This is a genomic window from Pontibacter pamirensis (assembly GCF_010015475.1).
GTDB lineage: Bacteria > Bacteroidota > Bacteroidia > Cytophagales > Hymenobacteraceae > Pontibacter > Pontibacter pamirensis.
The window spans coordinates 1-55937 of sequence record NZ_SSNI01000038.1; the positions used below are offsets into that span (position 1 = coordinate 1).

The window sequence follows — 55937 nt, forward strand, 5'->3', positions numbered from 1 at the left end:
TCCTAACGCTCTCAGACAAGCTCAACCTGAGGAAGAGAGGGGGCATAGAGGCTGTAAACGACATCCTCATGACTGTGTGCGACATCGACCACACCCGCCACCGAAATCCCCTCAACGCCCTGGTCCACATCCTCTCAGGCCTGACAGCCTACACCTTTCTCGACCACCAAAACACAAGATTTAGACCCTCCAGAACATTAGCTTAATTCCCGAGTTCACGTTAAACGGAGTTCTAATCCCGCACCGCTCTAAGAAGAACTTCCTGTTGACCCGCTGCTCATGATTTTAAACACCCCAAACAGCCGCAATCAACACCAATGCTCAAATCCAGGGACTCATGAGGCACCTCCTCTCATTGCGGCGGAGCTTACGATAGCTTCTGCTTTCTTCATAGTTCATTCGTTAAGCGGGGCTGAGAAGTCTTGGTACGCACACTAACCGCTACTGTTATAGCGTGCTTCATTACTGAAGCCCGTGTTGCGGCTGTTACTGCGCTTGGGGCAGCAGGCCGCTTGCATCCATTCACACTACTTCCGTGGCATGTAGATAATAATGAAAACCCCTATCAGTGCGACCACGGTTCCGATAACATCATACGTGTCCGGCTTGAAGTTATCGACCTTCCACGCCCATAGAAGAGACATGAAAATGAAGATACCGCCATACGTGGCGTACACCCGCCCGAAGCTGGCTGTCTGCCAGGTGGCCACCACACCGTACAAAGCAAATATAACTGCTCCCAACATGGAGAATCCGTATAAACTAACCACCTGATTCCGTCGCAACGAGGTTCAGCGTCAGATTAGATACTGCTGGCGAATTCATAAAGTTGCTTATAACGGTAGCATCAGCTTCTCAAAAGCCGACATTCGGGTCTTCTCCCAAGGGACATCTGCCAGCCAATTAGCGATTCGCCCAAAGTTCATTGCCGTTGCCGTGAGTACGTGTTGCAGATGAGTTTTGGCTAAACCGACATATTTGGCGCGCCTTAATCCAAAGGCACGGACTCCCTGCGAGATGGTGCCTTCAATACCAGCCCGTCTGTCGTACTCCTCTTTCCAAGCCACAGTGTTTTCTCTTTCCCGAGCAGCCTGTAAAGCCAGGTAGTGTTCTTCCTTATGTACCGAGATAGTGCGCCGCTTTGCCTTGGTGCATTTTGACCTGCCTGGGCAAGAGCTACAATCCTTCTGGGAAAACTTGATTTTCACTGTCTCTATGCCGCTAGGAGCCGTATAGGGTGACCAGCTTACGCTATGCTTGCCCAGGGGGCAAACAGCCTCCTGTTTTCGCCAATCCAACTGAAAAACAGCTGCCGTAAAACCTTCCTTCGTGCGTGCCTGCCACTGGTAATTCGCCCGGGAAGGACCAAGCAAATCCACACCATACTCCTGCCGGCTAGTGGCAAGTAGTGGGGTATCCAAATAGCCGGTATCTATCAGGTGGATGGCCGGCAAGAGCTCCTTCTCTTTCAGAGATTGATGAATAGGCTGCGTCATGTCCGTGTCAGGGACGGGGCCAGCGGTAGTGGCAACGTTGGTAATCAGATGAGGCAGGTCCTGCTCACAGGTTTCGGTCAGGTGCACTTTATAGCCAATCCAGGAGGTGGTGTTCTTGCGGGCATAATGCGCCTGCAAATCATAAGGCGAACTTATCAGACGGGCGGCAGGAGGAATGCCTTCCTGCTGTCGGCTACGCCAGAATACCTTTCCGTTTTCTATTCCAAACTGCTGCAGCCACACTTGTCGCAGCACATCAACAGCGGGGACGGAAGCCAGCCACTGCCCTGCCTCCTGCTCATAGATGGCCTCCAGCAAAGCATGTCCATCCATACCCACCTGCAGGGCATAGGCAGCTTGCTTTTCCTTGCCTTCCGGTAAGCGGGAATCTTCTATGCGTCTGGCATAACGTTTTACCCAATCCGGCGGGCTATGTTGCTTGAGCCACTGCGGCGCAACAATGGCTAAGCTGTTTAAAGCAGCCCGAAGTGTTTCCCCGGCACACACAAGCATACTGGTGGCCCTCATCCACCCCAGTACAGAGGTAGAATCCGTGCGCTGCCGCCCTTTGGCTTTTAACCAGTTCTGCTCCCGGCACTTGTCTAAGAGCAGGTTGAGCAGCATATCTTCGGCTGAACCGCGTACCAGACGGCTTCTGAACTCGGATAAGACACTGCTGTCAAAACCGGCATTTGCCAGCTCTAAGCTCAGGACATACTTCCAGTCTATCCGGCTCCGAACCGCCTCCGCGGCTTGTCTGTCAGACAGGTTCTCCATGTACTGCATCACGGTAACCATGGCTAGCCGCCAGGGAGAAGCAGCCGGTTGCCCCCGCTGTGGGAACAGGGAGGCAAAAGCCTCATCCCGGTAAATGCTTCCCAGCTCATCTTTGAGTTGCATATAGATGTTTCCATGAGGAAAGGCCGCTTGAGCGACACGAACAGTTTCTGGGGGAATGGCAGGAATAGTTTGTGGACGTAGTGACATAAGAACCTAAGCTAAATGAATCTACAACATGAGTAAGTTTATTGAACGCTTATGCCTGCTAGTTGGCTGTCGTTTCTCATGCTCTCCAAGGCCTTTGGTTCCACTATTTTTAATTCGCCAGCAGTATCTAATCTGACGCTGAACCACTTTCTCCGGAACTTACACTCTATCCATTGATTTCAGGACAAGACATAATAACTACATTTATGATGCGTCTCTACAAAAGATAAAAAGCGGCCTCCGTGATTATACCAAACAAACTCATAAAGCTTGACTACAACTCTGCCAGTGAGGCTGCCTATACGCTAAACATCATCGTCGAAACCGTCAGGCAGTATGATGTGAAGTACCTGTTAACAGACACTAGGAAGAGCACGGTTGATATTCCCACGTCTGAATACAAGGAGATAATTTTAAAGTTGGCCGGCAATAGCCCCTTTTATAAAGCTGCGTGTTGCGCTACCCGTATGTAGCACCTACTGCTACCTTGGCAGCCCTTTGTCCAACCCTCTCAAGATCCCATCGGTCACCATCCCTACCGCAAGGTGGCCCACCAAGCCCCTAGCATGCGCCTGCCATGGGTAAGCAGTAGGACCTGAGGACAAGCCTGTCACTGGTGCTACTATTTCATCCATCACCATAAAAAGGCCGAGCCCGTACAGCGAACCGCCTCCTGCATCCAAGCCCTTTACCTTGTGCCGTAAGGCGGCGTAAAGCATTCCCGGCGCTATTCCCAGAAAATAGTGCACCCCTCTCCCTGCCATCCACCGCTGTCTTTGATCCAGGTCTGTTCCGGTTGCCTTAAGCACTTTATCCACGGCCACGTCTGCTACATACTTTCCGTGCACCTGCGCTTTTTTCTCTTTCAGATAAGCTTTGGGGTCTTCATTCTTGTACATATACCAGGTGATCCTGTCCATCACCCACACGGAAGCGGCTCCCGCTACGGCACCCTTTATCAACTCTGCGGCTATACTCTTTGATCCTTTTGACATACCAATACTTTAAATCTATGAATAAAATTAACCTGCTTTGGGCAACTTATACTACGGGCTCGGCAATTAGTGGTTCTATGGAGAGCCTGTGAAGGCTGGTCCCTGAGGGGCACTACAAAAGGGAAAAGAAAGAAAGAAAGAAAGAAAGAAAGAAAGAAAGCTAATGTCTTCTACTCCTGGTACTCCTCCCCCATCAGGACAGGCTCCCCCGGCTCCTGCCCTTGGCTGGCTTCCGCTCTGTCTGTTTCCCTGTCTTACGCTCTTCCTCTCCTATACGCGCGCCTGCTTATTTTATTAGTAGGTTTATGCGTATAATTCAGAGCATCATATTGCTGTTGTATTGCATGACAGTATGACAACATGATAAAATTATAGTATTATATGATTACCGCAAGTTTGTCGTTCAAAATTACTGTCATGCAGTGCTAAAAGACCACTCAAACTATCCTGCAACCATAGGCTGTGTTCCCCAAGTAAGCCTGCTACGTCTTATACAAAAGGGAAATAAAACGGAAACTATGTTCCTTCATCAGGTGCTCTCGAGGCGCAGGCAAGCAGTGTTTGTCTATGCCGGCTTACCCGATGCTGCCCTCCTCCTGCCTTTACACTGGTCTTTAAAATACTGACAGGGTGAAGATGACCGATTTAAATGGCCTACCTCATGGCTGTGGCCGACATCTCAGACGAGGACGCGCTCACCGCCAGCTTTCACCAGTTACAAGACACGAAAGGAGATATCGTGCTGGATGATTCGGAGCACAGGCGCTACCACTGCTGTCAGGGTAACTGAGCGCCTCCCAATCAAAGCCGGGCCTGTACCGCCCGGAGGTTGTTGCCGTCACTAACTTTAGAGACCGCTTATCAGGTGAATCCGCTAATGTGTCCTCCCTGCTGCATCAGTACAGCAATTCCCTTTTTTCTGTCCGTGCAGTTTACCATTCCCCCTTTTGTAAAACAGGATGCTTTCCAAACCCTTTCCCTCCCCGTCTGAAAAACCCTTTCTTTTCCCTTTACACTTCTGTTGTTACACTCTCATCTTGTAATGCTGTCATACTGTAATACTTTAACTCTATAATTCTGGCGTTCTGTAATTCTGTATTACTAACTTCCTACATTATTGTATGACAGAGCTTCAGGCTGCTCAAACAGGTTTGTCTTTAAGCTTGCTATGCATAGCCCGTGAAGCGCTGGCAGCAGGTTTAAAGCAGGTGGTGCACCTCTCCTGCCTGCAGCATACCCTAGGTTACCAGGATATCTTCTGGAGACTGGTAGATGCTGCACTGCCGGCTTCCCTCCTCCCTAGCCACGATTTTCTTCTTGTGCCTGTTCCCAAGGGCAGCTTTTCGATTATGGTTAAAACAGCTGAGAGAAAAGCCCCCTTCCATTATTTGAACTAGATTCCGCATGATATTCTTACGGTCTCACAATCATGCAGCATGACTGTGAGACCGTAAGAATGAAATCTAGTGTTAGTTTATTATAATCCTCCGCCCCGTTGCATCCCGGATCATAAGAGAAAATGTCTTTGTGCTTCAACTGCGCCTCATACAGCTTGTTGTTCTCGCGGATGTAGATGTTAAAGTCCGGAACACTTTTGATGGCGCTGGCAATTGCCTGCAGCGCCATTCCCCTTTTCTTCTCATTGTAGCGCGCCAGCACTATACCGCCCAACTCCAGGCCGATGTCTTCCGAAATACATTTACAGTGCCCGATAAGGGTGTCAATCCCGTCATAGCTGAAGAACTCGGATTGCATCGGCATGATGTAATAATCCGAGGCATACAGGGCATTATAGGTCATCAGGCCCAGGTGGGGGCATATCGATGAGCACGTAGTCGTAACGTCCCTCCACATGCTTCTTTATAGCCTTGCTGAGGATGTCCTCCCGACGCGGCTTCCCGGCGTTGGCCTCCTCAAACTCCAGCAGCGTCTTGACCGATGGGATAATGTCCAGCCGCTCGCCCACTGAAACAGTAGCGTCCTCCACACTCACGCCTCCGGTAAGTAACTGCCCGATGTGATGAGAACTACAGCAAAGAAGAGTTGATCACCGAAATGGGGGCCAGCTTTTTGTTTGCCTTCACCGGCATTAAAGAGGCCGTGTTTGAAAATTCCTGGCTCACCTGCAGGGCTAAGTCAGCAGGTTCAAAGACGACAAGACCATGATTATCTTCGCCAGTACAAAGGCCTTCAAAGCAGCCAGCTACATACTACTGGACCTGAAGACAGAGGAAAGCAAATAAGCGCTGCCCGCCGTGGCCGCTTAATTTAAGTGAATGGCTGTGTCATGCAGAAGGTTCATCATAGTTCATGTTTTCAACGACATCTGCCACACTTTACAGGTAGATTATGGTGTAACCAAAGGCACCAAGCCAACCCTACTTTCTTGAAACTGCAAATTAGGAAGTTCTAAATCGTGTTGAACAGTGTTTGATGAAGATGGGTGTATTCTAGTCTATATTATAGAGGCCGAATCTTAATATTCCGCCACTTCATAACATATGGACCTCTTCCCTCTATGCCATGCATTTGTAAACCAATAAACCCTGCAGGATTGGTCTTGTAAACCTCCTCACTTACCACGTCCTCCACCTGGTGCCCATTCACCCACGTCTGAATGCGCGGCCCCTTCGCTACAATTCGCAGTTTGTTCCATCCGTCATCGACAAGATAGTTATGCCCATTCTGTATTTTGTCCTCTGATGAGAGCCAACCCGTGCCTAATGCCTCTCCATAAATAAGACCCGTGGTTGGAGTTCCTGGGCGGCGGTTCCTTTGCATTTCCACCTGAGGCCCATATACTCTTCCGGCTCTTGAATCTGGGCCATCGCCTACCGTTACAGGCTTGATCTTTGTCCTGATTTGAATTCCCGAGTTGGTAACGCTATCGACCATCACTTCGAGTTCGAGCTCAAAATCGTCAAACTTCTGTTTCGTACTGAGAAAAGAATTTGGACTGCCTTTTACTGTCCTTCCTACAATGACCCCATCTTCCACGGCATAGGTATGCGAGCCGTTGAGGTGGACCCAGCCGTTTAAGGTGGATCCGTCGAAGAGATCAGTCCAACCCGCGCCCGCTTCTTTATTCTTCGCCTTAATTTCACTTTCCGGATCGGGTAGCGCGAATGCCATGATAGAGTCGCCGTACTTTGTGCCGTTCTTCCCTCCGCCTCCGGCGGCTATCACCACATACTGCTTACCGTCTATCATGTAAGTGCTCGGTGTTGCATAACCACCCGCGGGTAATTGATACTCCCATAAAACATCCCCTGAATGCGAACTAAATGCCCGTATCTTCTCATCCGGGGTGCCTGCGATAAATACCACGTCTCCAGCCGTGGAAACCGGTCCGCCGAAGCTTTTCGCGCCCGTATTGCGAATACCTCTGGCAACCAGCTCGGGGTACTCGCCCAGCGGGACTTTCCACAAAATTTCACCCGTATGCAGGTCGATGGAGTTGAGCGTTCCCCATGGAGGGGAAATGGCCGGAGCGCCATAAGGGTCAACAAAAAAGGGGGCTTCATTCGAGTACCGCACACGCGCGCCCATAGGGTTCAGGTGTTCTGCTTCGTTCGCGTCGTTCTCGTCACTTTCTAAAAAAGCGATTACATCGTTCACCTGGTTTCCTGTAAGCTGGGTGAAAGCCGGCATCATACCCCGGCCGTTATGAAGGACAGCGCGAATTTCCTCACTTTTCAGCTTCAGGTCAGTGAGCGGGGGAAATGCAGGCGGGCTACCCTGTCTGCTAGCACCATGGCAGGAAGTACAGTTTTTATTATATATCAGGGCGCCACGCTGGATTGGTGTCGCCGCCAGGCTGTTATCATGATCATAATACTTTACAAGCTGATTGATAGTGGGAGCCTCGTTCACATTCACGTACAGGGTGTTTGAGTAGGGATCAAAAGAGCCGCCACCCCATTCCATGCCTCCCTGATGCCCCGGTAGTGTGATGGTACCCTGCTCGGAAGCTGGCGTGTATAGAAACCCTGTTTTGTATTTCTTGAACTGCTCCAGGACAGAGGCACGCGCTTCTGGGGTTACATTGGTCAGATCGGCCTCCGTCAGCATGATGCGAGCGAGCGGCGCAGGCTTTAAAGGGAAGGGCTGCGTAGGCCAGGCTTCCTCACCTGGCACATCTGACGCTGGCACGGGCATCTCCACTACAGGGAAAATAGGCTCTCCGGTATCCCGGTCCAGCACAAACGTGAGTCCCATTTTCGTAAGCTGGACCACCGCATCCCTGGACTTTCCCTCCGAAGTGATAGTGGTTAGCATCGGGGCCGGAGGATTGTCGTAGTCAAAGATATCATGGTGGATAGTCTGGTAATGCCACTTGCGCTCCCCTGTCGTCGCATCCAGTGCCAGGACACAGTTTCCGAACAAATTCTCCCCTTTTCGATCTCCCCCGTAAATAAAATCCGGTGCAGGCGATCCGGTGGCGAAGAAAACCCAACCTCTTTCCTCGTCCAATGAGAAGCCGCCCCATGGATTAGCGCCACCGTAGGTTACCCCATCTTTAAATTCCCAGGTTTCGTATCCATACTCGCCCTCAAGCGGAATAGTATGAAATATCCATTTGAACTCTCCGGTTTCCGCATCATAGGCGCGAACGTCTCCTGGTGTAGACTGCTCCCCTTCGGGCACACGCGAACCCACAATAAGGAAGTTCTTGTATACAATACCGGGAGAGGTAACCTCAATGGAAGCCTTTTCAGGATCCACCGGCAGGTTCTGTCGCAGATCAATAAAACCACCCTCTCCAAACGATTCGATAAGGGCGCCGGATTTGGCATCTATGGCATACACCCGGTCTTTCACGAAATTATAAATCCGCTGGTTTTTACCTTTCGTGTCTTCCCAATAGGTGACGCCGCGGCTACGCCCACGGAAACCCTTTTCTTCCGCATTGTATTTACCAGATTCAAACACCCACACTTCTTCTCCGGTGACGGCGTTTAATGCAACCGCATTCAGTTTGGGCGTGGTGAAATACATCAGGCCATCAACAATAATGGGATTACTGTACATCGAGGGTCCTTTTGGGTCGCCTGTGTGGTATTCCCAGGCTTTCTCAAGCTGGTGAACATTGGTGGCATTTATCTGGGCCAGTTCAGCGTATTGGTTGGCCCTCTTGTCTCCTCTGTAGATTGCCCAGACCGTAAAGTTATCCAACCGGTCACCTCCCTCTCCTCCGGATAATGGCTTCGGCTGGGTCGTGTTGCGGGTGAGAGTTGGGGCGTTATGACTGCAGCCGTACAGGAGGGGAAAAAGGAAGAAACAGCATGCAAATGTTTTTATAAGTGCCATAGATTTGCAATTTGATTTACAGCGAGAAACTAATTTACTGCGCGATCATCCGCAGCCATTTTCTATCCCCAGCATCTTTGCCAGGCGATTGATATACCCTCCCTACAGGTGTATCCCACCTCAGGAATCAGGAGTCTATTAATATTTACAGACGAAGTCTTTCCAGGCGCGGGTGAGTTCCTTGTCGCTCCGCTCTCCAGTGTATACCACCAACCTATAGCGGGTCTTCTCCGTCTCCCCCTTTTCTATTTTCCTATCGCCCAGTATCTGGATGGAAGGGCCCACCCCTAACTCATTGTCCACCCGCCAGGGGGTGGGGAAACCCTTGTTATCCGGGTGGTCGAACATGGCGATGTGCGCCATATCATCCCTTCCCGGTACCTGTATCCCGACATCAGCCCAGATGGCGCGTTGTGCCTCAGCCGCCTTATTTCGCTGCCCCACGGCATTGACCACCTCTCCTTTAATTCCCTCGTGCCATGGCATGCGGAGGAACAGGCCCCCTACATAGAATTTACCGAGGGTGATATCCGTTTTTGCCTCACCTTTCCACTCCAGGTCCAGCACGTATTTCCCGTCTTGTTCCTGCATAGACCAGTTTTGTGTTTCGGTCATAATCGTTTTGCCATTTTCATCCAGCATATCATACACTGTCTGCCATTCGACTTCCAGTCCCTTACCTTCAATGACTTTCGCTGACACTCGCTTCCAGTAGTCACCCTGCCAGTTCATAAAATAGTCGCGGCTGTTTACCAATTTTAAACCCCAGTAAAGCCCGGTTTGGTGCAGGTGGTGTTTCGGGCGGTACTCGGTGAGCAAGCCTTTGTCGTCAGGCGCGATGATGGGATGAATGTATGGCCGAGTGTCCTTCTTCGCATTTTGTACCAGGATCGGCTCATTGCCGTCAGAGCGAAAGACAGAGATGGTCCCGGCATTTTCATCTTGCTCAATTCTCAGCCCTTCCTCATAAATGACTGCCTCTCCTTTTCCGCTAGCCTTTGATTGCAAATTGCCACACAAATAGACAAGAATCATAAATGAAGTGTATAAAATACAAGGTTTGACCATGATTTCCGAGTGTTAATATTGAGCAGGAGAGATACATCATGAGAAGGTAATACATACTTTTTGAGTATGCAAGGGCATTTTTATCCTTAGCCGTTGCATATAAGCAACGCCGTTTATCATGTTCTTACATTTAATGGCGCCTATTGCATCAGTTTGCCATCAAGCAGCAGGCCCTGTTGGCTGTGTTTGAGCGTTATTGAAGGCTTGCGTAAAAGGAGGCATTCAGCACTTGGTCACATGGCTCCTTGCTTTTATGAAAACCTGCTGGGCAACCAAACAGTGGCTGCCTGAGACTACTTTATCAATAGCTGTGAAATTATAAGAAATCTTCTTTGCGCTTTAATTAATTGGTAGTCCTACAAAAGTAATGAAGCAACATATAAAAGTAATGAAGCAACATAAAGAGCCGCAGTAGCGGTAAGATTAGGTGTCGAATCTAAGTCTTACCCTCATGAACAAGTCATGTTACTACTGCGGCAGTGTGAATATAGTCAAAAACGGGAGAACCTACTACGGCAAAGCCAGGGGCAAGTGCAAGGACTGCTCGCGGCAGTTTGTCTTTGAGCGGCAGAATAAGATGCTGAGCCTGGAGCAGAAAAGGCTTATCGAACTGCTCTTGCTCGAGCGCATCTCCCTAGCGGGTATCTGCAGAGTGGTGAACATTCCCGCTTACCACCTCTACCGCTACATGGATGAGTTGTACGGGGAAGTGCCTCAGGACCTGAACGCGCAGGTGGCTTGCAAGGCAGAGAGCCAGCTTAAGTGCTATGAGTGCGAGAGCGATGAGTTGTGGAGCTTTGTCGGCTTCAAAGCCAACAAGCAATGGCTGTGGGTGGCCCAGGACAGGAAAAGCAGGCAGATAATCGCCCTGCATCTGGGAGACAGAGGCGCAGCGGGGGCAAAGGGGCTTTGGGAAGAGGTGCCGGAGCATTACAGGCAGCAGGCAACTTTCTTCACCGATGAGTGGGAGGCCTACAAAAAGGTGATACCGGCGGCAAGACACGCGTCCTCTGCCAAAAAGAAAAATACAAACCATGCTGAGAGGTTCTTCTGCACTCTCAGGCAGAGGTGCGCGCGGCTAGTCAGGAAGTCTCTTTCCTTTTCCAAAAGGCTTGAGAGGCACCTGATGGCTATCCGCTTTTTTGTGGCTAACCACAACCTATCATTACTTTTATAGAATTACCAATTAATTATTAACCTAGGAGGCTCACCTCCAGCTTTGCTTTTTACTTTTTATAGGAGTCAGCTCTACTTTTCGAAACTCCACTTCTGAACCTTCTGCCTGCAGTGCAATATGACCTTCTTCTGCTGTGCTGTTAAAGCCTTGATTTACCAGTTCATCATTTACCCAAACTTTAATGGAACTGCCGAGGCATTCAATCTTCATTTTATTCCATTCTCCAAGGGGTTTTTCAGAACCATCCGTGAGGTTAACAATCCTTCTTTGTTTGCCTTCTGTTATACCCCATTCTTCTTTGGGACCACGCCGGCTTTCCATATCCGGTACACTAATGTCTTCTACGATACACCAGAAGTCACCTGCATTCTCATGCATCATTTGTACTTCGATTGATTTTGGAAACATGCTGTAGAGGGCCCTTGGGGTAGAGGCATGCACCAGCACTCCACAATTACCGGGTTCGGCTGCAAAGCGATATTCCAGCTCAAGCACATAATTTTTATAGGTCTTATCCGTGATCAGGTGTCCATTGGGTGTTCCAAGGCTCACGAGCTTTCCATCACGGACAATAAAGGGACTTTTTACATTTGGATCTTTATCCATTTCCGGTACATCTATATGCCAGCCGCTAAGATCTCTGCCATTGAAGAGGCTTATTGATTTGGGCGCTATGCCTGAAAACAGCGTGCTTGCCAGGACTAACAGGAAGAAGATATTATTCATGTTACTAAAAAATAGTTTTTCAAGCCAAAGTTGCTTCTGATAAAGATAAGCCTTTATCAATAAATAATTGATTAACTGGACACTTCTAAAAATCTATTTCTCCAGCGGATGCTGCTTTAGCAGTTCTTCAGGTGAATGAAAACCAGTTTTATCTTTCGTAGTCGCCCTCACGGCTTTTACCTTTTCCGGAGATTCAGCTGTGCCAGGTCATATTTAAGACCCGGTTCTGTACCTAACACGATTACCTGATCAGGCTGCTTCCAGTTGGCTGACATCTTTTGCTGGCGTTTAGCCAGTGCCGGTGCTGCAGTAGGCTCTTTTGGATTTTGTGCTGCCTTGTCACCGGCTTCCCCTCCTGCAGGATCTCCTGCTGGTATGCGTACACATTGGACCTGAGTATGTCCAGGTACGTGTTTATTCTCCTGGCCTCCTCAGTGTTCCCTTTCACACGGCCTGCTTCCACAGAACATTTACCGGGGGTGACATTACGGTTTGTGCAGGTTTCGAGCCACTTTCCGTTGATGGTGATACGCAGGTAGATGGGCAGCAGGTTATCGCTAGTGGTCCTGGACTTCTTGCCGTAGAACAGGATGCTGATTTTTGTGTCCATTTCGTTTCCTCCTTTTACTGTTTAAGTTAACATTCATTTGCAGGCTCCACAAGATGTACGAAACCTGTATATCTTTCTGTTTATTAATAAGTTGCAGCAAATTCGAGCACGGATACACTACGGCGTCAAAGACAAGGAGGGCGGAGCGAAGGCCGTACTCGAGGGCATCTACATCCGGGGGAGCACCCTCTTTTACAGAGTCGTGCTCACAAATGCATCCCCTGTCCCCTACGAGATTGACTTTACCCGCTTTACCCTGCGGGACAGGAAGCAGGCAAAGCGCACCGCCACGCAGGAAGAGGAAATTGCCCCGCTCTACACTTACGGGGGAGATGACCATACTTTGGAGGCCGGGCACAGGAAGGTGCTGGTCTTCGCGCTGGAGAAGCACAATCTAGACCGGAATAAGGAGCTGGTGCTTGACCTGTTCGAGAAGAACGGCGGCAGGTACCCCCAAACTGAAGATTCGCCACAGTGACATCCTCAAGGCCTGCCCGCTCTTCCTGGCAAATGAACAGCTATCTGACACTGAACTTTAACCACTTAATCCTATCACCATGAATGAAAAGAACCTCGAGTACCTGAAGGAAGGCCTCAAATACATGGGCTTCGGCACCAACCTGAACGGGGAACTGGAAAAAAACGTGCAAAGTCAGCAGCCGGAGTTCCGGCTCAGCCTGCAGATACCTCACCACAGCAGCAACATGGACTACACCCTGCACTTCCGAAGGCCGGACCAGAGCGACATGTACTTTTTCAACAAGTATGATGCCACGCTCAAACCAGACGATTCGGCCAAAGAAGCCTCGCAGACCTTCTACATCAACAAGAACAGCGGCATCACGGCCAAGGAGGCCTATAACCTGCTGAGCGGCCGCTCGGTGCACAAGGAGCTGGTCAACCAGGAGAACCAGCCCTACAGGGCCTGGCTGCAGCTCGACCCAGCCAGAAGGACCCGCAGGGCAACCACAAGGTGCGGCAGTTCCACGAGAACTACGGCTATGACCTGGAGAAGACCCTGAAACAGTTCGCCATCAGGGAATTGGAGGACCCGCAGCAAAAGGAGCGGCTGCTGCGCTCCCTCGGGCGGGGCAACCTGCAGCAGGTGACGGCCCTGCAGGACGGCCAGGAGGCAAAGCGCTTTATCGAGGCCAGCCCGCAGTACAAGACAATCAACGTATTTGACGAACACATGAAGCCTGTGAAGCGGGAGACCATCTTAAGAGAGGAGCACCAGGCACAGCGGAAGGAAACACGGAGGGACTTGGCAGCAGAAGACCAGCCCGAACAGAGGCGGACCCACAGGAAGGGAATGACCATGTAAAGATAACAGTGCTGCCCCTGATAGCGTGTGCCCAAACAAGCATTTTGCTATAGTTACCGCTTGCAGCACCGCAAAGCCCAAGCCCCGGCATCCTCTTAGATGCCGGGGCTCTCTTTTAATTCTTATCAACTCCAGGACCACCTGTAGCCTGGCTGCAAAGTCATTTCCTCCAGAACACCTTTTGAATCCTCCTTCCTTCCGGCCACTGAAATGCAAAAGTGCGGGGGCAATTCATTCGGGCGCAAAGGTAGCCTTGCGTGCCGGACACGGGGACAAGGTAGTACGGAAAAAATGGGTATCCCCTGCCGGGGAGCCTCCGCATTTTTGCCGTCTCCACCTTGCCCTTAGTCCGTCCCGAAGGCAGGTGGGGCACCATAATCAATTCCTCACACTAAAAAGACAAAGATTATGGAAAAGCTCATCCAAAACTCCTCCTTCTCCAAAGTGGCAGAAATTAAGCTCACTTACCGCGCTAAAGTGAAACCCTCCCAAAGGCCGCAGGTCACCTGCTCCACCGACTGCTACAATGTGCTAAAGGAAAGCTAGGACACAGGCAAGATAGAGTTTGTGGAACAGTTCAAGGTCATGCTCCTCAACAGGGCCAATAAGGTGCTGGGCATCTACGAGACCTCTACAGGAGGCGTGGCCGGCACCGTGGCGGACCCGAAGCTCATCTTCGTGGCGGCCCTGAAAGCCTGCGCCTCCTCCATCGTCCTCTGCCACAACCACCCCTCCGGCAACCTCAAGCCTAGCGCGGCTGACCTGCAGCTGACAAAGAAGATAAAACAGGGCGGGGAACTGCTCGACATCGCGGTGCTGGACCACATCATCCTCACCAGCGAGAGTTACTATTCGCTGGCAGACGAGGGGCTTTTATAGCCCCTCTTTTCTTACAGGTGGAGCCATGGAATCAGAAGACGCTCCGGGATATAATTTATCAACAACTTAAATACTTAAAGCTATGAACGCATATCAGAAATTCAATCAACTGGCAGACCAGGTGACAAACGAAGTAATCGCGCAGCTGGAGCAGGGAAAAGTGCTCTGGCAGAAGCCCTGGAGCCCCTACGGCCTTCCGAAGAACCACTTCTCTGGCCGGCACTACGAAGGCTTCAATGCCTTTTACCTGAACTACATCACAGAGAAAAACAGCTTCACGATGCCCTACTTTCTCACCTATAAACAGGCGCAGGAATTGGGTGGCCACGTGCGGAAAGGCGAGGAAGGCACTCAAGTCATCTACTGGAAAATATACGAAGAGAAGGCAGGTGAACATACCGGTGAGCAGGCAGAAGAGGAAAATGACAGGCACGGAATAAAATTCGTGCCTTTTATATGGACAGTGTTCAACATCGACCAGGTGGAAGGCATTGATTATAAACTGCCGGCAACTCCTGAGAAAACAGGGCAGCAGATCATCGAAGCCTGCCAACGCGTGGTGGACCACTACCCCCTGCCGCGCCCACAGATTCTGCACGGAGGGTCGCAAGCCTACTATGCGCCCGCCAGTGACAGGGTGCAGATGCCGGAGCTCAAAAAATTTGTTTCCTCCCAGGCATACCACGCTACGCTGTTCCATGAACTGATTCACTCCACCGGCCACCCCTCAAGGCTCAACCGCTTTACGGAAGAGGAGAAGGCAAGCCGTTTCGGTGATGAGAACTACAGCAAAGAAGAGTTAACAGCTGAGATGGGGGCCAGCTTCCTGTGTGCCTTCACCGGCATTAAAGAGGCTGTGTTTGAGAACTCTGTGGCGTACCTGCAGGGTTGGGCGAGTAAATTTAAAGATGACAAGACCATGATTATCTACGCGGGTGCCAGAGCTTTCAAAGCAGCTAACTATATACTGGACCTGAAGACGCAGGAGAATAAAGATGCGCTGCCTGCCGTGGCCATAGCTGCTTAAGTGGAGCGAAAAGTAATTTTGCCACCACTAAGCCATACATGTTACTGATATAATTCAGCTTTATAAGGCTACAGAAAAGGATGGCTCTTCATTAGGAGGAGCCATCCTTTTCTTATAGTTAACCTTGTGTTGAAGCCACTTACCTTTTCGTTGCTGCTTCATGCAAGCAAAGTTATCTATCCGACATTTAACCGACATCAGAGGCTTTTATCTGACATCCTAGCTTCTGTAAACGTAGACAGTCCCTTTTTTCGCCTTCTTTCATCAGCAGTCCTTTATATACTAATCCCTTAAAGCCATTACGACAGAGAAACAGTAGTTTGGAGGTGCCCCGTTTTGGGAATATATTCCTGAAAGCGATTCTTGGAGGCAGCTTAAGCCTTTCCCAAATATAAACCATAGCGGTAATGTGGCTTTCACCATACAAGGTAAGACATATGTCGCCGGAGGTTGGGGAGGTGAAGACCACAGCAAAGAGGTATGGGAGTTTACGCCATAGTCACTACAGCAAAACATGCTGGAATACTAGACAATGGAAGCCACTCAGAAGAGTGGCTTCCATTGTCTATAGGCTATTTCTCCACCTTCTTCTATGACCAATACCCATCGCCCTGTGGAACAGAGGGAGGCTAATTTCTTTCGCTGCCACCGTTGCTTTGAAGCCTTCTTCCCAGTTCTTCCTCCAGCTCCTCAATGGAGGGCAGCTCCCCTTTCAACTCCTCCGGAACGGCATGCATCAGCCGGTACTCAGCCACGCCCAGCGGGGCTGTCGCATTTTTCAGCGAGTACTCGACCACGACCTTGTTCGGCGTCTTGCAAAGCAGAATGCCGATGCTCGGGTTGTCATTCGGGTGCCGCAGCTGCGCATCCACCGCGTTGAGGTAGAAACTCAGCTTCCCCGCGTATTCCGGCTGGAACTCCGTCACCTTCAGCTCCACCACCACATGGCAGCGCAACTTGGTGTGGTACAGCAAGACATCCAAATAAAAATCATCCCCTCCGACGTTGAGCCGGTACTGCCTGCCCATGTAGGCGAAGCCTTGGCCCAACTCCAACAGAAACTTCGTAACCTGATCAGCCAGCGCGTCCTCCAGGTCCTTCTCCCGTGCCTCGGGGCCAAGGCTGAGGAAATCGAAGTTATAGGGGTTCTTGAGCGTTTCGTTTGCCAGATCCGCCTGGGGCTTGGGAAGCGTCAGGTCAAAGTTGTTCAGGGCTTTCCCCTGTCTCCTGTACAGGCCGCTCTCCAGCTGGTGCTGCAGTACGGCGCGTGACCAGCCGTGGCGTATCGTCTCGCTTACGTAAAAGAGCGCCTCTCTGACGTCTGAGCACTTGGTCACTATCTCGCGGTTATGCCCCCACGGAATTGATCCCACAAGCTGTGGGATTAATTCCTGTTCGCTATTCAGGGGAGGCACCTGGCTTAATTGTCCCACAAGCTGTGGGACTGATTCCCGCTCTCTGCTGTAGAATAGGTACCACTTCCTGACATAGAAGAGGTTGGTCCTGGAGAAGCCCTTCATCTCGGGAAAGGCGGCGCTGAGATCCCTTGACAGCTGCTCGATCAGCGCATCACCCCAGCCCGCCTCCTGCTGCTTCTCCACGATTCCCCTCCCTAGCTGCCAGTACACCAGCATTAGCTCTGTGTTCACCCTGACCGCCGCCTTCAGCTGCGAAACCCGTATTCTGTCCTTCAGGCCTGCTAACCAGGACTGATAATGCTCTATCCGATTTAGGTCAATTTCTGCCATTCCTAATATTACACCATTGCACGTACAGCCGCAAGAGCAAGTCTCATAAATCCATTTGATTTTACAATATGAGACGGGCAGGCACTCTTCATAAATCAGCAGCCATTCGGCCCGTCATAATAGAAGTACCGCTGTACTATCTCTCACTTTATTACATACTGCATCTGCAAAGCACGAATATAGAAAGTAAACAACACCTTCTACACCCCCTATTCTCACCCCTGCCATTAGAGACCCATCACCCACTGGAGCACTCTAAAGCTACTACTCAATAAACAGCATAAGCCTGGTAACCAGGTGAAACAAAGTAAACAGACAAAGCAGGCTAATTAGTGAAAACATTGTAACTGCTACAAAAGGGGAAAGAAAGAAGCCAGGCTATTGCAGCTCTCCGAAACAGCATTGTCGGGAGCAATTTCGTTTTTGGCTCATATGCTGCACAACCGGCATCCCTGTAGCTGTCTAATGACTTCCAGGCAGGGGCTACAACTAAACCTGCACGTTCTCATCCCCCAGCACATTAAACATTAAAAGCTTGGTTGTTCACCTTTGGCTATATCTTAAACTTGTCTTTGAGCAACTGCATGTCTTCGCTTACCTTCTGGTCCAGTATCTTGGCGTAGTGCTGCGTGGTCTTGATGTTGGTGTGGCCCAGCATCCGGCTCACGGACTCGATAGGCACCCCGTTCGAGAGCGTGACGGTGGTGGCAAAGGTATGGCGGGCGATGTGGAAGGTGAGCGGCTTATGGATGCCGCACAGGTCTGCTATCTCCTTGAGGTAGGCGTTCATCTTCTGGTTGCTCAGCACCGGGAGCACCCTGTCCTGGTTGAGGCACTGCGGATGTTCATCATATTTTTCCAGAATGGTCATGGCCGTAGGCAGCAGTGAAATCCTGGAGGTGGTGTCGGTCTTCTGGCGGCTGGTGTATATCCACTTCCCCCCGTCCGGGCCGGTAACGATTTCGGAGCGTTTCAGCTTCTGCACATCCGCGTATGCTAGGCCGGTGAAGCAGCTGAAAAGGAAAATGTCCCGCACCTGGCTGAGCCGCTCCATCTCAAACTCCCTTCCTGCCATTTTCTGCAGCTCTTCCTTAGAAAGGAAGGCCCGCACCACCTCCTTTTTGCTCATCTTGAAGCCCAGGAAAGGGTCGCGCTGCAGCCAGCCGTTCTTCATGCAAATGTGGATTACCTTCTTAAAGTTGCCCAGGTACTTCATCGTGGTGTTGTGGGCACAGCCCCTGACGCTCTTGAGCCAGAACTCATAGTCGGAGATAAAGCCGAAGTCGAGCCTCTTCACGTCAATGTCTTCTGCCTTATACTTCCACTTAATGAAATTGAGGGTATGAAGCAAGGAGGTCTTGTAGCGCTCCAGCGTGCCCGGCGCAAAGTCTTTCCCCACCAGCTGCTCTACCTGCTCATTGTGCTTTTGGAACACCTCAAGCAGCATGACGGGCTTCTCCTCCACCCCCAGCCACTTATCCCGGAGTGTCTCTGTTGTCACCGGCTTTCCTTCCTGCAGGAGCTCCTGTTGATAGGCATATACTTTAGACCTCAGTAGGTCCAGGTATGAGTTTATTCTCCTGCCCTCCTCGGTGTTCCCTTTCACACGGCCTGCCTCCACAGACCATTTACCGGGAACGACGTTACGGTTTGTGCAGGTTTCGAAACGCTTTCCGTTGATGGTGACGCGCAGGTAGATAGGCAGCAGGTTATCGCTGGTGGTCCTGGATTTCTTGCCGTAGAACAGGATGCTGATTTTTGTGTCCATTTCGTTTCCTCCTTTTACTGTTTAAGTTAACATTCATTTGCAGGCTCCACAAGATGTACAATACCTGTACATCTTGCTGTAAATCAAAAGGATACAGCAAATTCGGATACCAAGAATTATTTTGACTTTTGGTATCCGAATTGTACCCCTTAGGATGGAGAAAAACTGAATGATTTAGCTAGGTTACGGAAACGAAAAAGCCCGTAAATCAACGATTTACGGGCTTTTTGCTCTTTTTGGTATCGCTACCGGCAGAGAGAGAGGGATTCGAACCCCCGGACCTGTTACAGTCAACGGTTTTCAAGACCGCCGCATTCGACCGCTCTGCCATCTCTCTTTCTTGATTCGTGTACAAAAGTAGGGGCTTGCACTGAATTATCAAAACTATACGATGAAATTTTTCAGCATCTCCGGCACTTAAAATGTAAACTCCTGACTGTGAAGCCAGAATTTGTTCTTATCTAAAAGAAATATATTACATCTGCTGCCACAATAGAAGATCAGAATACCTATGGCTGCATCAGGCTTTAGCTGTACGAACCCCGGCGGTTGCCCTTTTCCGTACCAGGCGCTTTGTAACAGTGTCAATGCTCACATTAATCTCAAAGCCGAGTATGAGAATCATAGATACGAAGTCAAGCCAGATCATCAAACCGATAAGAGCCCCGATAGAGCCATAGAATTTATTGTAGCTATCGAAGGCGCTGATGTAAAAGGAGAAGATCATCGACACCAGGAAAATAAGCCCTGTGGCCACTACCGCACCAGCAGAGAAGAAAGGCCATTTATCCTCAATGGCAGGTACAAAGTAGTAGATGAGCGATGTTGCGAGCAGGAAAAGCAGCACAATGGCGATATATTTCAGTATCACCAGCAAGGTATAGGTATAACTTTCCGTTACCACCTCATAAAAAACCAGCACATCCAGTATCCATTGCCCGAAGAAAATAGTGGCTACCGCCGTAAACAGGATGAAGGCCAGCACCACCGTAAGCGCTGTGGCTATTAGCCGTTTCTTCATGTACCTGCGCTTATAAAAGGTATGGTACTTCTTATCAAAGGCATCCATTAAAGACATAATGCCATTGGTAGAGAGGACCAGTGCAAACAGGAAACCGAACGAGAGCAAGCCGCCGCGTGGTTTGTTTACGATATCCTCAATGGTGGAATAAGCAACGGCATACATCTCCTCTGGCATAAAATCCGCTATAAAGTTGAGGATACTCTCGCTTAGGTCAAGAGACAGCACACTAGGAATGTAAGGGATGAGCGTGAAAAGGAAGATGATGCTTGGGAAAATGGCCAGCGTAAAGTTAAACGCCATGTAAGACGCCCGCTTCGTGATCGAGTCCAAGCGAAGTTCTCCCAGAAGCACGTCTGCTACGTCATACACTGAAGATCGGCCGTTGTTAAAACGCCAGCGCTTCAGGAAAACGATGAACTTGCGGTACGCCCTGCGGCGTTTCAGATATTGCTGGTTTAACCTCATTCACTAAAGTAACGGTCCATTTTCTGGTGTATCAGGTCAGGTACCGCTGTGGGCCTGCCTGTTTTCATGTCTACGAAAACCATAGTGGTTTCACCCACATTTAACATGATTCCCTCCTCATTATATACTTCATACTCAAAAAGTATGCGCGACCCAGAAGGCTTATTCTTCAACAGAAGCTTGATGGTGAGCCTGTCATCGTACTTAGCCGGGCGAATGTACTTGCATTTCAGTTCCAGCACCGGCATCATTGTACCGGTTGCTTCCATCTCCTTGTACTCAATGCCCAACCTTCTGAAAACTTCAGTACGCGCTACCTCATAGTAGGCGGCATAGTTACCATAGTAGACATAGCCCATCTGGTCGGTCTCGGCATAGCGCACCCGTATCTGTACTTCTGATTCAAACATTCTTTTTAAATTGTTGAATAATTAAATTGTTTGATTGCTAAACTACGACTACTGAATGGTTGAGATGAATTATCTAGTTTATACCTGATTCATGTTGGCATCTATAATCCCGGTGTGATGAACCCGAACCAAAATCAAAAAGCACTACACGTATAACAATTAAACCATCAAATCAAAAAATTACTTCAGGATATTGCGCTCGTTCAGGGCGCGGTGGAAACGGCGCGCATTGGCCTGGTGCTCAGACACTGTAGTGGCAAAGGCATGGTATCCGGAGAAATCCTCCTTTGCACAGAAATAAAGGTAATTATGCTGTTCCGGGTTGAGCACTGCATCTATGCTGGAGATGTTCGGCACGTTGATAGGCCCCGGAGGCAAACCTTTGTATTTATAGGTATTGTAAGGCGAGTCATGAGCTAGGTGCACGTTCAGTACGCGGCGGATGGTGAAGTCGCGCACGGCGAACACCACAGTTGGGTCTGCTTGCAACAGCATGCCCTTGTCCAGGCGGTTCAGGTATACCCCTGCCACCCTTGGCTTTTCATCGCTCTTCAGCGTTTCGGCCTGTACAATAGAGGCCAGTGTAGACACCTCCTGCTGCGAAAGCCCCATCTTATCGGCTTTTGCCTTGCGCTCTGGTGTCCAGAATTTGTCATACTCCGTTTTCATGCGCTCCAGCAGTGCGGGCGCTGTGGTGGTCCAATATACTTCGTAGGTGTTCGGGATAAACATGCTGACGATGTTCGTGGTGTCGAAGCCAAGCGAGGCAAGATATGCCTCATTGTTCAGCAGGCTGTCTACCTCCTCTTCGCTGGCCTCCACGTTAGCGGCCAGCTTTTCAGCAAGTTGGTTACGCAGGCGGATGTTGGCAAAGGTCAGGTTGAGCGGTGTTTGCTGCCCGAGGCGCAACACACCAATTAACTGGCGGTTGCTCCAGCCATGTTCCAGCTCGTAACGCCCTGGCTTCACCAACTCATTATAGTCCATCAGTTTCGACATAAAGCGCAACGACAGCTTGTCGATAATCACGCCGGTGGCCTCTATGGAGTCCATTGCCTCCTCGTAAGTGGCTCCGGTCGGAATGAGCACATATGTCTCGCGGTTCTTCGTGTCTACGTTTGCGGTGTACACAATCTGGTACGCGTAATAAGAGAAGCTCACGAACAGGAACAGGAGCAGCACAATCAGGCCGGGCACCAGCATGCTCTTCTGTTTCTTCTTTCTTCTTGCTATTGGTTTATTCACTTCTTGTCTCTTCTTGCTATTGAATTACTCATTTACTGGCCTTTGGTCATGGTAAAAGGCCTGAAACAGGGACTAAGGTTCCGCACCCGTTCATACTCAAGTGCAAAATTACTACTAATCTTCCTTATCCTGATAATTTTAGGCTAATGATTTAGTAAGTCATCTATCTAACAGGCTGTTGTTCCTTATCCTCCTCCCCTGGCTGTAGCTTTTGCATTCACTGCTCTTCATCGCACAAAAACACGGCCTGAAATGGGTGAGGCTGGCACTAAAAACTTAATAAACCCATCGATCCAGTGCCATATCACTTTCAACATACAGGTTCACTTAACACTGGGAAACGTAGTTTGTACGGCTACTCACCAATCTGCAGGGGCCTCAGCAGCAAACCATGAAACGCTGGCAAGAGTAAATAAGTATGTTAATTAAGCCTGTTAAACTTATCAACAGGGAAAATCCATCTACAATTCACCAACCATACTATGAGCAACGCATCTTTCCTACAGATACACCCCGAAACGCCCCAGCAGCGCAAGATTTTGGAAGCTGTTGAGATTCTTCGGAACGGCGGTGTTATCATTTATCCTACAGATACCATCTACGGCTTGGGCTGCGATATACACAATGCCCGTGCAGTGGAGCGTGTCTGCCTGATCAAGGGCATAAAACCAGACAAGGCGAATCTTTCTTTCATCTGCTCCGACCTCACCCATATTTCCGACTATGCCAAAATCGACACGCCTACCTATAAGGTAATGAAGAAAGCCTTGCCGGGGCCGTTCACATTTGTGCTAGATGCCAGCAGCCGTGTACCAAAATATGCAGGCACAAAAAAAACAGTTGGTATTCGTGTGCCCGATAATAAAATTGCGCTGCAGTTGGTAAAGGAACTGGGTAACCCCATTCTCTCCACCTCTGTCCGGGATGACGATGAAGTGCTCGAGTACAGTACTGATCCCGAGCTTATATATGAGAAGTACAAGAACTTAGTAGATGCCGTGATAGACGGTGGTCCTGGCAAAAACATGGCCTCTACCGTAGTAGACGTCACCAACAACTTTGAAGTACTCAGAGAAGGCTCAGGCGATATAGAACAGTTTTTGTGAGTTAGAGAGTTTAGGAGTTAAAGAGTTAGAAAGTTGTTTATAATTTAAGAGAGGAGTATATATACTTCTAACTCCAAACTCTCTAACTCCTAAACTCCCAAACTCTCGCCCTCCGGGCGCTTATGTTTCCAGCGTTTGTGGGTCCAGAGGTAATCGGCGGGGCTGCGGCGGATAGTGGATTCCAGCTTTTTAGCGAATAGTTCAGTTATTGGGTATTGATCTTCCGCAGCTGGTTTTGCCAGCGTGCCGTCTGTTATGGTTTCAAACGTAAGGGTATAGTGGCCGCGGCTGGTGCGCTGCACATCCAGGTAAAGCACGGGGTAGCCAAACATGTTAGAGAGTTTCTCTGCACCCACATAAAATGGAGTGTCCTGGTGCAGGAAAGTTGTCCAGTACTGGATCTCGTTCTTCATAGGCGTCTGGTCCGACAACATAGCAACGACACGGGGCACCTTCCTGTTTCTGACAAAATCGCGGCTGGTCTCTTTCATCTCTATCAGGCGGGTACCCAACTGACTGCGGGTATGCAGCATGTATGCTTCGAAGAAAGGGTTGTTCAGCGATTTATAGATACCGTTGGTAGGAAAACTAAATTGAACCGCGCCTGCCGGAAGTATCCACTCCCAGTTGGCCGCATGAGATCCCATGGTGATAACGGGTGTCCCTTGCTTTACAAGATCGTCCAGCAACTGCTGATTTGTGAAGGTAATCCGCCGCCTCATCTCCTCGGGACGCATTGAATGTAGTCTCAGAATCTCTACCACCACATCCGCAAACTGCCTGTAAAAGTTTTTTGCTATCCGCTGTATCTCTCTTTCACTTTTCTCCGGAAAAGCACTGCGTAAGTTTTGGAGCACCACCTTTTTACGGTAGCCAATGAGGTAGTACACCACGAAATACAGAAAATCAGCCAGCACGTACAGCACAGGTAGCGGAAGCAGAGACAGGCCTTTCAGGAAAAACCAGAGCGGGTAATACAGCGGCGGTATGTTAGGATCTTTATTCATATGCAGCAAGCCACCACAAAGGTACAACGTGCTTTCTGATTATGAAATCAGATATTTCGTGCTACTTTAGCAGTGAAGCAAATACGTAGCAGGTATCACGACACACGTATCATGATATGAATACAAAGAACAACAGTTTATATAGATACCTCAGCAGCACAAGCCTAACTCTTTAATTTTCTAACTTAAATTGGTTCTCCTTACTGAAGCCCACTACAACCCGCCGATAACTTATTTCTGGTACGCAATCCGCTCAGAAAGTCTGATGCTGGAACGGCACGAAAATTATATAAAACAAAGTTACCGTAACCGCTGCCATGTGCTCACAGCGCAGGGTGTACAGCCGCTGAGCGTTCCGGTAATTCGGGGCAGCAGCAAAAACAAGACGCTGATTTCAGACATTGAAATAGACTACAGCCAGAAATGGTACAACGTGCACTGGCGCACCATACAGGCTGCCTATGGCCGGGCACCCTATTTTGAGTTCTATAGCGACTACATTCGGGAGGTGTATGAACGGCAGCCAAAATATTTATTTCAGCTTAATGTAGAATTGTTGCGGCTTTATCTTAAATTACTAAAACTGAACAAGCCACTAATTTTTACGGAAGCTTACCAGTCGGAGCATGCCAATAACGTATTGGATTTAAGAAATAGACTACATCCTAAAATCTATCCTGACAATTTGCACGTAAAACCCTATACACAAGTATTTGGCAAACAATTTGCATCAGAGCTTAGTATAATTGACTTGTTGTTTACACAGGGGCCCGCGTCACTTGCTTACCTACAGTAAAAGGGCCAACAAACTGAACATTTACATGGCACGGCTTGTTAAAAAGTAGGCTTCTCCTGTTAGCCTCAATCAGTTACAATTATTCAGATTTTAAAGATTACACGGAGTATAGTATACATGGAAGCAAAATTCTCAAACCGAGTAAAAGAGGTTATCTCGCTCAGCCGTGAGGAAGCGATTCGGCTCGGTCATGACTATATCGGTACCGAGCATCTGGTACTGGGCATGATTCGGGAAGGAGAAGGCACCGCCATTGCCCTGCTTAAGAAGCTTGGCGTTTCGATAGATGAATTAAAGTACGCTTTAGAGCAGGCTACACGAAATACAGCAACCCAGAGCAGCAACATTACCGGCAGTATCCCGCTCACAAAGCAGACCGAGAAGGTGCTTAAAATTACTTACCTGGAGGCAAAGATCTTCAAGAGTGATATTATTGGCACAGAGCACCTCTTATTATCCATCCTTCGGGATGAAGACAATATATCTTCTCAAATTTTAGCGAAATTCAACGTGAACTACGAAGCAATAAGAGATTCACTGGATTATCATAGCAATAATCCGCTTGCGTCGTCAGACACTGACGATTCTGATGATTCTGACAAGTTATTTGGCAGCTCGTCTTCACGCTCAGGCAGCACAAGTAAGAAAGCCGGCGAAAAATCGCGCACACCTGTGCTCGATAACTTTGGCCGTGACCTTACCAAACTGGCCGAGGATGACAAACTGGACCCGATAGTTGGTCGTGAAAAAGAAATTGAGCGCGTGGCACAGGTACTGAGCCGCCGTAAGAAAAATAACCCGATCCTGATTGGTGAGCCTGGCGTTGGTAAAACAGCTATTGCAGAAGGCCTTGCCCTGCGCATTATCCAGAAAAAGGTAAGCCGTGTGCTGTTTAACAAGCGTGTGGTAACCTTGGACCTTGCCTCTTTGGTAGCCGGCACAAAATACCGTGGCCAGTTTGAGGAGCGTATGAAGGCGGTGATGAACGAGTTGGAGAAGTCTCCGGACGTGATTCTGTTCATTGATGAGCTGCATACGATTGTGGGTGCCGGTGGCGCCTCCGGTTCCCTGGACGCCTCCAACATGTTCAAGCCTGCGCTTGCCCGTGGCGAGATTCAATGCATCGGTGCGACTACCCTGGATGAGTACCGCCAGTACATCGAGAAAGATGGTGCTTTGGCCCGTCGTTTCCAGATTGTGATGGTAGACCCTACCACGCCAGAGGAAACTATCGAGATCCTGAACAACATCAAGGACAAGTATCAGGATCACCACCACGTAAATTATACTGACAAGGCAATTGAAGCCTGTGTAAAGCTGAGCGACCGCTACATGAGCGACCGCTTCCTTCCAGACAAGGCCATCGATATTCTGGATGAGGCTGGTGCGCGTGTTCACATCAACAACATCATTGTACCGGATGATATCCTGAAGCTCGAAGAGCAGATTGAGAACATCAAGGTAGAGAAAAACCGTGTGGTGAAGAGCCAGAAATACGAAGAGGCTGCCCAACTGCGTGATAAGGAGAAGAAACTCATCGACCAGCTGGAATCTGCAAAGAAAAGCTGGGAAGAAGAGACCAAGAAAAGACGCTATACAGTAAAAGAGGAAAATGTGGCAGAAGTCATTGCCATGATGACAGGTATTCCTGTGAAGCGTATCGCACAGAAAGAAGGTGTGAAGCTTCTGAACATGGGCGAAGAGCTGAAAGGCAAAGTGATTGGCCAGGACAAAGCGATTGGCCAGTTGGTGAAAGCCATCCAGCGTACGCGTGTGGGTCTCAAAGACCCGAAGAAGCCAATAGGTTCCTTTGTGTTCTTAGGTCCGACAGGTGTTGGTAAAACAGAACTTGCCAAAGTGCTGGCTACTTACCTGTTCGATAAAGAAGATGCGTTAGTGCGTATCGACATGAGTGAGTACATGGAGAAATTCAGCGTATCCCGATTAGTGGGAGCGCCTCCAGGATACGTGGGCTACGAAGAAGGTGGCCAGCTGACGGAGAAAATCCGCCGCAAGCCATACTCTGTAGTACTGCTGGATGAGATTGAGAAAGCACACCCGGATGTATATAACCTGTTGTTACAGGTGCTGGATGATGGTATTCTGACAGACGGATTGGGCCGTAAGGTTGACTTCCGTAACACGATCATCATCATGACATCGAACATTGGTGCCCGCGACTTACAGGATTTTGGAGCCGGTATTGGTTTTATGTCCAAGAGCAAGCAGGAGAATGTGGACGATATTATGCAGAGCACTATAGCCAGCGCATTGAAGAAAACATTCTCTCCGGAGTTCCTGAACCGCCTGGACGATGTAATTGTGTTCAACTCACTTAACCGTGAAGACATGCACAAAATCATCGAGTTGTCTCTTAGCAAGCTATTTACTCGTGTGGAAGCTTTAGGCTATACTATCGAGCTTTCCAAAGCGGCAAAAGACTTTGTAGCTGAGAAAGGGTATGATCCGAAGTATGGTGCCCGCCCATTGAACCGTGCTATTCAGAAGTACATTGAAGACCCGATTGCAGAAGAGATTCTGAAGGCTGAGGTAAACCAGGGCGATGTTATCATGGTAGACCACAAGGAAGGCGACGAGAAGCTGACTTTCGTCTCTAAGAAGAGCACCGGCAGAAAAGCCAAAATGGCTAATGACGGGGAAGAGGAAACTGAGCCAACAGAGCCCAACAAGTCTTCTGACCCGGACAAATCAAAAGATACTGAGTAATTCTCTTTAAATACTTTGATAAGGGCTGCCTGCATAGGCAGCCCTTATTTTTTTCCTCATTTACACGTTGCTTAATATTCAAAAAGACATATATTGAAAAAATCATACAACTGTACAGGATTTAGCTCCAGAGTTTTTAAATTTGAAAGATAATAATTTAGTAATATATACATCTTATAACATTTATACATGGCAGGAGAAATCAGGCAAAGCCAGATAAATACGCTGGAGCGCAAAAATGCCGAGTCACAACTTGGCGGCGGACAAGACCGAATAGATGCACAGCATAAAAAAGGGAAACTGACAGCACGCGAGCGCATTCACCTGCTCCTTGACGAGAACTCCTTCGAAGAAATTGGCAAGTTTGTAATGCACCGCTCCAAAGATTTTGGCCTAGACAAACAATACTACCTTGGCGATGGTGTGGTAACAGGATATGGTACCATCAACGGGCGCCCTGTATATGTTTTTTCCCAGGATTTTACTGTGTTGGGCGGCTCGCTTTCAGAGACACACGCTGAGAAAATCGTTAAAATAATGGAGCTTGCCATGAATAACGGCGCTCCTGTAATAGGCCTGAATGATTCCGGCGGAGCCCGGATACAGGAAGGTGTGGTATCGCTGGGTGGTTATGCCGATATTTTCTACCGCAACACACTGGCTTCCGGCGTTATCCCGCAGATTTCTGCCATAATGGGCCCCTGTGCGGGTGGTGCGGTTTATTCTCCGGCAATCACTGATTTCATTATGATGGTGCAGGATACCTCTTACATGTTTGTGACTGGCCCGAATGTGGTGAAAACGGTAACACATGAGGAAGTTACTTCTGAGGAGCTTGGTGGTGCCAGCACCCACAGCACCAAAAGCGGCGTCACGCATTTTTCTTGTTTAAACGAAGCAGAGTGTATTCAGCATATCAAGAAGCTGCTTTCCTATATCCCGCAAAACTGCGAAGACCTCCCGCCTTCCCTGCCTTACAAAACTTCAGGCGACGAGACAAGAGAAGTACTCAATACCATCATTCCTGAAAATCCGAATCAGCCTTACGATATACGTGAAGTGATTGAAGGAATTATTGATGAAGACACTTTCTTTGAAGTACATAAAAACTTCGGCGAGAACATTGTCGTTGGTTTTGCGCGTTTAGCTGGCCGCAGCATTGGTATTGTGGGCAACCAACCCGCCGTGCTGGCCGGTGTGCTGGATATAAACGCCAGCACCAAGGCAGCGCGCTTCGTGCGTTTCTGCGATTCCTTTAATGTGCCCCTGCTGGTGCTGGAAGATGTACCGGGCTTTATGCCGGGCACCGACCAGGAGTGGCGCGGCATTATTACTAACGGAGCAAAGCTGCTTTATGCTTTCTGTGAGGCTACTGTTCCACGCATTACGGTTATCACGCGCAAAGCCTATGGCGGTGCTTACGATGTGATGAACTCTAAGCACATTGGCGCCGACATGAACTTTGCCTGGCCAACGGCTGAGATTGCCGTGATGGGTGCACAGGGTGCAGCTGAAATCATTTTTAAACGTGAGATTGCCGCAGCCGAAGACCCGAAGGCAAAGTTGGCTGAAAAAGTAGAGGAATATAAAGAGAAGTTCGCAACGCCTTATCGTGCCGCCCATCGTGGCTTTATAGACGAAGTGATTATGCCTGCAGATACGCGCTCCAAATTAATCAAGGCTTTTAAAATGCTCGAGAACAAAGCAGTTACCCTGCCTAGAAAGAAGCACGGCAACATTCCGCTTTAAAATTCCTGATTTTACAGGAAAAATCAGAAAATGTACGTACATATATGTTTATTTTTCTGTTTACTGACAACCTAAACTGCTAACCGACACCTATGCGACAAGAATCTTTTGACTTTTTACAGAAGTACCTGAACAACTCCTCTCCTACCGGCTTTGAGGCGGAGGGGCAAAAACTGTGGCTGGAGTATGTAAAACCATACATCGACAGTTACTTTACAGACACCTACGGCACTGTGGTGGGTGTTATTAATCCGGAGGCGGAATACAAAGTTGTTATAGAGGCGCATGCCGATGAAATTTCCTGGTTCGTGAACTACATTACAGCAGAGGGCTACATTTACCTGAAGCGTAACGGTGGCTCCGATGCCCTGATAGCGCCATCGAAACGCGTGAACATCTATACCTCCAAAGGAATTGTAAAAGCAGTTTTTGGTTGGCCTGCTATTCATGTGCGCAAGGTGGAAAACGATAAAGCCCCAACCCTTGAAACTGTGTTCCTGGACTGTGGCGCCAAAAACCGTGAGGAAGTAGAAGAGATGGGCATCCATGTGGGCTGCGTTGCCACCTTCGAGGATGAGTTTATGGTAATGAACGACCGCTACTACGTGGGCCGCGCCCTGGATAACCGAATCGGTGGCTTTATGATTGCAGAGGTAGCACGCATGCTGAAGGAAAACAACAACCAGCTTCCGTTCGGGCTCTACATTGTGAATGCGGTGCAGGAAGAAATCGGATTACGTGGCGCTGAGATGATTGCGCACCGCATCAAGCCGGATGTAGCTATCATCACTGACGTAACCCACGACACACAGTCGCCGATGTATGAAAAGAAAACCAGCGGCGACATTCATTGCGGCAAGGGACCAGTGATAGCCTATGGTCCGGCCGTGCAGAACAACGTACGGGACCTTATCATCAACACAGCTAAAGAGAAGGCTATTCCGTTCCAGCGTTCAGCTGTTTCACGTGCCACCGGCACTGATACGGATGCCTTTGCCTATTCTAACGCAGGGGTGGCCTCCGCACTCATCTCGCTTCCGCTGAAGTACATGCACACCACAGTGGAAACCGTGCATAAAGATGATGTGGACAACGTGATCAAGATGATTTACGAGACAGTATTAAAAATACAGGACAAGCAGGACTTCCGCTACCTGAGCTAAGCTTTATAGATATACCTGAGACCTCCGGATCCTTGAAAGTCCGGAGGTTTTTACATATAGCAAGCTTGACTTTTAGCAGCGAATAGAACCAGATTATATGCACCGGTACATGTTTTGGACTTTGATCATTCTGCCTTGGATCTTTCTTGCCATCTACCTAAGCCGCCCAAAAGATGATCCTCGCATTACAGCCTTTATACTTGTATCGCTGGTCATACACCTGGGTATCGTGATCAATATCCGTCGGAAATCTGTGGGCATGTCAGTAAGCGAAACATTTAAAGCCTTTGTGCCTTTCTGGGGTACGAAAGAATACAGGCGCCTGTACTTTCAGGAAGTATAAACCCTGGCTCTTAAGTTTTTAGGTGGGCTCCCTAATACTCCATGGTAGGTTCAGCTCATTAACATTTCAAGAGCCGCCGCCATTCATAATGCAGCATTCATTATTCATCATTCTATAAAGTGATTTCTATTGACCAGATGGGCCACACTGTTGCACTGCCGGACTTACCGCAGCGCATTATCTCGTTGGTCCCTTCCCAGACGGAACTATTGTTCGACTTAGGTTTAGAAAATCGTATAGTCGGCCTTACCAAGTTCTGCATTCATCCAAAGCCACAGGTAAAGCAGAAAGCTATTATTGGCGGCACCAAAAACTTTCGGTTCGATGCTATTGACAAACTGCATCCAGACCTGATTATCGGCAACAAAGAAGAAAATTATAAAGAAGGCATCGGGCAATTGCAGCAGAGATACCCGGTTTGGATGAGCGACATTTATACCTTAGACGATGCGCTTTGGATGATGCAGCAGGTTGGGCAGCTAACGGGCACAGAGGCCAAAGCACAGGAACTGATACAAGGAATAAGCACAGGCTTCAAAAGCCTGCAGCCTGCTCAGGCTCTTATTAGTACGGCCTACTTCATCTGGCGCAAACCCTACATGGCGGTAGGCAGCCACAACATTATTGACTACATGCTGCAGCATTGCGGTTTCCAGAATACTTTCGCTGACCTGGCGCGTTACCCTGAAATTACACCAAAACAGCTGCAGCAGGCCAACCCTAAGCTCATTCTGCTGTCCTCAGAACCATACCCGTTCAGGGAAAAGCATGTAGCGGAGTTTCAGGAGATTTGCCCGCAGGCATTGATTAAGATTGTAGACGGGGAGATGTTCAGCTGGTACGGCAGCAGGCTGTTGCATGCGCCTGCCTATCTGCAGCAGGTAGTGGAAGAGGTAAAGCAGGAGCTATAATATTTTTTCCTGTCGCAAGTTTAGCGCAGTGTATCTTGTGACGCAGCTAGTATAATTTGCTAAAATCTACTGCAACTGCTTTAACAGCCCCTTTGCTCTATCAGAAATTTCTTTGAAGTAGTCAGCGTCCTGCTGCACTTCGGCGGCACTTTTATGCAGCACTTCCCGCTTGTTATCTGGCTCATTTAAACCAGATAGTGTAATAACGCGCTCAATGCGTTTCTGCTGTTCTAAGTTAAGTTCTGCCAATGGCAGCTTTTCCAATGCCTCAACCAACTGCAGCCTGAAATCCTTCTTCTCAACTTTCTCCTCGTCCAGTAACCGGAACACAGCAGCTACAGCCTCATCTTGGTAGGGTGAATGTACGGCTGACTTTATAAGCTCGGCCGTGGTGGGCAAATGTAACTTTATCAGAATTAGATAACCGCCTCCCTGTGCGGCGGCCGTAGAATAGCATTTCATCCAGAAGCCGCCGGTATCTTTGTGCTTGTAAACAGCAGCCCAACCACCGGCAGCTTCTTCCATCAGCTGCATCTGGCTGAGCTGCTCTTCAATCAGCTTCGCATCTCCGTATAGCCGCCTGCTATTGTTCATGTTCTATTGTGAATCCCACTTTCTCCAAGTCTTCCCAGAAACGTGGGTATGACTTGCGCACCACGCTGGGTTCCTGTACCTGCACAGGCTCCAAGAGCGCCAGCGGCGCGAAAGCCATCGCCATGCGGTGGTCCTGGTATGTGCGGAAACTAAGTTCGTCTTTGGTGATGATGCCCGGCTCCAGGCGGAAAACACCTGGCGTTATTTCCTGCAGCGAGGAGTTCATACTTAACACCTCTATTTGCAGCGCCTGAATACGATCTGTTTCTTTTATACGGAGGCTCTCAAGCCCTGTCATCTCCACTGTTACACCCAGGCCTGCGCATAGTGCCACAATCGTCTGCGCCAAATCCGGGCAGTTGGAGAAATCATAAACTACATGGCGTTCAGGGTTCTTCTTAAACAGCTTCACCCCCTCCTCCACAAAAGAAGTATAAACCCCCAGCCGATCCATAATATCCACGATGGCACGGTCACCCTGAAAGGACTTTTCTCTCAGGCCAAGCAGCGTAATGTCTGCCTCCCTAGCCAATGCCACCAGGCTATACCAATAACTAGCCGCTGACCAGTCTGACTCTACATGAAAAGTAGATGCTTTATACTGCTGGTGTGGCACTGTAATCGTATTCTTCTCAAACGTAGCGGACACACCAAAATGCTGCATCAGCGAAAGCGTCATCTCAATGTAGGGCCGGGAACCAATCTTACCTTCCAGTTCCAGTTCCAGTCCATCCGGCAGGAGTGGCCCCACCATCAGCAGCGCTGATATATACTGGCTGCTGATATCGCTGCGCACTTTTAAATTGCGCTTGCCATTCCCGCTAAAGCCGTTCATTTTCAAAGGCGGATATCCTTCCTCCCCCAGGTACTCGATGCTGGCACCTAATTCTTTCAGCGCCTCTACCAGCACTTTAATGGGGCGCTGGCACATACGTTCGGTACCGGTTAGTATCTTCTGCTGGCCTGTGACTGCATAGTAAGCTGTCAGGAAGCGCATGACTGTGCCTGCGTCTTCCGCATCTATTGTTTCAGCGTCACTTTTCAGGAGGCGCTGCAGCAATTGCGTGTCATTGGCTTCTGAAAGGTTATGCAGCTCAGACTCCTGGCCTGACAGTGCCGCAATAATAAGCGCACGGTTTGCCTCGCTCTTTGATGCAGGCAGTTTTATACTTCCGTTGAGCGAGCCTGTTGGGTGAGTCAGCGTAACAGAAGTTAAGTTCTTTGATGATATCATAATGATTCGTAATAGCGTAATGACTCTTCGATGTCTTGCAGCGTGATGGGCTGGTTGTATACGGCATGGCCAATCCCCCGCAACAAGGTGCAGTTGATGGCAAAGCCGGAATTCTTTTTATCCTGAAGCGCCAGTACCGCTATCTGCTCTATGTCTTCCCTTTTCAGGACCACCTTTTCATACACCATCTCCAGGAAAAGCTCTACTTTACCCAGGTCTTCTTCCGACAGCAACTCCTTCTTCACCGACAGGAAAGCTTCGCAGACCATACCAACGGCAATGGCTTCTCCGTGCAATATTCCCCGGTTTGGCTGACTCATCAGGTATGTTTCCACGGCATGGCCCACGGTGTGGCCAAAGTTCAATATCTTCCGCAGGCCGCCTTCCAGCGGGTCTGCCTCCACTACTTTGGATTTAATGGCGACAGAATGCCGGATTAACTCTTCCCAGTCATCCGTCATCATACCAATATGCCGCTGTTCCTCGAATTTTTCTTTGTCCGCTATCAGCCAGTGCTTGATAATTTCGGCATAGCCGGACTTTAGCTGGCGCTGGGGCAGGGTCTGCAAAAAAACAGGATTGATGAAGACAGCCTGCGGCTCCTGGTACACGCCAATGTGGTTCTTGAGACCATGAAAGTCGATGCCTGTTTTGCCGCCCACACTCGCATCCACCTGTGCCAGCAGGGTAGTTGGCACCTGCACAAAGTATATTCCGCGCTTGAACACAGCCGCACAGAAGCCGCCCACATCCCCTATCACGCCACCGCCTAAATTAACCAGCACCGACCAGCGGTCCAGGTGTAGTTCCGTCATGCGCTGCCAGATAGTCTCGCAGGTTTGCAGGGTCTTATGCTCCTCGCCACTCTGTATCTGGATAAGCTCATGCGCAGGCAGGTGTGGCTTCAGCAGCGGATAGCAGTGCGCCAATGTATGCTCATCCACCAATACCACCACTTTATTAAAAGCGCGGTTCTGAAGCAGCGTCGTCAGCTCTCCTAGCGCATTATTCCCGATGTGAATCGTTTCTGTCACAGTATTTTGTGCTTTGTTTGTGTGCGATATTCAAAAGCAACCTGACTTTCTCAGCACATTTTGCCTTGAACAGGTAGACTGCAACCGCAATATAGTAGCTACGCCCGAACTTCCAGTCCGAAACAACAGAATAAGTACCAGAAATAAGCCTTGAGATTGTTCTTGATTCGTTCAGGCAGCGTGCTTTTCTCTTCTATACCATCACTACTCATAACCTCTTCAGCAAATGGCAGAATGGTTTGAAACACTATAATCATAACGCAATGTAATAAGTCACCGTTTGGAGGCTGGAGGCAAATTGGCGGCATATTTTTTGATTGTCAACTGCTGTTTGAAATGACTATTTGTATAGCTGAACCGCTATCTTTGCAGCACTTATAAATGTATAACATGTACATGAACCCTAGTACCAAAGTGTCTTTTGATGACACAGCCGTTGCGTTTTATTCTAAATCAGACGCAGAGCTATACAAGTTATACCTGCTGTTTAAAATGATGAACAGCAACTTTCTTGTGAAGACAGGCGGTAACCTCTTGAATACTGCCTTAAATCTTCACCTTCCTGTCAAGTTTATTGTAAAAAAGACTGTCTTCAATCACTTCTGCGGCGGTGAAACAATAGAGGAGTCGGAGCGTGCTATTCAGGAGCTTAGCCAGTATAATATCGGCACCATACTCGACTACTCTGTGGAGGGTGAGGGGGACGAGAAAAGCTTTAACGCTACCCGCGATGAGCTGCTGCGCACCGTGGAAAAAGCCCGGGGCCATAAGTTTATTCCTTTTTCTGTTTTTAAAGTAACAGGCTTGGTAGACATTAAGCTGTTAGAGAAAGTGCAGGACAGGCAGGAGCTTACGGCAGAGGAACGAGCCGCCTTCGAACGTGGCCGCGACCGTATGAATGCCATCTGCCAGCGCTGCTACGAAGCGAGTGTACCAGTGTTTGTGGATGCTGAGGAAAGCTGGATCCAGGAAACCATTGATAACCTAACTTATGAGATGATGGCACTCTACAACAAAGAGACGGCCATTGTGTACAACACTTACCAGATGTACCGCCACGACCGGCTGGATGTAATACAGCGGGATTATGCCAATGCGGTGAAGGAAGGCTATTACCTGGGCGCGAAGCTCGTGCGTGGGGCATATATAGAGAAGGAGCGCAGGCGTGCACAGGCAGAAGGCTACCCGGACCCTATTAACCCGACGAAAGAGGCCTCTGATAAACTCTTTGATGATGCCCTGCACTTCTGCGTTGAGCATATCGACAAAATTCACGTCTGTGCCGGTACGCACAACGAACAGAGTTCTTACCTTTTGATGGAGCTGATGGCAGCACACGGCATTGCGCCGGATGATGAGCGTGTATACTTTTCCCAGCTGTATGGTATGAGCGATAACCTCTCTTACAACCTGGCTAAAGCAGGCTACAATGTAGCAAAGTATGTTCCCTACGGTCCTGTGGAAGCCGTGATGCCTTACCTCCTGCGCCGGGCCAATGAAAATACAGCCATAGCCGGGCAGAGCAGCCGCGAGTTTAACCTCATCAAAAAAGAAATGGACCGCCGCAAACTGGCAAAGTAGCCCGAACGTTGCTTCCCTTAGATGCAGACATCCTGATAAAACAGAAGGGCCCCACGCTGTTGCATGGGGCCCTTCTGTGTGTTTTAGAACTATATGCTATCCGCTGGTAGTTCTTGCTAAAATTACTGAACTTCAGTAGCTGGAGCCTCTTCAACAACAGTTGAGTCAACTACAACTTCTTCAGTAACTACTTCTTCCTCAACTACTACTTCTTCTTCAGCAACTACTTCAGTTTCTACAGCTTCAGTTTCAGTTGTTGCTTCTTCGTTGCAAGCAGTGAAAGCAGTAAGAGCAAAAGCTACGAAAGCGAATTTAAATAAATTTTTCATCTTGTGTTTGTGATTAAGTGTTTTTGGTTTCGATTTTAACTTCATACCCAAACTGCCCGGAGGTAACCCGGCTTTTTAAAAAAATTAAAAAATATTTTTTCAGAGGGTTACAAAAAGGACAACTTATGCATATAAATCACACACAATCAACTACCTATAAAAGTTAAGATACTCTGGCTAGAAGTAAAAATAATTGTTCGTGTAGTTGTCCTTTGCTTTTAATCTTCTCCTTCCCTTATTTTATGCAGCTTTTAAAGCAGTAGCTGAAGAAAAGCTTTTCAAAAACGTCGTGCTTCATAATTATGAAGTCTTTGGTAGGCTATGGTGTAGAGACCGAAGTCGGGCTTAATCAGAAAAGGGAGAAAAAGCAGCGGGGTCCCACGCTTATGCATAGGACCCCGCTGTGTGTTTTAGAACTATATGCTATCCGCTGGTAGTTCTTGCTAAAATTACTGAACTTCAGTAGCTGGAGCCTCTTCAACAACAGTTGAGTCAACTACAACTTCTTCAGTAACTACTTCTTCCTCAACTACTACTTCTTCTTCAGCAACTACTTCAGTTTCTACAGCTTCAGTTTCAGTTGTTGCTTCTTCGTTGCAAGCAGTGAAAGCAGTAAGAGCAAAAGCTACGAAAGCGAATTTAAATAAATTTTTCATCTTGTGTTTGTGATTAAGTGTTTTTGGTTTCGATTTTAACTTCATACCCAAACTGCCCGGAGGTAACCCGGCTTTTTAAAAAAATTAAAAAATATTTTTCTAGAGGGTTACATTGCGCCCCTAAACGTATTAAAATTGATTGGAATGAAGAAGAGTTTGTATGAGACGGATGAGGCGATTCTGGAGGGCATCCGGCGCGACGACGAAAGAGCGTTGGCCTACCTGTACAAACTTTATTTCCCGATGATTTCTCATTTTATTCTGAGTAACAGCGGAACTGACGACGAGGCGAAAGACATTTACCAGGAAGGCGTCATTGTGTTCTATGAGAAAATAAAGGGAAATACACTGGAGTTGAGCTGCCAGATAAAAACTTACCTGTACTCGGTATGCCGCAGGCTGTGGCTGAAACGGCTGGCAGAGAAAGGACGATACGCCGTGAAGATGGAGGATTCGGAGTCTTTTTTGCCTGTAGAGGAAGACACACAACACCATGAAGAACAGGAAAGGCAGTTTGGCGTAATGGGTGAGTCTCTTGAGCAACTGGGAGAACCCTGCCGCTCTTTACTGGAGGATTATTACATCAGGATGCAAAGCATGCAGGTGATTACGGAGAAGTATGGCTATACTAACTCCGATACAGCTAAAAACCAGAAGTATAAATGCCTGCAACGCCTGAAAAAATTATTTTTTGCCACCTATAAACCCGAGGTATAAAAGGGTTCGCTTTTAAAAGGCCTGCACAAGGCCACAGAGAAAACAACGATGTTAGAGTACCGCGCCTACGAGCAAATTGAGAGCTATCTGAGCAATGATATGCCTGCCGATGAAAAGGCAGCTTTCGAAGTGCTGCTGCGCACTGATGCGCGCCTGGCAGAGCAAGTGCGTGAGCACAGGCAACTGCTGCAGACCATGCGCAGCTTTGGCCAGCGCCAGTCGCTAAAGCTGCAACTAGATCGCATCCACTCAGAAATGGAAGACGAAACCGCTGTGGCCACGCCGGCTCTATGGAAAGTTTTCTGGAACCGCCATGCCCAAACAGTTGCTGTTGCCGCCAGCGTATCTTTGCTTTCTGTGTTCGGCACACTCTGGAGCGTACAACAGCTAAAAGCCCCGGTGCGGCAGCAAACAGCACGCTACGTAGAACTTCGCCGCGAAGTAGAGCGCCTGAAGAAAACGCAAACGGCTATCATCAATGGCATTAACGATGCCACCAAACCGGCCCCGCGTCCTGCTGCTTTCAGCGGCACAGGCTTTGCCATCAACGCGGACGGGTATCTTGTCACCAGCTCGCATGTAGTAGAAGGTGCTGATTCTGTGCTTATCGAAAATGAGGCCGGGCAGAAGTATAAAGTAGTAGAAGTGTACCGCGACCAGATTCACGACCTTTCTATCCTGAAAGTTTCTGACTCTGCGTTCACAACCTTTGGTAAACTGCCTTACACTTTTAAAACAGCAGAATCTGACTTAGGAGAGAAAGTGTATACCTTAGGCTACCCACGCGAAGACATCGTGTTTGGAGAAGGTTCGCTAAGTTCAGCCAGTGGTTTTGAGGGCGATACAACTGCTTACCAAATATCGATACCCCTTAACCCGGGCAATAGCGGAGGACCACTGCTCGATGACAAGGGCAACCTGATAGGCGTTATCAGTGGCAAGCAAGCAGGGCAGGAAGGGGCAGCCTTTGCCATTAAGTCAGCTTACCTACTGCAGATGATTAATGAGTTGCCGCAAACAGATACCTTGGCGGCTATTGCATTAACTCTACCACAAAAAAATGCACTTTCAGGCCAAAATAGACCACAGCAACTTAAAAAGCTTAAAGATTACGTTTTTGTAGTGAAGGTGTATAATTAGTTCGTGAAACCCTGTAACCTTTTAGTGTAGCTCGAAAACAGGGTGCTGCTGGTGGCTAAATTCCAACCCCTAGGCTTAACATTTTCTTTTAAAATCAGTTATAATAATAAGTTAATATAGATTAACGATCAATAAAGATTGTTTTGATCTCTGAACTTAAAAACACTTAAACTATGAAAAAGAAAACAATATTACCTATGGCATTTGCCGCAGTTATGATGTTTGGTTGCGCTGGTTCTGACACTACAGTGGACGATACTACCGCTATGGATACATCAGCAACCATGAGCGAAACTCAGTCTATGGCAGGAACCGCTACTGATACAGAAGCAAATGCCATGCGCTCTCTGGTGATAGAAAGAGAAATTGTAGCTCCGCTCGCTACGATAGAACTTGCCACCCTACCTTTGGAAAACCCAGTTGAAATCAGCGAAATGTTTGAGGACATTGATGACACAGAGCAATATAGAATAATGGATTTGGCTAGGAAAAGCCCTAACCTTACCACTTTTGTGAAGCTCATTGAATATGCAAACTTGGAAGCGGATATAGAGCGCTTAAATGATGTAACTCTTTTCGCGCCAACAAATGAGGCTTTTGCCCAAATGGATAGGCAAAAACTAGAGATGTTGTTGATGCCTGAAAATCAGGCTCAATTAATGATGCTGCTACAGGCTCATGTGCTGCCAAGCAAAGTAAGCACCTTGCAATTCAACACTACGCAGCGTATTGAGTATACTGAAGAACGCTATATTCCAGTAGATGTAACTTTAAATGGTACTAATGTGCTGATAGGTGGTTCTAATATTGTCCAGGGTAATGTGGAATCGGCTAACGGTTTTATTCATGTTATGGATAGCGTTATTCAACCAGATGTGGTTGCCGTTGAAAATGCTGTTGGATATTAATCCTTAACAAACAGATTAATAGATAAAATAGAAAGGCTCTTCCTGCAAAGGAAGAGTTTTTTTATTAAAACCCTTTTGGTGCTTTGCATTTGGAGGTGAAAAGAAGCCTTGTTCGCTCCTGCCAAAGCGTATCAGAAGAAGTACTACAACGGTAGCTGCGAGAAAAAACAATTCAAAACCACACAATATATATTACCCTTGGTCGCTCCTTCTTCACAGCACTGAAGACAGCGGCAGAAACGGAACACTGACAAATATATTTGGTCGTTTTATAAACCACAATACAACAAGCTTTATGAAAAGAACAGTCCAACAATTAATGATAATAGCTGCAGCAGCTGTCTTTGGCTATGGTTGTGCCGGCTCAGATACTGGCACAGATATTACAGGCACAGCAGTAGAAGCCCAAATCACAGAAGATGAATCTGGTTCTCAGGACCCAATGGACCCAGATACAGACATGTCGGCGGAGCGTACAGGAAACAATACTGTGTCAGCTGATAACACGATTGGCCGTGACATGAATATTGTGGCGCTGGTGCAGCAAAACCCTAATCTATCTACTTTCCTGGAGTTGATACGTGCCGCCGACCTGGTTACAATCTTAGAGAGTCCTGCACCTTATACTGTTTTTGCACCGACGAATGAGGCCTTTGCCGCCCTTCCGGCAGGCACTATTGAAAGTTTAAAGGACCCTGCCAGTAAATTAGAGTTAACACGGATAATACAGGCACACGTGCTCCCTAACAGAATTAGCTCAGCAGAGATGCAGCATAACATGCCTATGGTAACAGCACAAGGCGATGAAGTAATTGTAACCAAAGATGGGGCTGCTATAGAGGTGGGCGGAGCGAAAGTTATCATTCCCGATGTACAAGCCTCCAATGGAATCGTGCACGTGGTGGACAGAGTGCTTGTGCCGCCTCAGAGGAGCAACGACTAGCGCAAGGCCAAACTCCTGAATGTAACCCATAGATGTTTGGCACCGTTAAGACTAAGGGCAGGGAAAGCTTAAAAATAAGCTTTTGTTGCCTTACGAACTATTAAGTGAACTATAAAGATAAAGACTATGAACAAAACAGATGATGCAGGTATGATGACCGCAATGTTTCCTGACAGAGAAAGTGCTGAACGTGCCTATGAAGAATTGAGAGCACGTGGCTATGATAAAGATGATATAAATGTAGTGATGTCGGATGACGCTCGTAAGCGCCACTTCGGTGACGAAGACAAAGACGACACCACAGAGCTTGGCAACAAGTCACTTGAAGGTACAGGTGCTGGTTCAGCAATTGGTGGTACTCTAGGTGCTATCATAGGAGCAGTAGCCGCTATAGGTACTTCCGTGGCAATCCCAGGCTTAGGACTGGTAGTTGCTGGTCCGCTGGCAGCAGGTCTTGCCGGTGCTGGTGCTGGTGGTCTTACAGGTGGCTTGATTGGTGCTTTAGTAGGTGCCGGTATACCTGAAGAGCGTGCCAAAGTGTACGAATCGGGTGTTAAAGAAGGTAACATCGTGCTTGGCTTCAGACCTCACAACGCTGAAGATGCACGTTACTTCGAGACACACTTCCAAAAGAACAGAGGTGAACACATCTATTATTAATATTGATAAAAGTAGATTTAAATAAACAGAAGAAAAGCCTGCCTTTAAAAGGGCAGGCTTTTCTCTTTAGAAGCACACATTATAAACAAATTCCGGTAGTTTCGTATGCAAAAGGTATATACATGTAATTCTACTAAAAGAAACGATACACTATGAAAAAGATGATAATTGCCGTCGCTTTTCTGGGAGGTGCGTTCACCTTCGCTTCCTGTGACTCTGGTACAAACGAGCAGCAAGACACTACAGCCACCGGAACTCCGGTAGTAGCTCCAGATACAGCGATAACGGAAGAAAAGCAGGACCTGATGGTTTATGCTGCCCGAAACAACATGCTGCAGATGGAACTAGGTCGCCTGGCTACAGAGCATGGCAACACCGAAGGTGTGCGGGTGTACGGACAACGGCTGGTGGACTGGTACAGCGACAAGCAGGCAGAGCTACGGGAACTGGCGCAGAGGTATAATGTTACACTGCCACTGGAACTGAATGAAGATCAGGCGGAACATGTAGAGGAATTACGCAATACAGCAGTCACTGAGTTTGATGCAAAATACTGGGAAGAATTAGCGGATGCACAGCAGAAAGCCATAGATGAGTTTGAAGACGCGCTGAATGATGTAGAAGAGGCAAATGCAACTTCCTTCAGCTTATGGGCACGCAATACCATGAAAGAGCTCCAGGCTCAAATGGAACAGGCAAAATCTCAGGATTTTATGCAGGACTATGAGACACCGACGGGTGTCAGAGACGGAGAGGAAGAGGGCTCCGGGGCTCGGATTGGCAGTTAACAGAAGCAATGTGTACTAGCTTAACAGCAGTGGCGAGGCTATTACCCTCGCCACTGCTGTTGGTATGCATCGTTAAAGCAAATCTTTCAATACCCTCCAAGTATGCTGTGCCAGCACCTTCTGCCCTTCAGCGTTCGGGTGTACACCATCCGGTAGGTTCAGGTAACGGTTGCCCACCACGCCCTCCAGCAGGAAGGGGATAAAGGAAACATTCTCCTTCAGCGCCAGCTCCCGGAACAGTTTTCTAAACTCAGCCGCATACCTGCCGGGCACAATATCTGGTATTTCCATACCAGACAGGATAATCTTCACCTCAGGATATTTCAGCCGCACTTTACGAATAATCTCGTGCAGGTTCTTAGTTGTTTCGCGGGTAGGAATCCCACGCAGGCCATCGTTGGCTCCCAGGGCCAGCACCAGAATAGCAACCGGCTCGTTTAACCAGCGGTCTATCCTGTACACTCCCCCGGAGGAGGTATCACCACTCAAACCTGCATTCAATACTTTATAGTCATACCCTTCTTCAGTTAGTTTTACCTGTATCAGGCTAGGGTAAGCCTGCGCGGCAGGCAGTCCGTAGCCCGCAGTCAGGCTGTTTCCAAAAAATAAAATATTCTTCATCTCTATCCGTAGCTATTCATGCTAAGGCAGTGCTGCTTTGCACACCACCTGCTAAATAAAAAGGGTTACCAAATTGGCAACCCTCTCTAACTTTCATTTTTTTTGCTTAGTCTACTGTATCCTTCATCTGACGGAGTTTTTCACAGGCAGCCAAGGAAGACTGCTTCTGCTTCTCTACCATCTGAACGATATTCTCAGGGAGTTCGCCTTTATGATCCAAGGCATCGTTATAGGCCTTCTGCGCCCATTCTTCGCCATATAAGTTAGATTCTATTATTACCTCTTCATCACTACCAGTCACGGTCGACTTTACATCCATCCAGCCTCTGAAGATTTTACCCTTCGTTGTAGTACTTTCTTGTTTTTCGCCACCGTATTTGCTGATGGTTCTGTTTATCTGGTTCGAAAACTGATTGCTTTCGTTAATTAGATCATTATAGAAAGACTTGTGCGCGGGATTTTTTGTAGCTTCGGAAGCATGCTTGTAACCTTCAATTCTATCGTTCACAAACTGGTTAAGTTCCTGCAGTACATCTATCGTCTTTTCATTGTTGTTTTGCATAGCTTTTCTGTTTTAGTTCTACTATCCGAAACGAAAACAAGCCTTTATGAGTTATAATAACTAGTGGCAGCAGCCGTATACACTAAGTAAGCGGCATGTGCCGGGTACGTAATGTGATTACCTGGTTTATGAAATAAAAAGTTTTCACTACATTACGATTTAAAGCTTCGCCTCTGGGCCGTTCATTATCTTCGGCATCACTTTTGCGTAACATAAATAGTACTTTCAATTTAATTAGATGCTATCATTGACAACTCGTTTCAAAATCATATTGTCTGTATTTGCAGTAATCCTGTTGACAGCTTCTTTTATTCTTTACAAGAGCGACACCACGCCCGAAGAGAAGAATCAGATCCTGATCAAAGCCTTGATGCAAGGCTTAAATAGCGGACACTACCAGCCAGAAAAAGTAGACGACGCTTTCTCTCAGAAGGTCTTTGACCTTTATTTACAGCGCCTCGACTTTAACAAGAAATTTTTACTTGCCTCGGATGTGCAGAATCTGCGCAAGTACAGAACAACTATAGACGACCAGCTTCGTGAGGGATCCTTAGAGTTTTTTGATGTCTCTGCCGACCTTGTCGCGCAGCGCACAAAAGAATCTCAGGCCTTCTATAAAGAGATTCTCTCCCAGCCTTTCGATTTTTCAAAGAATGAGGCGATTCAGACGGATGGAGAGAAACTTTCTTATGCCGAAGACAAGGCTGCTCTTAAAGACGCATGGCGTAAGCAGCTGAAATACCAGACGCTCGTTCGCCTGTCAGAAATTAAGAAAGAGCAGGAAAAGGCATTGGAAAAAGGCGAGAAGATAGAGACGAAGACCATTGAGCAAATGGAGAAAGAGGCCCGTGAAAAGGTACGAAAGTCCTATGAAGACCTCTATGAGCGTATGGACAGAATCAACAAAGATGACCGCCGTACAACTTATATCAATGCCATCACCAACGTGTATGACCCACATACAGGATACTTTCCTCCTAAGGATAAAGATAACTTTGATATCGAATTTACAGGCCGCTTAGAAGGTATTGGAGCCTCTTTGCAGGAGAAGGACAACCAGATCAGGGTAATGGAAATTGTTCCTGGCAGCCCTTCTTACATGCAAGGCGATTTAAAGCCCGGCGATGTAATTCAGAAAGTGGCGCAAGGCGATAAAGACCCTATTTTAGTTGAAGGAATGCGTCTAGACGATGCAATCCAGCTTATAAGAGGCAAAAAGGGAACAGAAGTCCGCCTGACGGTGAAGAAGCCAGACGGATCTTCACAGGTTATCCCGATAGTACGAGACATCATCGTTTTAGAAGAAGGATACGCACAGTCTGCCATCATTGATGACAAGGAGAAAATCGGCTACATTAAGCTGCCTGGCTTTTATGCTGACTTCCAGAACAAAGACGGCCGCTTTAGTGGTGCTGATGTGAAGAAGGAAGTTGAGAAGCTGAAAGCAGCAGGCATGGAAGGACTTATCCTGGACCTGCGCAACAACGGCGGTGGTTCTCTTTCAGACGCCATCGAAATGGCTGGTCTGTTCATAGACCAAGGACCCATTGTGCAGGTTAAAACAGCTGCAGGCAAAGCCGTAGTTCTGAACGACCGCGACCCACAGGTGCAGTATGATGGCCCACTCGTAATTCTGGTAAACGCTAATAGTGCATCGGCTTCTGAGATTTTAGCAGCAGCAATGCAGGATTACAAACGTGCCGTAATTGTTGGTAGCCCAACTTATGGTAAAGGTACTGTACAGCAGTTCTTTGAGCTGGATGAGGCACTGCCAGCACAGTTCAACAACTACAAGCCGTTTGGTGCCCTGAAACTGACAACGCAAAAGTTCTATCGCATTAACGGTGGTACTACACAGCTGCGCGGTGTAACGCCGGATGTTGTTCTTCCGGATGCATACCATTACCTTGAGTTTGGTGAGAAAGAGCAGGAACATCCGCTTCCGTTTGACGAAATCTCTCCTGCCAAGTACAAGACTTGGTCACAAGGCAACCTGAACCTTGCCAGGGTACAGACTAACAGCAAAAACAGAGTAGCCACAAATGCCAGCTTTACGCTGATTGAAGAAAGTGCAACTCGCTTGAAAAAGCAGTCTGATAATACAGAACGCTCGCTTCAGTTAGAGCAGTACCAGGCGGAGGAAGCCAAAGCAGAGGCGGCGTCCAAGCGCTTTGAAGCAGCTCAGGAATCTGCACCGGCATTGGATGTTACCCGTCTGCAGCAAGACCTTCAGGCTTTAGGAAACGATACTTCTAAAGTGGCTCGCAGCAGAGAGTTTGTGAAGAACCTGAAGAAGGATGTGTATGTGGAAGAGGCTGTGGCCATCATTCAGAACGATTTGAAGCCAATGGCCATCACAGGAAAACCGCAGAAGAAATAAGCTTAATCTAATATACTTTGAAAACGCCGGCTATAAATTATAGCCGGCGTTTTTTATATTACCCCTTCAAGCTTTCAACACCAGACATGCTAAATCATCCTCTCTACCTTTCGGCTTATCCTCTAAAAGGATACACTATAGCAAACCTTACATTCTGGCTGCTGCTTCTCACGTTATTCACTTCTTTGCTGAGTAGCTGTGCCACAGGTTCAAACCCCAATTACACGGCACAGGAAAGGGGCCTGGTTTCAAACAAAGCCATGGTGGTTTCGGCTCACCCTGAAGCCTCCAGCGTAGGAGTAGAAATTCTGAATAAAGGCGGCAATGCCTACGATGCCGCCATAGCCACTCAGTTTGCACTGGCAGTGGTTTACCCTGCGGCAGGTAACATAGGCGGAGGTGGTTTTATAGTTTATCGGCAAAGCAATGGCGAAACGGGCTCTTTGGATTACAGGGAAATAGCTCCTGGCGCTGCAACAGCCACAATGTACCAGGATATAGCGGGCAATGTGATAGACGGCCTGAGCACTGGCGGGCATTTAGCCGCCGGAGTACCCGGCTCAGTAGACGGCATGGTGCAGTTGCATGCCAAGTTAGGTTCGCTGCCCTGGGCCGAGTTGATACAACCGTCTGTTGATCTGGCAACCAACGGAGTGGTACTGACGGAGAAGGAAGCCAATGGCCTGAACAACTCAAGAGATAATTTCCTAAGGTATAACAAGCATGTCCCTTACCTTGTGCAGGATAATGCATGGCAGGCAGGCGACACCTTGCGCCACCCGGACCTGGCCCGCACACTGACCCGCATCCGCGACAAAGGCCGTGATGGCTTCTACGCCGGTGAAACCGCTGATTTAATTGTGCGGGAAATGCAGCGCGGCAACGGCATTATCACCCATCAGGATCTGCAAAGTTATAAAGCCCAATGGCGGCAGCCTGTTACAGGTAAGTACAAAGATTACAGTGTAATTTCGATGGCGCCACCTTCCAGCGGCGGTGTAGCCTTACTCCAACTACTGCAGATGGTAGAGCCTTACAAACTAAACCAGTATGGCTGGCAAAGCGCGAAATCCGTGCAGCTGATGACGGAGGCAGAGCGCAGGGTGTATGCCGACCGTGCCACCTACCTCGGTGACCCGGACTTTGTAGAAGTACCTGTTCAGGAGCTTCTAGACCCACTTTACCTGAAAGAGCGCATGGCAAGTGTAAATTTAGCCAGGGCCACTCCTTCAGCTGCCGTAAAAGCCGGAGAAATGCCGGTGTATGAGTCGGAGCAAACCACCCATTTCAGCATTGTCGATCAGTTTGGCAATGCGGCATCAGTTACCACTACGCTGAATGGCAGCTACGGCTCTAAAGTAATGGTAGAAGGCGCAGGCTTTCTGCTGAACAACGAAATGGACGATTTCAGCGCAAAGCCGGGCGTGCCGAATATGTTCGGACTGGTAGGCGGCAAAGCAAACGCCATTGCTCCAGGCAAGCGCATGCTCAGCGCCATGACGCCTACAATTCTGGAAAAAGAAGGAAAGCTCTACATGGTAATAGGCACACCGGGAGGCTCCACCATCATCACCTCTGTTTTCCAGGCTATCCTGAATGTAACCGTACATGACATGACGATGCAGCAGGCTGTGGCGGCCCCACGTTTTCATCACCAGTGGCTCCCAGATGAGATACAGCACGAGCCTGAGGCGCTTTCTCTTGATGTAAAAGCCCAACTTATCAGCAAGGGCTATAAACTGCGTGAGAGAGGCCATTATGGCCGTGTGGACGCTATTTTAGTTTTACCCGGTGGCAGACTAGAAGGAGGTGCCGATCCCCGTGGTGATGACAAGGCAGCGGGCTACTGATCTACCAGGCCCTGCTGCTGCTTCCTTTTCTGAATAAACCCAGCTACATACACGCTTACTGCAGCAATACCCGTGGCTGTCATAAGCCCGAAGATGGTGGCCCTGCGGTTGAGTACTTCCGGAGCAAAGGTTCTTTTAACTTCCCTGGATGGTGCTACGGCTTTGGCAAACATTCTTCCCGTCATGAGTGTAAGCACCGTCGTAAGCCCCACGGCTGCATGCGCCACTGTACTGTTGCCTGCCTTTACTCCTGGGGTCAGTGCAAGCAAGGCCCCTCCTACTACTGGTGGTATGAGCGCTGTCTTTGGCCTGTTCTCGTTGAGAAAGTAACTTGTTAATCCTGCTCCAATTAAGGTTGCGGCATGTGCGTTATTTGCGATATCTGGTCTGTTAACTATGTTCATCTTTATTGTTTTTTACCCTTTTACCAGCTGCGGTCTGCTGGGGTTATACTTAATTATAAGTTACAGGCAAGAACTCAAGGCTATAGAAAGGCACCTTAGTATAACAGCCCGCTCAAGCCTTACGTGAAGCAGCTTTACTACACTTTGTCTAAAGCCTGTTCTAAATCTCTGATAAGGTATTCTGGGTCCTCCAGCCCTACGTAAAACCGCACCATGTTAAAGGGCAGGTCCGACTTCATCTCCTCAGAAGCATAAGTGGCCGATACCGGGAAAATAAGCGACTCATGCCCGCCCCAGGATGCTGCCATCAGAAAGTGCTTAAGGCTATCACAAAACCTATCTACCTGTTCCATACGCGCGGCCTTAAGGTACAGGGAAAACTGACCAGAGTTATCTCGCATCTGGCGCTGCGCCAGTTCATACTGTGGGTGCGTGGGCAGAAAAGGAAACAGAACCTGCTCTACCTTTGGGTGCTGAGTTAAATAGCCCACCACTTTGCGTGTAGAGGCTGCTACCCGCTCCATCCGTACCGGCAGTGTGCGAAGTCCCCTGATAAACAGCCAGGCATCATGCGGCGACATCACTGCCCCAAGTGTTAAGAACTCTCCTTTAAAAATCTGGTTTATACGTTCGCGGGAGCCGCACACAATACCACCCATCGCATCGGAATGCCCGCCGATGTACTTGGTGCAGGAATGCACAACCAGGTCTATACCGAAGGCAATTGGGTTCTGGTGCAAGGGACTGGCAAAGCTGTTGTCGATGATGGTGATGCAGTTGTTTTCTTTGGCGAAAGCCGCCAAGGTAATTAAATCCTGCAGCTCAAACGTAAAGGAAGTGGGACTTTCGAGATACAGCAACCTCGTGTTTGGCCTCATGGCATCTTCGAAGTTGCCAATGTCTCTCCCATCCACCATCGTGACCTCTACACCAAAGCGGGGCAGAAATTTCCGCATCAGGTTTTTAGTCCAGGTATAGGGCCGCTTTACACACACCACATGGTCTCCGGCTTTTACCTGCGAAAGTACGGCCGCTGCTATAGCACCCATGCCACTACCAAAGGCAACGGCATGCTCTGCCCCTTCCAGCGCTGCCATTTTCTTTTCAAATATAGTCACCGTAGGGTTGTTGCCCCGGCTGTACATATACTCGTCCTCCTCATGCTTCATCTTGTATCGCATGTCGGCTACGGTCTTACTCGCAAAATTGCTACTCTGTATAATGGGTGGTGCTACTGCCTCAAAATACTGCTCCCGCTCCTCCCCTAGTTCGTTGATGATGTATGATAGGTCCATAGTTTCAGCTTTATTCTAACTTCTTTTACTCCTTCGCAGCGCTTTACGTTCAGCAGCTACCAAGTGTGCCTAGAACAAATACTAATTATTTTAGCAATTATAGGTCGATTTTCTATTTTCCTGCTTCCAGCATCCAGAAACGCACCAAATATTTTCAAAAACTATGGTAACTTGTTGATTATAAGCCTATTTATTTTTATCTTGTGCTATAAATATTAGCATTTATTGCAACTGTTGCTGGTTCACAGATGTTGTTAGTATATGAAAGAGAAAGAAGAAGAAAATGTTGTTTCGCTGTATCCGGAGGAGCAGAAAATGACGGAAAAAGAGTGGCAGAAATCAATACCGGCCCAGGTGTTTCTGAACTACTTTTTTGCGATAAATTACCATATTCAGCACTTCAACGATAATGGCTTAGCGCATCTTACTTTTTTCAAAGAGGCTAGGCCAGAACTGAACGATCAGGATATGGAGGCTGTAAAACGCTTGCTGCTGAACTGTTGGAGCACAGAGTATGCCTTGCGTACCACTGCAGAGTTGGGCGACGAGGCTTATATGCGCAACGCGCTCCACTGGACTTTCCCGCAGGCTTACTATACTGTTTTTGCCGGGCTACAGGCTTTCCTGCGCACGCGCGGTGTAAGTTCAAATCACGAGGCGCTTATACTCCGCGAAGCAGGGCGACTGGTCGTGAAGAATGCCTACCCCAGAACGATAGGATTCTATGCTTCCGGACATTACGAGGATTTTAATATTAACCGGCTGCCATTGGCGCACTATAAGCCGGGTCTGCAGATAGCAGGCAAGGAACTGGAGGCTCAGGCACAGATTGGGCAGTTCTTGCGCACCTCACGCCGCCAGAAAGCGAAAGCGGTAAGGCAACAGGTACAGGCAAACCCTGCCACGGCCATACGCAGCAGCCGCACAAATGAGGTACTTCAGAAGTTCGGGCCGCAGCACTGGCAGCAACTTACGTGGCGCGTGGGCTATACTACTATTTTTGACCTGATGGCGCGCCTGCGCATCTCCTCATCGCACCGCGAAATTGAGCGCTTTGTGCAGGCAGACATAGACTTCAAGTTGTTCCATGAGTCGCTGCTGGAGATTGTGAGTTACCTGAACGGCATCCATGAAAGTTATGTGGCGCAGGCCATGGGTATGCAGCAATACGAGGCTTTTGTGCAGGAACTGCCAAAGCACCTGCAAAACTCTTTTGCAGGTGCCAGAATGCAGGAGCGAATCAAGCCGCTCTTCACAGAAGAGGATTACCAACTGGGGCAGGCAGCTTAAGCTACCTTACTCATACATACGTATACTTCAGGCTCCCGTGGGTTTATACCTGCGGGAGCCTTATTGATTATGAATAACTGATTTTGAATAAGTGATTAGTCGGATGAGAGAATTCTAAGTAGCTAAACACTCAATTCGCCTACCTTCAATAAGTGCTACATGTCAATGAATTCCAGCTTCTCTATTCTGTCATCCTGGAAGGATCTTGCTAGAAGGGAAGTTAAGCTTTTGCGGCTCGCCCACAAGATCTTTCTAGGATGATAGGGATTGCAGGTATTTCTATCTGACATGATGTGATATAGCTATATGAAGCGTAGGTAAAACTTCTAAACCTGTGCGTGCTTAAGGAGAAAAACAAAATTTTGCGTTCTAACTATCGCTCTAAACCAACAATTTAACAATTAAGCCATTTAACAATTAGCAGATTAACCTTTAAAAGCTGCCATTTATTTACGAATTTTGCAGATTATTCAAAACAACCACCATTACTAAAAACGCATGCAACTGAGCGAACAGGAACTACGCAGACGCCATGAGCGCGAAGAGCTGGAGAAAATGGGCATCAACCCCTATCCATCTGAGACCTTTGAAGTTACTGCCACTGCCAAAGAAATAAAGCAAAATTTCGATAAGGAAAAGAACAACTACCAGGAAGTAAGCCTGGCTGGCCGCCTAATGAGCCGCCGCATCATGGGCAAAGCTTCCTTTGCGGAACTGATGGACAGCACCGGTCGCATCCAGATTTATGTGTCGCGTGATGATATTGCACCGGACGAAGACAAGGCCATGTACAATACCGTGTTCAAGAAGATGCTGGACATCGGTGACTTTATCGGTATCAAGGGTTATGCTTTCGTGACGCAGGTGGGTGAGATTTCGGTACACGTTACCGAATTAAAAGTGCTGACAAAATCGCTTAAGCCGCTCCCGATTGTAAAGCGCGAAATAGACGAGAACGGCGTAGAGCACGTGTACGATGCGTTCAGCGATCCGGAACTACGTTACCGCCAGCGCTATGTTGACCTTGTGGTAAACCCGGATGTGCGCGAAACATTCAAGAAGCGTACGCAGCTGGTAAACTCTATGCGCAGCTTCCTGACAGACAAAGGCTATTTAGAGGTGGAAACCCCTGTCCTGCAGCCTTTGTACGGTGGTGCGGCGGCTCGTCCGTTCAAAACGCATCACAACACCCTGGACATGACGCTGTACCTGCGCATCGCCAACGAACTGTACCTGAAGCGCCTCATCGTGGGTGGTTTCGACGGCGTGTTTGAGTTTGCGAAAGACTTCCGTAATGAAGGCATGAGCCGCTTCCATAATCCGGAGTTTACGCAAGTGGAGCTTTACGTGGCCTACAAAGACTATAACTGGATGATGGATCTGGTGGAGGCGATGGTAGAGAAAGTGGCCATGGACCTGCACGGCACTACCGAGGTGAAAGTCGGAGACAACACCATCAACTTCCAGCGCCCATGGAAGCGATTTACTATGTTTGAAGCCATCGAGCATTTCACAAAGATTGAAATCTCCGAAATGGATGAGCCAGCCCTGCGCCAGACAGCAGAAGGCTTGGGTATCAAAATTGAGCCAACGCTCGGCAAAGGCAAAATCATTGATGAGATTTTCGGGGAGACCTGTGAACCATACCTAATTCAGCCAACATTTATCACGGATTACCCGGTAGAGATGAGCCCGCTGGCCAAGAAGCACCGCAGTAAGCCAGGATTGGTAGAACGTTTTGAGGCAATCTGCAACGGTAAAGAAATCTGCAATGCTTTCTCAGAGCTAAACGACCCGATTGACCAGCGCGCCCGATTTGAGGAGCAACTGGAACTGGGAAAGCGTGGCGACACAGAAGCGATGGTGCTGGACGAGGATTTCCTCCGTGCCCTGGAGTATGGTATGCCGCCAACAGCAGGACTGGGTATCGGCATCGACCGCCTGAGCATGATCATGACAAACTCACACTCTATTCAGGATGTCCTGTTCTTCCCGCAGATGAAACCTGAAAAACAGGAGAAGAAAGAAGAGGAAAAGTAAGCACAATCAAATACAATCAAAAAGAAAGCGCCTGCTACAATGTAGCAGGCGCTTTCTTTTTGATTGTATTATCGTACCCCTTATGGTTTAGGTGGAGTAGTTGGCGTTGCCGGACCACCTGTAGCAGGAGGTGTTGTTGGGCCGCCTGGTCTTGTAGTTCCTGGGCCTGTGTTGCCTGTACTTCCCGGGTTCCTTGGGTCATTTATCATATTCTTCACATCACTGTCACTACGCTTGTCAGTATCCGTGTACGGGCTGTTCTTTGTGGTGCCAGTAGTAGTTGTACTGGTAGCCACTCTACCTGTAGTTGCAGTAGGAGGTAGATCAGGAGCTTGGTTTACGTGCGCATCTGTCTGGCCTCCGCCTTTGTTTACCTTGTTCATCAGGTCGTTTACCTGGCTACTTACTTGGTCGGTATATTTTTTAGCTGATTCTGTTACTTTTTTGCGCATAGCTGTACCTCTTTCAGGAGCTAAAAGCAGCCCGGCAAGAACTCCTACACCAGCACCTGCTAACAAGCCTGCGGTGAAACCACCAGCACCAGCAGCTTTCTTTTTCTTCGATTTTGAAGAAGTATCTTTCTGCTTCATCTGGTGTAGAGAAGAAGATGACTCCGTATTATAGTTTGATCCGCGTTCTCCTAATGATCTGCAATCCATGTCTGTTCTCATAGTTCGTATTTTTTTTTATTTGGGGTATATCATTTACATAAAGTCCGTATAAAGACTTTATTTTCTACTAATAACGAGATAGGCAGTAATAGGTTAGAAAAGCCCCTGAAAAACAAGTTGCGCCTGCTCTATATAAAGAACAGGCGCAACTGAAGGTAACATTAGCTTCGTTCATGAGCAAAGCTCATATGGCCTTTGCTACAGAATAATATCATTCTGCACGTTACCAGATTTATTTCACTGTACCAGGTGGTTAAGCGTTACCGCTAGTAGAGCCCGTTGCGTTGCCGCCTGTTGTGCCTGTATTAGAACCGCCTTTATTGGATTCTTCGGATTTGCCGAACGTGTCACCGCTCATGTTCTTGATTTCGTCTAAACCAATTTGCAGATTCTTTTCTAAGTCTTTGCTTACTTTTCCGGCCCATTTCTTAACACTGGTACGGGTAACTTCACCAGTATCCGGTGCCATTAGTAAACCTGCAATTACACCGGCACTTGCGCCAGCCAACATAGCTAATAATATCTTTCCGCTATTATCTTTCATAGTCTTGATTGGTTGTTATTAAATTTATTTATACTGTTTTTACAATGTTTATTAAATAACGTTTAAGTATAGCATTAAGTTATATCTATACAAAAGAATTCTATTACTGTGTGCTTAAAGGCACAGATTAACCATTTTTACATGGCCATTGAAAGATGTTATTTATTATTGCCCAATCTGAGAAATAAGGCGCACTATCTCATCTTTTGTCTTGCCAAGCTTACGCTGTAACCGGTCAAGTAACTCCCTTTCGCCTCCTTCCTGATAGTCCAGGTCGTCGTCTGTCAGATCATCATAATTATTTCTCAGTTGTCTCTTCACATCAGTCCAAGACCCTTGCATGACCAGTTCATCGTCATCACTGCCTGGTCCTTGGTTTGACATAGCCTTAATTCTGGCTGTCCAACGCTTCAACGTATTATTCACTTCATCCCCTGCCTCAGTCAGGCTTTGCATCACGCTCTGGCGGGCGGCGCGGCCCTCTTCAGGCGCCAGTAATATGCCTGCTACTACACCAGCACCTAATCCTGCCAGGGAAGCTAAAAGTATTTTTCCGTTGTCTTTGTTCTTTTTGTTCATGGTTTTGATTTAATTAAGTATCATTCTGCACTTTCCACGCCTTTCAGGTACAAGCACAGCAGCAAAAAGCCGCCTACCGCTTTTATTTCCATACTTTTGCGCATCGAAATTACATACGGTTTCAGCCATATTTGGTTAATATAGGTACAACAAGTGAAATGACCGCGTATAAACCAAAAACCATCCACAACATAAAATGAAAAGTATAACCACTGCTTTTTTTGCCCTGCTGCTGAGCAGCGTGTTTTCCTGCGCGGGCACTGAAACGGCTCAGACTAACTGCATTGATCCTGAAAAAATAAACCCTGACGGCATTTGCACCATGCAGTACGACCCCGTGTGCGGCTGCGATGGCAAAACTTACAGCAACGCCTGTGTGGCCGACAACGCAGGCGTAACCTCCTACACCAAGGGTGCCTGCAGTGGTAATGGCGCTTAACAGGCGCGCTATGTATACATATTAAAACAAAAGAAATGAGCGATAAAAAATACTTCAAACAAACGAAGCCGTTTCGGGTACCCACCCACGACGGCAAATTTATAGAGGAGCACTTTGGCCACGCCTCCACCCAAACCGGTACCTTCAGCGTGGCACACATGGTAGCGCCTCCCCGTTGGGGAGAGCCTCATCAGAAGCCCGAATTCGATGAGATCACAATTGTTACACGGGGCCGCCAGCTAATGGAGATAGACGGAGAAGAAGTAGAAGTAAAAGCCGGGGAGTCTATCCTGATCAAAGCTGGTGCGCGTATCCGCTACTCAAACCCTTATGACGAAGAAACAGAATACTGGTCCATCTGTATTCCCGCCTTCGATATCAGCACCGTTCACCGGGAAGATGACTAGCGCTTCCTGTGCTTCCTAAGTGTTGAAGGATGGTGAATGACGTGTGAATATTTTATCTGGTTACCCTTTATGAAGAAGATACACTTAGAGCATGTTTAAATTTAGAGGATTAGCAAAAAAGAGCGAGTCAGTGCGTAAGCAATGGGTAACCAAACTCAAAAGCTTATGCAATCTCAATACAAGAGACTCACTGACTCGCAATGGGACATT

The 55937-nt window shown here is 48.2% G+C and carries 57 protein-coding genes, 1 tRNA gene and 1 pseudogene; 32 read left to right on the top strand and 27 right to left on the bottom strand.

The window, feature by feature from the left end:
- On the top strand, positions 1-206 hold a 206-nt coding region (locus E1919_RS22015; RefSeq protein ID WP_237144778.1), incomplete at its 5' end, for a transposase.
- A gap of 321 nt (positions 207-527) precedes the next feature.
- On the opposite strand, the gene E1919_RS22020 is transcribed toward E1919_RS22015, so the two are convergent.
- Positions 528-746, bottom strand: coding sequence for a YnfA family protein (locus E1919_RS22020; RefSeq protein ID WP_162055574.1), 219 nt, complete (start codon positions 744-746; stop codon positions 528-530).
- A gap of 87 nt (positions 747-833) precedes the next feature.
- On the bottom strand, positions 834-2483 hold the full coding sequence (locus E1919_RS22025; RefSeq protein ID WP_162055575.1) for an IS1182 family transposase: 1650 nt from the start codon (positions 2481-2483) through the stop codon (positions 834-836).
- Between the two features lie 242 nt (positions 2484-2725).
- Here E1919_RS22025 and E1919_RS22030 point away from each other — a divergent pair, with 242 nt between their 5' ends.
- Entirely contained in the window at positions 2726-2956 is a 231-nt protein-coding gene (locus E1919_RS22030) for a hypothetical protein (RefSeq protein ID WP_162055576.1), read from the top strand.
- Positions 2957-2965: 9 nt separating this feature from the next.
- Here the strand turns inward: E1919_RS22030 and E1919_RS22035 are convergent, their stop codons facing one another.
- Entirely contained in the window at positions 2966-3478 is a 513-nt protein-coding gene (locus E1919_RS22035; RefSeq protein WP_162055577.1) for a DUF1440 domain-containing protein, read from the bottom strand.
- A 649-nt stretch (positions 3479-4127) separates the two neighbouring features.
- Here E1919_RS22035 and E1919_RS22040 point away from each other — a divergent pair.
- The gene (locus tag E1919_RS22040; protein WP_162055578.1) at positions 4128-4268 is read left to right on the top strand and encodes a hypothetical protein; all 141 of its coding nucleotides are present in this window, start codon (positions 4128-4130) and stop codon (positions 4266-4268) included.
- 331 nt (positions 4269-4599) lie between these two features.
- Positions 4600-4875, top strand: coding sequence for a hypothetical protein (locus tag E1919_RS22045; RefSeq protein WP_162055579.1), 276 nt, complete (start codon positions 4600-4602; stop codon positions 4873-4875).
- Positions 4876-4891: 16 nt separating this feature from the next.
- Here E1919_RS22045 and E1919_RS22050 read toward each other — a convergent pair.
- From E1919_RS22050 to E1919_RS22065, 3 genes and pseudogenes are all read right to left on the bottom strand, one after another.
- Positions 4892-5471 (bottom strand): annotated as a pseudogene (locus E1919_RS22050) (ParA family protein).
- A 467-nt stretch (positions 5472-5938) separates the two neighbouring features.
- Complete coding sequence (locus E1919_RS22060) at positions 5939-8788, bottom strand: 3-keto-alpha-glucoside-1,2-lyase-like domain-containing protein (protein ID WP_162055582.1); 2850 nt, start codon at positions 8786-8788, stop codon at positions 5939-5941.
- 138 nt (positions 8789-8926) lie between these two features.
- Positions 8927-9823 carry a DUF6807 family protein gene (locus tag E1919_RS22065; protein ID WP_162055583.1) on the bottom strand — a complete coding sequence of 299 codons (897 nt, stop codon included), beginning with the start codon at positions 9821-9823 and terminating at the stop codon, positions 8927-8929.
- A 484-nt stretch (positions 9824-10307) separates the two neighbouring features.
- Here E1919_RS22065 and E1919_RS22070 point away from each other — a divergent pair, with 484 nt between their 5' ends.
- A complete protein-coding gene (locus E1919_RS22070) occupies positions 10308-11033 on the top strand; it encodes an IS1 family transposase (RefSeq protein WP_262888749.1) in 726 nt (241 codons plus the stop codon).
- Positions 11034-11063: 30 nt separating this feature from the next.
- Here E1919_RS22070 and E1919_RS22075 read toward each other — a convergent pair whose 3' ends face one another.
- Positions 11064-11759 (bottom strand): 3-keto-disaccharide hydrolase, encoded by a 696-nt coding sequence (locus E1919_RS22075; protein ID WP_162055624.1) that lies wholly within the window; start codon positions 11757-11759, stop codon positions 11064-11066.
- 241 nt (positions 11760-12000) lie between these two features.
- The gene (locus E1919_RS22080; protein WP_162055585.1) at positions 12001-12369 is read right to left on the bottom strand and encodes an Arm DNA-binding domain-containing protein; all 369 of its coding nucleotides are present in this window, start codon (positions 12367-12369) and stop codon (positions 12001-12003) included.
- A 91-nt stretch (positions 12370-12460) separates the two neighbouring features.
- Here E1919_RS22080 and E1919_RS22085 point away from each other — a divergent pair, with 91 nt between their 5' ends.
- The 7 genes from E1919_RS22085 (at position 12461) to E1919_RS28160 (ending at position 16098) form a co-directional block, all read left to right on the top strand.
- Positions 12461-12847: a DUF4138 domain-containing protein gene (locus E1919_RS22085; protein ID WP_162055586.1), complete on the top strand. Its 387-nt coding sequence runs from the start codon at positions 12461-12463 to the stop codon at positions 12845-12847.
- Positions 12848-12926: 79 nt separating this feature from the next.
- Positions 12927-13391, top strand: coding sequence for a hypothetical protein (locus E1919_RS22090; protein WP_162055587.1), 465 nt, complete (start codon positions 12927-12929; stop codon positions 13389-13391).
- Positions 13343-13693 (top strand): hypothetical protein, encoded by a 351-nt coding sequence (locus E1919_RS22095; protein ID WP_162055588.1) that lies wholly within the window; start codon positions 13343-13345, stop codon positions 13691-13693. Before E1919_RS22090 ends, E1919_RS22095 begins: the two co-directional genes overlap by 49 nt.
- 408 nt (positions 13694-14101) lie before the next feature.
- Positions 14102-14239 (top strand): hypothetical protein, encoded by a 138-nt coding sequence (locus tag E1919_RS28075; protein ID WP_317168262.1) that lies wholly within the window; start codon positions 14102-14104, stop codon positions 14237-14239.
- A 21-nt stretch (positions 14240-14260) separates the two neighbouring features.
- The gene (locus E1919_RS22100) at positions 14261-14572 is read left to right on the top strand and encodes a JAB domain-containing protein (protein WP_317168263.1); all 312 of its coding nucleotides are present in this window, start codon (positions 14261-14263) and stop codon (positions 14570-14572) included.
- 82 nt (positions 14573-14654) lie between these two features.
- A complete protein-coding gene (locus E1919_RS22105) occupies positions 14655-15599 on the top strand; it encodes an ArdC family protein (protein ID WP_162055589.1) in 945 nt (314 codons plus the stop codon).
- Positions 15600-16008: 409 nt separating this feature from the next.
- Complete coding sequence (locus E1919_RS28160; protein ID WP_394351808.1) at positions 16009-16098, top strand: hypothetical protein; 90 nt, start codon at positions 16009-16011, stop codon at positions 16096-16098.
- Positions 16099-16228: 130 nt separating this feature from the next.
- Here the strand turns inward: E1919_RS28160 and E1919_RS22110 are convergent, their stop codons facing one another.
- The 6 genes from E1919_RS22110 to mltG all read right to left on the bottom strand — a co-directional run bounded on the left by E1919_RS22110 (position 16229) and on the right by mltG (position 22217).
- Complete coding sequence (locus E1919_RS22110; protein ID WP_162055590.1) at positions 16229-17347, bottom strand: PDDEXK nuclease domain-containing protein; 1119 nt, start codon at positions 17345-17347, stop codon at positions 16229-16231.
- A 553-nt stretch (positions 17348-17900) separates the two neighbouring features.
- Positions 17901-19115, bottom strand: coding sequence for a site-specific integrase (locus E1919_RS22115; RefSeq protein WP_162055591.1), 1215 nt, complete (start codon positions 19113-19115; stop codon positions 17901-17903).
- A gap of 252 nt (positions 19116-19367) precedes the next feature.
- A tRNA-Ser gene (locus E1919_RS22120) sits at positions 19368-19452 on the bottom strand.
- Positions 19453-19635: 183 nt separating this feature from the next.
- Positions 19636-20604: a YihY/virulence factor BrkB family protein gene (locus tag E1919_RS22125; protein ID WP_162055592.1), complete on the bottom strand. Its 969-nt coding sequence runs from the start codon at positions 20602-20604 to the stop codon at positions 19636-19638.
- Positions 20601-21014 (bottom strand): acyl-CoA thioesterase, encoded by a 414-nt coding sequence (locus E1919_RS22130; protein WP_162055593.1) that lies wholly within the window; start codon positions 21012-21014, stop codon positions 20601-20603. Before E1919_RS22130 ends, E1919_RS22125 begins: the two co-directional genes overlap by 4 nt.
- A gap of 180 nt (positions 21015-21194) precedes the next feature.
- Positions 21195-22217, bottom strand: a complete 1023-nt coding sequence (gene mltG, locus E1919_RS22135) for an endolytic transglycosylase MltG (RefSeq protein WP_162055625.1) — start codon at positions 22215-22217, stop codon at positions 21195-21197.
- A 524-nt stretch (positions 22218-22741) separates the two neighbouring features.
- Between mltG and E1919_RS22140 the strand changes: the two genes are divergently transcribed.
- The gene (locus E1919_RS22140; RefSeq protein WP_162055594.1) at positions 22742-23365 is read left to right on the top strand and encodes an L-threonylcarbamoyladenylate synthase; all 624 of its coding nucleotides are present in this window, start codon (positions 22742-22744) and stop codon (positions 23363-23365) included.
- A gap of 89 nt (positions 23366-23454) precedes the next feature.
- Here the strand turns inward: E1919_RS22140 and E1919_RS22145 are convergent, their stop codons facing one another.
- Positions 23455-24372 carry a lysophospholipid acyltransferase family protein gene (locus E1919_RS22145; RefSeq protein WP_162055595.1) on the bottom strand — a complete coding sequence of 306 codons (918 nt, stop codon included), beginning with the start codon at positions 24370-24372 and terminating at the stop codon, positions 23455-23457.
- Between the two features lie 190 nt (positions 24373-24562).
- Between E1919_RS22145 and E1919_RS22150 the strand changes: the two genes are divergently transcribed.
- From E1919_RS22150 to E1919_RS22175, 6 genes are all read left to right on the top strand, one after another.
- The gene (locus tag E1919_RS22150) at positions 24563-25168 is read left to right on the top strand and encodes a WbqC family protein (RefSeq protein ID WP_162055596.1); all 606 of its coding nucleotides are present in this window, start codon (positions 24563-24565) and stop codon (positions 25166-25168) included.
- Positions 25169-25285: 117 nt separating this feature from the next.
- Entirely contained in the window at positions 25286-27895 is a 2610-nt protein-coding gene (locus E1919_RS22155; protein ID WP_162055597.1) for an ATP-dependent Clp protease ATP-binding subunit, read from the top strand.
- Between the two features lie 189 nt (positions 27896-28084).
- Entirely contained in the window at positions 28085-29644 is a 1560-nt protein-coding gene (locus E1919_RS22160) for an acyl-CoA carboxylase subunit beta (protein ID WP_162055598.1), read from the top strand.
- A 92-nt stretch (positions 29645-29736) separates the two neighbouring features.
- Positions 29737-30807 carry a M42 family metallopeptidase gene (locus tag E1919_RS22165; RefSeq protein ID WP_162055599.1) on the top strand — a complete coding sequence of 357 codons (1071 nt, stop codon included), beginning with the start codon at positions 29737-29739 and terminating at the stop codon, positions 30805-30807.
- A gap of 109 nt (positions 30808-30916) precedes the next feature.
- Positions 30917-31150: a hypothetical protein gene (locus tag E1919_RS22170; protein ID WP_162055600.1), complete on the top strand. Its 234-nt coding sequence runs from the start codon at positions 30917-30919 to the stop codon at positions 31148-31150.
- Positions 31151-31287: 137 nt separating this feature from the next.
- Positions 31288-32061, top strand: a complete 774-nt coding sequence (locus E1919_RS22175) for an ABC transporter substrate-binding protein (protein WP_162055626.1) — start codon at positions 31288-31290, stop codon at positions 32059-32061.
- 66 nt (positions 32062-32127) lie between these two features.
- Here the strand turns inward: E1919_RS22175 and E1919_RS22180 are convergent, their stop codons facing one another.
- The 3 genes from E1919_RS22180 to aroB are packed head-to-tail and all read right to left on the bottom strand — an operon-like array spanning position 32128 to position 34923.
- Positions 32128-32655 carry a hypothetical protein gene (locus tag E1919_RS22180; protein WP_162055601.1) on the bottom strand — a complete coding sequence of 176 codons (528 nt, stop codon included), beginning with the start codon at positions 32653-32655 and terminating at the stop codon, positions 32128-32130.
- The gene (locus E1919_RS22185; RefSeq protein ID WP_162055602.1) at positions 32645-33889 is read right to left on the bottom strand and encodes a 3-phosphoshikimate 1-carboxyvinyltransferase; all 1245 of its coding nucleotides are present in this window, start codon (positions 33887-33889) and stop codon (positions 32645-32647) included. The genes E1919_RS22180 and E1919_RS22185 overlap by 11 nt, the downstream gene beginning before the upstream one ends.
- Positions 33886-34923, bottom strand: a complete 1038-nt coding sequence (gene aroB, locus E1919_RS22190) for a 3-dehydroquinate synthase (protein WP_162055603.1) — start codon at positions 34921-34923, stop codon at positions 33886-33888. The genes E1919_RS22185 and aroB overlap by 4 nt, the downstream gene beginning before the upstream one ends.
- 396 nt (positions 34924-35319) lie before the next feature.
- Between aroB and E1919_RS22195 the strand changes: the two genes are divergently transcribed.
- Positions 35320-36504, top strand: a complete 1185-nt coding sequence (locus E1919_RS22195; RefSeq protein ID WP_162055604.1) for a proline dehydrogenase family protein — start codon at positions 35320-35322, stop codon at positions 36502-36504.
- A gap of 122 nt (positions 36505-36626) precedes the next feature.
- On the opposite strand, the gene E1919_RS22200 is transcribed toward E1919_RS22195, so the two are convergent.
- Entirely contained in the window at positions 36627-36833 is a 207-nt protein-coding gene (locus tag E1919_RS22200) for a hypothetical protein (protein WP_162055605.1), read from the bottom strand.
- A gap of 449 nt (positions 36834-37282) precedes the next feature.
- Positions 37283-37489 (bottom strand): hypothetical protein, encoded by a 207-nt coding sequence (locus E1919_RS22205; RefSeq protein ID WP_162055605.1) that lies wholly within the window; start codon positions 37487-37489, stop codon positions 37283-37285.
- Between the two features lie 144 nt (positions 37490-37633).
- On the opposite strand from E1919_RS22205, the gene E1919_RS22210 reads away from it, so the two are divergent.
- From E1919_RS22210 to E1919_RS22235, 6 genes are all read left to right on the top strand, one after another.
- A complete protein-coding gene (locus E1919_RS22210; protein ID WP_162055606.1) occupies positions 37634-38206 on the top strand; it encodes an RNA polymerase sigma factor in 573 nt (190 codons plus the stop codon).
- A gap of 48 nt (positions 38207-38254) precedes the next feature.
- Entirely contained in the window at positions 38255-39346 is a 1092-nt protein-coding gene (locus tag E1919_RS22215) for a S1 family peptidase (protein WP_162055607.1), read from the top strand.
- A 173-nt stretch (positions 39347-39519) separates the two neighbouring features.
- Positions 39520-40254 (top strand): fasciclin domain-containing protein, encoded by a 735-nt coding sequence (locus tag E1919_RS22220; protein ID WP_162055608.1) that lies wholly within the window; start codon positions 39520-39522, stop codon positions 40252-40254.
- Between the two features lie 295 nt (positions 40255-40549).
- Positions 40550-41197 (top strand): fasciclin domain-containing protein, encoded by a 648-nt coding sequence (locus E1919_RS22225; protein ID WP_162055609.1) that lies wholly within the window; start codon positions 40550-40552, stop codon positions 41195-41197.
- Positions 41198-41323: 126 nt separating this feature from the next.
- Positions 41324-41857, top strand: coding sequence for a hypothetical protein (locus E1919_RS22230; RefSeq protein WP_162055610.1), 534 nt, complete (start codon positions 41324-41326; stop codon positions 41855-41857).
- 152 nt (positions 41858-42009) lie between these two features.
- Entirely contained in the window at positions 42010-42645 is a 636-nt protein-coding gene (locus E1919_RS22235; RefSeq protein ID WP_162055611.1) for a DUF4142 domain-containing protein, read from the top strand.
- 72 nt (positions 42646-42717) lie between these two features.
- Here the strand turns inward: E1919_RS22235 and E1919_RS22240 are convergent, their stop codons facing one another.
- Positions 42718-43266, bottom strand: coding sequence for an arylesterase (locus E1919_RS22240; protein ID WP_162055612.1), 549 nt, complete (start codon positions 43264-43266; stop codon positions 42718-42720).
- Between the two features lie 106 nt (positions 43267-43372).
- Entirely contained in the window at positions 43373-43828 is a 456-nt protein-coding gene (locus E1919_RS22245; RefSeq protein ID WP_162055613.1) for a PA2169 family four-helix-bundle protein, read from the bottom strand.
- Between the two features lie 295 nt (positions 43829-44123).
- On the opposite strand from E1919_RS22245, the gene E1919_RS22250 reads away from it, so the two are divergent.
- The gene (locus E1919_RS22250) at positions 44124-46208 is read left to right on the top strand and encodes a carboxy terminal-processing peptidase (protein WP_237144780.1); all 2085 of its coding nucleotides are present in this window, start codon (positions 44124-44126) and stop codon (positions 46206-46208) included.
- Positions 46209-46294: 86 nt separating this feature from the next.
- Positions 46295-48058, top strand: coding sequence for a gamma-glutamyltransferase (gene ggt / locus E1919_RS22255; RefSeq protein ID WP_162055615.1), 1764 nt, complete (start codon positions 46295-46297; stop codon positions 48056-48058).
- On the opposite strand, the gene E1919_RS22260 is transcribed toward ggt, so the two are convergent.
- Together E1919_RS22260 and E1919_RS22265 are read right to left on the bottom strand one after the other, a co-directional pair.
- Positions 48052-48462 (bottom strand): hypothetical protein, encoded by a 411-nt coding sequence (locus E1919_RS22260; RefSeq protein WP_237144782.1) that lies wholly within the window; start codon positions 48460-48462, stop codon positions 48052-48054. The genes ggt and E1919_RS22260 overlap by 7 nt on opposite strands.
- A gap of 137 nt (positions 48463-48599) precedes the next feature.
- Positions 48600-49757 carry a trans-sulfuration enzyme family protein gene (locus tag E1919_RS22265; RefSeq protein WP_162055616.1) on the bottom strand — a complete coding sequence of 386 codons (1158 nt, stop codon included), beginning with the start codon at positions 49755-49757 and terminating at the stop codon, positions 48600-48602.
- A gap of 261 nt (positions 49758-50018) precedes the next feature.
- Between E1919_RS22265 and E1919_RS22270 the strand changes: the two genes are divergently transcribed.
- Both E1919_RS22270 and lysS read left to right on the top strand, forming a co-directional pair.
- Positions 50019-51047 carry a hypothetical protein gene (locus tag E1919_RS22270; protein WP_162055617.1) on the top strand — a complete coding sequence of 343 codons (1029 nt, stop codon included), beginning with the start codon at positions 50019-50021 and terminating at the stop codon, positions 51045-51047.
- A 498-nt stretch (positions 51048-51545) separates the two neighbouring features.
- Positions 51546-53087, top strand: coding sequence for a lysine--tRNA ligase (gene lysS, locus E1919_RS22275; RefSeq protein WP_162055618.1), 1542 nt, complete (start codon positions 51546-51548; stop codon positions 53085-53087).
- An 80-nt stretch (positions 53088-53167) separates the two neighbouring features.
- Here lysS and E1919_RS22280 read toward each other — a convergent pair whose 3' ends face one another.
- The 3 genes from E1919_RS22280 to E1919_RS22290 form a co-directional block, all read right to left on the bottom strand.
- A complete protein-coding gene (locus E1919_RS22280) occupies positions 53168-53746 on the bottom strand; it encodes a YtxH domain-containing protein (protein WP_237144784.1) in 579 nt (192 codons plus the stop codon).
- 265 nt (positions 53747-54011) lie between these two features.
- Entirely contained in the window at positions 54012-54302 is a 291-nt protein-coding gene (locus E1919_RS22285; RefSeq protein ID WP_162055620.1) for a YtxH domain-containing protein, read from the bottom strand.
- Positions 54303-54467: 165 nt separating this feature from the next.
- Positions 54468-54881: a YtxH domain-containing protein gene (locus E1919_RS22290; RefSeq protein WP_162055621.1), complete on the bottom strand. Its 414-nt coding sequence runs from the start codon at positions 54879-54881 to the stop codon at positions 54468-54470.
- 196 nt (positions 54882-55077) lie between these two features.
- Here E1919_RS22290 and E1919_RS22295 point away from each other — a divergent pair, with 196 nt between their 5' ends.
- Complete coding sequence (locus tag E1919_RS22295; protein WP_162055622.1) at positions 55078-55320, top strand: Kazal-type serine protease inhibitor domain-containing protein; 243 nt, start codon at positions 55078-55080, stop codon at positions 55318-55320.
- Positions 55321-55355: 35 nt separating this feature from the next.
- A complete protein-coding gene (locus tag E1919_RS22300; RefSeq protein WP_162055623.1) occupies positions 55356-55727 on the top strand; it encodes a cupin domain-containing protein in 372 nt (123 codons plus the stop codon).
- Positions 55728-55937 lie beyond the last annotated feature (210 nt).

Coding starts and splice junctions, on each gene's coding strand:
- E1919_RS22020 (WP_162055574.1), bottom strand. CDS start 746: ATGTTGGGAGCAGTTATATTTGCTTTGTACGGTGTGGTGGCCACCTGG.
- E1919_RS22025 (WP_162055575.1), bottom strand. CDS start 2,483: ATGTCACTACGTCCACAAACTATTCCTGCCATTCCCCCAGAAACTGTT.
- E1919_RS22035 (WP_162055577.1), bottom strand. CDS start 3,478: ATGTCAAAAGGATCAAAGAGTATAGCCGCAGAGTTGATAAAGGGTGCC.
- E1919_RS22040 (WP_162055578.1), top strand. CDS start 4,128: ATGGCCTACCTCATGGCTGTGGCCGACATCTCAGACGAGGACGCGCTC.
- E1919_RS22045 (WP_162055579.1), top strand. CDS start 4,600: ATGACAGAGCTTCAGGCTGCTCAAACAGGTTTGTCTTTAAGCTTGCTA.
- E1919_RS22060 (WP_162055582.1), bottom strand. CDS start 8,788: ATGGCACTTATAAAAACATTTGCATGCTGTTTCTTCCTTTTTCCCCTC.
- E1919_RS22065 (WP_162055583.1), bottom strand. CDS start 9,823: ATGATTCTTGTCTATTTGTGTGGCAATTTGCAATCAAAGGCTAGCGGA.
- E1919_RS22070 (WP_262888749.1), top strand. CDS start 10,308: ATGAACAAGTCATGTTACTACTGCGGCAGTGTGAATATAGTCAAAAAC.
- E1919_RS22075 (WP_162055624.1), bottom strand. CDS start 11,759: ATGAATAATATCTTCTTCCTGTTAGTCCTGGCAAGCACGCTGTTTTCA.
- E1919_RS22080 (WP_162055585.1), bottom strand. CDS start 12,369: ATGGACACAAAAATCAGCATCCTGTTCTACGGCAAGAAGTCCAGGACC.
- E1919_RS22090 (WP_162055587.1), top strand. CDS start 12,927: ATGAATGAAAAGAACCTCGAGTACCTGAAGGAAGGCCTCAAATACATG.
- E1919_RS28075 (WP_317168262.1), top strand. CDS start 14,102: ATGGAAAAGCTCATCCAAAACTCCTCCTTCTCCAAAGTGGCAGAAATT.
- E1919_RS22105 (WP_162055589.1), top strand. CDS start 14,655: ATGAACGCATATCAGAAATTCAATCAACTGGCAGACCAGGTGACAAAC.
- E1919_RS22110 (WP_162055590.1), bottom strand. CDS start 17,347: ATGGCAGAAATTGACCTAAATCGGATAGAGCATTATCAGTCCTGGTTA.
- E1919_RS22115 (WP_162055591.1), bottom strand. CDS start 19,115: ATGGACACAAAAATCAGCATCCTGTTCTACGGCAAGAAATCCAGGACC.
- E1919_RS22125 (WP_162055592.1), bottom strand. CDS start 20,604: ATGAGGTTAAACCAGCAATATCTGAAACGCCGCAGGGCGTACCGCAAG.
- E1919_RS22130 (WP_162055593.1), bottom strand. CDS start 21,014: ATGTTTGAATCAGAAGTACAGATACGGGTGCGCTATGCCGAGACCGAC.
- mltG (WP_162055625.1), bottom strand. CDS start 22,217: ATGCTGGTGCCCGGCCTGATTGTGCTGCTCCTGTTCCTGTTCGTGAGC.
- E1919_RS22140 (WP_162055594.1), top strand. CDS start 22,742: ATGAGCAACGCATCTTTCCTACAGATACACCCCGAAACGCCCCAGCAG.
- E1919_RS22145 (WP_162055595.1), bottom strand. CDS start 24,372: ATGAATAAAGATCCTAACATACCGCCGCTGTATTACCCGCTCTGGTTT.
- E1919_RS22155 (WP_162055597.1), top strand. CDS start 25,286: ATGGAAGCAAAATTCTCAAACCGAGTAAAAGAGGTTATCTCGCTCAGC.
- E1919_RS22160 (WP_162055598.1), top strand. CDS start 28,085: ATGGCAGGAGAAATCAGGCAAAGCCAGATAAATACGCTGGAGCGCAAA.
- E1919_RS22165 (WP_162055599.1), top strand. CDS start 29,737: ATGCGACAAGAATCTTTTGACTTTTTACAGAAGTACCTGAACAACTCC.
- E1919_RS22170 (WP_162055600.1), top strand. CDS start 30,917: ATGTTTTGGACTTTGATCATTCTGCCTTGGATCTTTCTTGCCATCTAC.
- E1919_RS22175 (WP_162055626.1), top strand. CDS start 31,288: ATGGGCCACACTGTTGCACTGCCGGACTTACCGCAGCGCATTATCTCG.
- E1919_RS22180 (WP_162055601.1), bottom strand. CDS start 32,655: ATGAACAATAGCAGGCGGCTATACGGAGATGCGAAGCTGATTGAAGAG.
- E1919_RS22185 (WP_162055602.1), bottom strand. CDS start 33,889: ATGATATCATCAAAGAACTTAACTTCTGTTACGCTGACTCACCCAACA.
- E1919_RS22195 (WP_162055604.1), top strand. CDS start 35,320: ATGAACCCTAGTACCAAAGTGTCTTTTGATGACACAGCCGTTGCGTTT.
- E1919_RS22200 (WP_162055605.1), bottom strand. CDS start 36,833: ATGAAAAATTTATTTAAATTCGCTTTCGTAGCTTTTGCTCTTACTGCT.
- E1919_RS22205 (WP_162055605.1), bottom strand. CDS start 37,489: ATGAAAAATTTATTTAAATTCGCTTTCGTAGCTTTTGCTCTTACTGCT.
- E1919_RS22210 (WP_162055606.1), top strand. CDS start 37,634: ATGAAGAAGAGTTTGTATGAGACGGATGAGGCGATTCTGGAGGGCATC.
- E1919_RS22215 (WP_162055607.1), top strand. CDS start 38,255: ATGTTAGAGTACCGCGCCTACGAGCAAATTGAGAGCTATCTGAGCAAT.
- E1919_RS22220 (WP_162055608.1), top strand. CDS start 39,520: ATGAAAAAGAAAACAATATTACCTATGGCATTTGCCGCAGTTATGATG.
- E1919_RS22225 (WP_162055609.1), top strand. CDS start 40,550: ATGAAAAGAACAGTCCAACAATTAATGATAATAGCTGCAGCAGCTGTC.
- E1919_RS22230 (WP_162055610.1), top strand. CDS start 41,324: ATGAACAAAACAGATGATGCAGGTATGATGACCGCAATGTTTCCTGAC.
- E1919_RS22235 (WP_162055611.1), top strand. CDS start 42,010: ATGAAAAAGATGATAATTGCCGTCGCTTTTCTGGGAGGTGCGTTCACC.
- E1919_RS22240 (WP_162055612.1), bottom strand. CDS start 43,266: ATGAAGAATATTTTATTTTTTGGAAACAGCCTGACTGCGGGCTACGGA.
- E1919_RS22245 (WP_162055613.1), bottom strand. CDS start 43,828: ATGCAAAACAACAATGAAAAGACGATAGATGTACTGCAGGAACTTAAC.
- ggt (WP_162055615.1), top strand. CDS start 46,295: ATGCTAAATCATCCTCTCTACCTTTCGGCTTATCCTCTAAAAGGATAC.
- E1919_RS22260 (WP_237144782.1), bottom strand. CDS start 48,462: ATGAACATAGTTAACAGACCAGATATCGCAAATAACGCACATGCCGCA.
- E1919_RS22265 (WP_162055616.1), bottom strand. CDS start 49,757: ATGGACCTATCATACATCATCAACGAACTAGGGGAGGAGCGGGAGCAG.
- E1919_RS22270 (WP_162055617.1), top strand. CDS start 50,019: ATGAAAGAGAAAGAAGAAGAAAATGTTGTTTCGCTGTATCCGGAGGAG.
- lysS (WP_162055618.1), top strand. CDS start 51,546: ATGCAACTGAGCGAACAGGAACTACGCAGACGCCATGAGCGCGAAGAG.
- E1919_RS22280 (WP_237144784.1), bottom strand. CDS start 53,746: ATGGATTGCAGATCATTAGGAGAACGCGGATCAAACTATAATACGGAG.
- E1919_RS22285 (WP_162055620.1), bottom strand. CDS start 54,302: ATGAAAGATAATAGCGGAAAGATATTATTAGCTATGTTGGCTGGCGCA.
- E1919_RS22290 (WP_162055621.1), bottom strand. CDS start 54,881: ATGAACAAAAAGAACAAAGACAACGGAAAAATACTTTTAGCTTCCCTG.
- E1919_RS22295 (WP_162055622.1), top strand. CDS start 55,078: ATGAAAAGTATAACCACTGCTTTTTTTGCCCTGCTGCTGAGCAGCGTG.
- E1919_RS22300 (WP_162055623.1), top strand. CDS start 55,356: ATGAGCGATAAAAAATACTTCAAACAAACGAAGCCGTTTCGGGTACCC.